The organism is Mycobacterium sp. Soil_C_30, from assembly GCF_057656995.1.
Genome location: NZ_JBDGJH010000028.1, coordinates 1 through 57671, shown reverse-complemented (window position 1 = coordinate 57671; position 57671 = coordinate 1). Strand labels below are relative to the sequence as shown.

Genomic DNA, 57671 nt, shown 5'->3' with positions numbered 1-57671 from the left:
AGCGAGATGCAGGTGTCGCGGACGGTCCACCCGGGTGTGTACGTGAGGTCGTTCTACTTCACCGACCCCGACGGGATCACTCTCGAGTTCGCTTGTTGGACCAGAGAATTCGGCGCGAACGACACCCAGACGGTGCCGCGTACCGCGGCTGATCGGCGGGTACCGGTCAAGGCCGGAACAGTCGAGGCTCATTGAGCATCCCCAGGATGGCCTGGAGTTGATCCACCAGTTCCTCGGGGGTCAGGGCGATCTCCCCGGACAGCCACGCCGACAGGGTCTGTCCCACGCCGCCCACCACGAAGTGGGCGATGGCGCTGATGTGGCTGTTACCCGGCATCTGTAGCGCGGACTGGATGTACTCGCGTGACAGCAGCGCGAAGATCCCGCCGAGTTCGGCACGCTTACGCAACAGCACCGCGTTGGACAGTCGCGTGCTGAACAGCAGGCGCCCCACCCGCGGGTCATCGGAGATCATCGCCACCAGGTTGGCGATACCCGCACGGTTCTGTTCGGCCCAGGGCGCCGCTGCCACCGCGGCCTGCGTGGTGGAGGCCAGTTGCGCCGTCACCGTGTCGAACACCGCCGCGACGAAGTCGTCCTTGTCGCCGAAGTTCTCGTAGAAGTACCGCACGGCCAGCCCGGCCTGCTTGCAGATGCCACGCACCGTCAGCTCGTCGGGTGCCTCGTCGCCGCCCAGCAGATCGAGGCCGGCGTCGAGGAACCGACGCCGGCGGGAGGCGTCGCGATCGCGCGCATCCACCCCGCGGTAGGGCCGTACCTGAGCCACGGGATCCATCTTGACACCTGTCTATCGACGGAGGCAAGATCAGGAAACACTCGTTCTCACATTTAGCTGGCAGGTGACTTGCATGACGATCGCTGATCCGGTTCACAACGTCGAGCGCTCCATGAGCGACGCCCCCCGAGCGCTCACCTCCCGGCGCCCCAGGTGGGCCCGCCGCGTGGGCGGTATCGACGAGGGCCTGATGGGCATCGCACTGCTGCTCGGTCCCGCCAACGTGATCATGCAGCTGGCGCGCCCGGGCGTCGGCTACGGCGTGATGGAGAGCCGCGTCGAGAGTGGTCGGGTGGACCGGCACCCGATCAAGCGGGCGCGCACCACCTTCACCTACCTGGCGGTGGCGGGGCGCGGCAGCGACGAGCAGAAAGCGGCGTTCCGGCGCGCGGTCAACAAGGCCCACGCTCAGGTGTATTCCACCGACGAGAGCCCGGTGAAGTACAACGCGTTCGACAAGGACCTGCAGTTGTGGGTCGCGGCCTGTCTGTACAAGGGCGCCGTCGACGCCTACCGCACCTTCGTCGGCGAAATGGACGACGAGACCGCCGACCAGCACTACGCCGAGAGCGTCAGCCTCGGCACCACCCTGCAGGTGCCCGCCGAGATGTGGCCGGCCGACCGCGCGGCGTTCGACAAGTACTGGCAGGAATCGCTGGACAAGGTCCACATCGACGACGCGGTGCGGGAGTACCTCTATCCCATCGCCGCCAACCGGTTGCGCGGCGCGAAGCTGCCCCGGCCACTTCAGGAGCGCTCGGAGAACCTGGCGCTGTTGATCACGACGGGTTTCCTGCCGCAGCGATTCCGCGACGAGATGAAACTGCCGTGGGACCCGCGGCGTCAGCGCCGGTTCAACCGGTTGATGCGGGTGCTGCGGGCGGTCAACGGGGTGCTCCCGGGACCCGTCCGGCAGTTCCCCTTCAACGTCTTGCTCAAGGATCTGGACTGGCGCATTCGCACCGGCCGGCCGCTCGTCTGAGCATGCCCCGAAACATCTGAACACCGGGTTGCCGGGAACCGACCCGGGTTACCTGAGGTGCTGTCCGACCAGGTGAAACGGGCCTGTGCAGGGACCTGGTGCGCCACGGGGACGTCTCGACAGTTAGCTTATGCAATGCTAACTTCAGCAAAGTTAGCCTAGGCATAACTACCTTGAGGAGTCGGGCGGGGGCGGTGGTCGTGTTGTCCGATGCCGTCTCCGATCACAGGAGCCCATGAATACTCGTGTTGACACCCTGCGCGTGGACGGGGACATCGTCAGTCGGTTCGCGACGTGCTGCAAAGGGCTCGGTCTGGCGGTGTACGACCGGCGCCGGCCCGCTGACTTGTCCGCGGCCCGTTCTGGTTTCGCCGCTCTGACCAGGGTCGCCCACGACCAGTGCGACGCCTGGACGGGCCTGGCCGCCGCGGGCGATGTGTCGCTGCGCGTACTACAGGCCGTCTCGTCCACCGCCGGTACCGCAGGCATCCTGCAACGCAAGGTGGAACTCGAGGCCGGGGCCCTCGGCTTCCGCTACGACACCGGGCTGTATCTCCAGTTCCGCGCCGCCGAGCCGGACGGTTTCCACCTCGCCTACGCAGCGGCCCTGGCGGCCGACGGAAAATTTGCTGAGGCCGACGCACTCGTCACGCAGGTGATCACGCGTCGCCCCAGCCTGCCCGAGGCGCGCTGGGTCGGTGCGGCCCTGCACTACCGGGCGCAACGCTGGTCGGACGTCGTGAAACTGCTGACCCCCATCGTCAACGACGGCGCGCTCGACGAGGTCTTCAGCCACGCCGCCAAGGTCACCCTGGGCACGGCGCTGGCACGGCTGGGCATGTTCGCACCGGCACTGTCCTATCTGGAAGAACCCGAAGGCCCATGCACGCTGGCCGCCACCGACGGCGCGTTGGCCAAGGCGCTGGCCCTGCGCGCCCACGGCGACGAGGAAGCCGCCGCCGAGACCCTGCAGGACCTCTACGCCGCACACCCGGAGAACCAGCAGATCGAGATCGCGCTCTCCGATCCGAGCTACCACATCGTCACCACCACCGCCGCCCGCATCGAAGCGCGCTCGGACCCGTGGGATGTCCACACCGAACCCAGTGAAGCGGACTTCGTCGACCCCGGCGCGCACGACCGCAAAGCCGAACTGCTGGCCGAAGCCGAGCAGCAACTCAGTGAGTTCATCGGCCTCGACGAGGTGAAAGACCAGGTGGCGCGCCTGAAGAGTTCGGTCGCGATGGCGCTGCTGCGCCAAGAACGTGGCCTGGCCGTCGCGCAGCGTTCACACCACCTGGTGTTCGCCGGCCCTCCCGGCACCGGTAAGACCACCATCGCGCGGGTGGTCGCCAAGATCTACTGCGGGCTGGGGCTGCTCCGGAAAGAGAACGTGCGCGAAGTGCACCGCGCCGATCTGATCGGCCAGCACATCGGTGAGACCGAGGCCAAGACCAACGCGATCATCGACAGCGCCCTCGACGGTGTGCTGTTCCTGGACGAGGCCTATGCCCTGGTGGCCACCGGAGCCAAGAACGACTTCGGGCTGGTGGCCATCGACACGCTGCTGGCCCGGATGGAGAACGACCGGGACCGACTGGTGGTGATCATCGCCGGATACCGGGCCGACCTGGACCGCTTCCTGGACACCAACGAAGGCCTGCGGTCCCGCTTCACCCGCAGCATCGACTTCCCGTCCTACAGCGCCGCCGAACTGGTGGAGATCGCCAATGCGATGGCCAAACAGCGCGACAGCGTGTTCGAGAAGGCCGCGCTCGAGGACATGCAGGAGCTCTTCACCCAGCTGGCGACATCCTCGAGTCCGGATGCCACCGGCATCGAACGTCGCAAGCTCGACATCGCCGGTAACGGGCGTTTCGTCCGCAACGTGGTGGAGCGGTCGGAGGAGGAGCGCGAGTTCCGCCTGGATCACCAGGAACATCTGGGGCAGGGCGGCGCCGGCACGTTCACGGACGAGGAGTTGATGACGATCACCGCTAGCGACGTCCGCGGCGCGGTGGTGCCGCTGCTGCGCGGGCTGGGCCTGACGGTGCCGGCATGAGCAACGGTGACGACCGGCAGGGTTTCACCTCGCGCACCCCGGAGAACTCGAACCCGCAGCGAGTGACGTACCGGCGTGGCTTCGTCACGCGCCACCAGGTCACCGGCTGGCGTTTCGTGATGCGCCGCATCGCCTCCGGTGTCGCGATGCATGACACCCGGATGCTCGTCGACCCGCTGCGCTCCCAGTCGCGCGCGGTGCTCATGGGTGTGCTGATCCTCATCACCGGCGTCCTCGGCTGTTTCGTCTTCTCGTTCATCCGACCCGCCGGTGCGGCGGGCAACGACGCCGTGCTGGCCGACCGCGATACCGCGGCGCTCTACGTCAGGGTCAACGACCAGTTGCATCCGGTGCTCAACCTCACCTCGGCGCGGTTGATCGCCGGCCAGGCCGTGAACCCGACCCAGGTGAAAAGCTCTGAGCTGGACCGCTTCCCGCGTGGCAGCATGATCGGGATCCCCGGCGCTCCCGAACGTATGGTGCAGGCCGCCGGACACGACGCCAACTGGACTGTCTGCCAGGGCAGCGACGCGGTGTCCCCGGGCGTGACGGTGTTGTCCGGTGTGCCGGCCGCAGGTGGTGAGCGCGCCGCCGCGCTCGCCGCGAACCGCGCCGTGCTGGTCGACACCGGGGCGGGAACCTGGCTGCTGTGGGACGGTCGACGCAGTGCCATCGACCTCGCCGACCGCGCCGCCACCGGGGCGCTCGGATTCGGTGCGAACATCCCTGCCCCCCGCCCGATTTCGTCAGGCCTGTTCAACGCGATCCCCGAAGGCGTGCCGCTGCGGGCACCCCAGATTCCCGGTGCCGGCGAATGGGCGCAGTTCCCCGGATTGCCGGTCGGTGCGCCCATCGGTTCGGTGGTCGTCGCCTACGGCGCCGACAACACCCTGCTCTACTACGCGGTGCTGCCTGACGGTCTGCAGCAGATCTCACCGGTGCTGGCGGCGCTGTTGCGCAACAGCAACTCCTACGGTCTGCAGCAGCCGCCACGCTTGGGCGCCGACGAGATCGCCGCGCTCCCGGTATCCCGGTTGCTCGACGCCGATGCCTATCCCGCGCAGCAGCTGTCCCTGGTCGATGCGGCGAGTTCCCCTGTCACCTGCGCCAATTGGGCGAAACCCGCTGACGCCAGCACGAGCTCGCTGACGCTGCTCTCCGGCGCCGCACTTCCGGTGGCCGACGGCGTGGGCACCGTCGACCTGGTGGGCGACGGCACGGCCCGCCGAGTCGCGATCCCGGCCGGCACCGGCTATCTGGTCCAGACGGTGGCCTCCGAACCCGCGGCCCCGCCGGCCGGTGCGCTGTTCTGGGTCTCCGACACCGGCGTCCGATACGGCATCGAAGCCGCCGGAAACGCCGACGAGCTGACCAAAACCGTTGCCGCGCTGGGGTTGAACGAGCCCGCGACACCCGTCCCGTGGTCGGTGCTGTCGCTGCTCACACCCGGCCCCGCATTGTCGAAGGACGCGAGTTTGACCGCCTACCAATCAGCGAGCGGTCAGGAGATCCGATGAGCCGGTTGATTTTCGAGGCGCACCGGCGCCTGCCGCGGCCGAAGTCCGGCATGGGCACCATCACCATCGAGGCGCCGCCCGAGTTGCCGCGGGTGGTCCCGCCGTCGCTGCTGCGTCGCGCGTTGCCCTACCTCATCGTGTTGTTGATCGTGGGGATGATCGTGGCGTTGGTGGCCACCGGCATGCGGTTGATCTCTCCGACGACGTTGTTCTTCCCGTTCGTGCTGTTGTTGGCGGCCACCGCGCTGTACCGCGGTAACGACAACAAGATGCGCACCGAAGAAGTGGACGCCGAACGCGCCGATTACCTGCGTTACCTTTCGGTGGTCCGGGACAACGTGCGCGCCCAGGCCGACGCCCAGCGCGCCGCCCTGGAGTGGTCGCACCCGGACCCGGCCCAGCTGGCGCAGGTGCCGGGCTCGCGGCGCCAATGGGAACGTGACCCGCACGATTCCGACTTCCTCGTGGTCCGCGCCGGTGTTCACGACGTGCCGCTGCACACCACCTTGCGGGTCAAGGATGCCGCCGACGAAATCGACCTCGAACCGGTGTCCTACAGCGCGCTGCGCGGTCTGCTCGACGCGCAGCGGACCGTGCACGATGCCCCGGTGGGCATCGACCTGACCAAGGTCTCCCGGCTCACCGTCGTCGGCGATCCCGACGAGGCGCGGGCCGCGGTCCGGGCCTGGATCGCCCAGGCGGTCACCTGGCACGACACCGGCGTCCTCGGCGTCGCGCTGGCCAGCCCCCGTCTGGAGGACGCCGACTGGGCGTGGCTGAAATGGTTGCCGCACACCGATGTTCCCGGACAGGTCGACGGCACCGGGCCGGCCCGCTACCTGGCCGGCCACCCCGACGAGCTGATCGCCAAGATCGGGCCCGCGCTGGCCGAGCGGCCGATGTTCACCGGGTCGGCCGGCTCGGCCGATGACGCCCTGCGCCATCTGGTCATCGTCGTCGACGACCCCGGATACGACCTGAGCGGTTCGGTGCTGTCGGTGGGACTGGCCGGCGTCACGGTGGTGCAGTTCTCTGAGACCACCCCCGGAGACGATCAGTATCCCGACCCCGAGCGGCCCGTCCTGCGGGTCACCGACGGCCGGATCGAGCGTTGGTTGACCGGTGGCTGGCAACCCTATGTGGACACCGCCGACGGGCTCAGCGCCGCCGAGGCCGCTCATCTGGCCCGGCAACTGTCGCGCTGGGACTCCAATCCCACGCACGCCGGACTCCGGTCGGCGGCCACCCGCGGAGCCACCTTCACCACGCTGCTCGACATCGCCGACGCCTCTCAACTCGACGTACCGACGCTGTGGGCTCCGCGCCGCCGTGAGGACGAGCTGCGGGTGCCCATCGGGGTGACAGCCACCGGCGAGCCGCTGTACTTCGATCTCAAGGACGAAGCCGAGGGCGGTATGGGACCGCACGGCCTGATGATCGGTATGACGGGTTCGGGCAAGTCGCAGACTCTGATGTCGATCCTGTTGTCGCTGTTGACCACACACCCCGCCGACCGGCTGATCGTCATCTACGCCGACTTCAAGGGTGAGGCCGGCGCCGACATCTTCCGCAACTTCCCCCAGGTGGTGGCGGTCATCTCGAACATGGCCGAGAAGAAGTCGCTGGCGGACCGGTTCGCGGACACGCTGCGCGGTGAGGTGGCACGGCGCGAGAACGTCCTGCGGGAAGCAGGCCGGCGCATCCAGGGCAGCGCCTTCAACTCGGTCACCGAATACGAGGCGGCCATCGAGGCGGGCCATGATCTGGCCCCGATGCCGACCCTGTTCGTGGTGGCCGACGAGTTCACCCTGATGCTCGCCGATCACCCCGAGTACGCCGAGCTCTTCGATTATGTGGCGCGCAAAGGCCGCTCGTTCCGCATCCACATCCTGTTCGCCTCGCAGACGCTGGATGTCGGGAAGATTAAGGACATCGACAAGAACACGTCGTACCGGATCGGCCTCAAGGTGGCCAGCCCGGCCGTCTCGCGTCAGATCATCGGCGTCGAGGACGCCTATCACATCGAATCCGGCAGGGAACACAAGGGAGTCGGGTTCCTGGTGCCCGCTCCCGGCGCCGAGCCGGTGAAGTTCCGCAGCACTTACGTCGACGGCATCTACGAGCCGCCGCGCACTCCCACGTCCTACGTGGTGCCCTCGGTGCCGGAACCCAAGCTGTTCACCGCGGGTGCCGTCGAACTCGATCAGGATGTCGTCGTGCTCGATACCGAGCAGGACTTCGCGGGCCCGCCCAAGAAGCTGATCGCGACCATCGGCGATCAGCTGTCGCACTACGGTCCACAAGCCCCGGCGCTGTGGCTGCCGCCGCTGGACGAGTCCGTGGGGCTGTCCTCGGTGCTGGCCCATGCCGGAATCGGGGAGCGGCAGTGGCGCTGGCCGCTCGGTGAGATCGACCGGCCGTTCGAGATGCGCAGGGACGCTCTGGTGTTCGACGCCCGTTCGGCGGCGGGCAACCTGGTGATCCACGGCGGCCCGAAGTCCGGCAAGTCGACGGCACTGCTGACGTTCATCCAGTCCGCCGCCGAACTGCACTCGCCCCGCGACGTGACGTTCTACTGCTTGGACTACGGCGGCGGTGCACTGCAGGAGATCTCCGATCTCGCGCACGTCGGCAGCGTTGCCTCCCCACTGGACGGGGAACGGATCCGCCGCACGTTCGGCGAGATCGAGGCGCTGCTGCGGTCACGTCAGCGGGCCGGAGACCGCGCCGTCAATGACGGGTACGGGCACGTGTTCCTGGTGATCGACAACCTGTACGCATTCGGCCGCGACAACACCGACCAGTTCAACACCCGGAACCCGTTGCTGGCCAAGGTGACCGAGTTGGCCAACACCGGGCTGGCCTACGGAATACACGTGGTGGTCACCACGCCCAACTGGCTCGAGGTGCCGCTGGCCATGCGCGACGGTCTGGGACTGCGGCTGGAACTGCGGCTGCCCGATCCCCGCGACAGCAACGTGCGGGTCACCGGGGCGCTGCGCCGGCCGGCCGAGAGTGTGCCCGCCGACCAACCGGGCCGCGGCCTCACCATGGCGGCGGAGCAGTTCCTGTTCGCCGCACCGCAGCTGGACCGGATCGCCGAGATCAACGCGCGCTTCCCGGGTGCCGGGGCACCGCCGGTTCGGCTGCTGCCCACCGACCTGGCTCCGTCGGCGGTGGCACCGCTGTACCGGGGTCCGGAACAGGTGGTCATCGGCCAGCGCGAGGACGATCTGACGCCGGTGGTCGCCGATTTCGCCGACCAGCCCCTGCTGATGGTGTTCGGCGACACCAGGTCCGGCAAGACGACCCTGCTGCGCCACATCATCCGGACCGTGCGGGAGAACTCCACGGCCGACCGGGTGGCCTTCACCGTGATCGACCGCCGGCTGCACCTCGTCGAGGAACCCCTGTTCCCGGACAACGAGTACACGGCCAACATCGACCGGATCACCCCGGCGATGCTGGGCCTGGCGGCCATCATCGACCAGCGCCGCCCGCCCCAGGGCGTGTCCGCGCAGGATCTGCAACGCTGGAGTTACTCGGGGCACACCCACTACCTGATCATCGACGATGTGGACGCCATCCCCGATGCACCTGCGATGTCGGGACCCTATGTGGGACAACGACCCTGGACACCGCTGATCGGGTTGCTGTCCCAGGCGGCCGATCTGGGCCTGCGGGTGATCGTCACCGGCCGGGCCACCGGCTCGGCGCACGCCCTGATGACCAACCCGCTGCTGCGCCGGCTGGGCGATCTGCAAGCCACCACGCTGATGTTGTCCGGAAACCCCGCCGACAGCGGCAAGATCCGCGGGCACCGGTTCACCAGGCAGCCGGCGGGCCGGGCGTTGCTGCTCGACGACAGCGACACCGCAACACACCTTCAACTCGTCAACCCGCTCGCGGGCTCCGAAGTGCAAGGGGGCCCACGGTTCAGAGGAAGGAATGAGTCATGACCCTGAGTGTGGTTCCTGAAGGACTGACTGCGGCCAGCGCCGCGGTCGAAGCCCTGACTGCCCGGCTGGCCGCAGCGCACGCCGCGGCCGCCCCTGCCATCACCGCGGTGGTGCCCGCCGCCGCCGACCCGGTGTCGCTTCAGACCGCCGCGGGGTTCAGCGCCCAGGGCGCCGAGCACGCCGGCGTCGCCGCGCAAGGGGTGCAGGAACTCGGCCGCTCCGGCCTCGGAATCGGGGAATCCGCCACCAGTTACGCCACCGGCGACGCTCAAGCCGCTCAGGCCTATCTGATCGCCCGCGGCGGCTCATGACGGCTCCCATCTGGATGGCCTCACCTCCCGAGGTGCACTCGGCGATGCTGTCGGCGGGTCCCGGCCCGGGGCCGTTGCTGGCTGCGGCGGGGGCGTGGACCGCGCTGTCCGGTGAATACTCCGCGGCGGCAGCGGAATTGACGTCGATCCTGGGCGCCGTGCAGGCCGGCGCCTGGCAAGGGCCCAGCGCCGAGCAGTACGTGGCCGCCCACGCCCCGTACCTCGCGTGGCTGACGCAGGCGAGCGCCGACAGCGCAGTTGTCGCCGCGCAGCAGCAGAGCGCCGCCGCGGCCTACACGACGGCGCTGGCCACCATGCCGACCCTGGCCGAACTCGCCGCCAACCACGCGTTGCACGGCGTTCTGATGGCCACCAACTTCTTCGGCATCAACACCATCCCCATCGCGCTGAACGAAGCCGACTACGTGCGGATGTGGATCCAGGCAGCCACCGCCATGGCGACCTATCAGGCTGTGGCGGGCACCGCGCTGGCGTCGGCCCCGCGCACCACCCCGGCGCCGTTCGTGCTGACCCCCGGCGTGGGCGAGGCGGGTTCCGTTTTCGCCTCGCTCACCGGAACCACCGCGCAGGCCCAGGCCGCCGAGGCGGGTTCGGCCAACGACATCGCCAACTTCCTCCAGGAGTTGCTGCGGCTGTACATGGACACCATCAATCAGCTGTTCCAGCCGCTGATCGACTTCTTCCAGGATCCGATCGGCAACTCGATCCAGCTGATCACCGACTTCCTGACCAACCCGGTGGCGGCGCTGCAGACGTGGGGGCCCTTCCTGTTCGCCGTTGCCTACCAAGCCGTTTCGTGGGTGGGCGCCTCGCTGACCTACCCGCAGCTGCTGATCCAGCCGTTGCTGGCACTGACGCTGGGCATCCTGGGTGGCCTGGCGCAGAAACTGCTGGAGCTGCTGAAGCTGCTGGAGCTGCTGCTCAACCTGCCGCCGCTCGAAACACCCGCCGCGGCCGCACCCGCTCCGGCGAACCAGCCGAACCTCCCGGTGGCCGGCATTGCCTCACCGGGTGCCGGAGGAACCGCGGGCACCGCGGCGCCGGCCCCCGGCTCCGGCACGGCCACCGTGCCCAGCGGCAGTGCACCGGCGTCGGCCGCGGCGCCGGCCGTCCCGTACGCGGTGCAGGGTATGGACCCCGATGGGGACGCGGGACCGACACTCACCGAAGGTGACAAGGCGAGGGCGCCCGCATCCGATATGGCCGCTTCGAGTTCGGCGGCGGCGCTCGCGGCCACCCAGGCGCGCCGGAAGGCGCGGCGTCGCCGCGGTGCCGAGATCAAGGATCGTGGTTTCCGCGACGAGTACATGACCATGGACGACGGTCCCGCCGCGCCGCCCGAAGACACGCCCGTCACCCGGCCCACCACCGCGCAGTCGTCACATCAGGGCGCCGGAACACTCGGTGCCTCCGGCCTCGGTGGCACCCAGACCAAGACCGGGGCGGCCGACGCTGCCGGGATGACCTCACTGGAAGGTGACTCCTTCGGCAACGGGCCCACCAGCCCGATGCTGCCGAACACCTGGACCGCCGACGGCGAAGGCGGAGAGGGGGCACCACCTGAACCACGACGCTGATACCCGAAATCCATTCTCTATCACACGAATTGGAGTCAACTGATGAGCATGCTGGATGCCCACATCCCGCAGATCGTGGCGTCGGAGTCTGCCTTTGCCGCCAAGACGGCGCTGATGCGCAGCACCCTCGCCCAGGCCGAACAGGCCGCGATGTCCGCCCAGGCCTTCCACCAGGGTGAGTCCTCGGCGGCGTTCCAGGCCGCGCACGCCCGCTTCGTCGAGGTCGCGGCAAAGGTGAACGTGCTGCTGGATCTGGCCCAGGCCAACCTCGGTGAGGCCGGCGCCACCTACGTCGCCGAGGACGCCGCCGCCGCAAGCACTTACGGAGGAATCTGATGTCGCAGATCATGTACAACTACCCGGCGATGATCGGCCACGCCGGGGAGATGTCCAGCTACGCCGGGGCGCTGCAGGCGGTCGGCGCCGACATCGCCGCCGAACAGGCGGCGTTGCAGGGCGCCTGGCAGGGGGACACCGGTCTGACCTACCAGGCATGGCAGGCGCAGTGGAACACGGCCATGGAAGAGCTCGTCCGCGCCTACCGCGCGATGGCCACCACCCACGAGACCAACACGGTCTCGATGCAGGCGCGCGACCAGGCCGAAGGGGCCAAGTGGGGCTAGTGGGAGACGATGGCTGCGCCTGACGCCGTCGAACTGACGGTCGACGCCGCCTGGTTCATCGCCGATGCCGTGGGTGCCGGCGCGTTTCCCTGGGTGCTCGGCATCACGACGCCGTATCACGACCACAGCGAACGTGATGCCTTCCGCACTGCGCAGACGCAGGAGCTGACCGAGCTCGGGGTGATCTCCGGTGAGCCCGGCCGCATCTCGCCCGCGGTCGAGGAATGGGTCCGGGTGGTCTGTTTCCCCGAGCGCTGGCTCGAGCTGCGTTGTGTCCGGGGCGGATCCGGTGAGCTGCTGCGCGGCCTCGTCGCGCGCCGCGGCGACCGCACCGTGGTGGCGTTGCGGAGCGCTCAGCTGGTGACCTTCACCGCGCTGCCGGTCACCGACCCCTACGGGCTGGTGCCGATCCTGGCTGCCGGCCTGGGCTCTCGAGACCCGGCGCGCTTCGCCGAGTTCTCACTGCCGGCCCGGGTGGGCGCGCGCGCCGACGCGCAGCTGCGCGGGGGCGCCGACCTGGCGGGCGTGCTGGACTACCTGGGTGTGCCACCGTCGGCGCGGCCCGTGGTGGAAGCGGTCTTCCGTGGACCGCGCAGCTACGTCGAAGTGGTGGCGGGGCAACGTCGTGACGGTGTCCACACGACGACCGAAGTGGGTATCGCGCTGGTGGACACCACCCAGGGCCGGCTGGTCGTGAGCCCGGCGAAGGCCTCCGACGGTGAATGGGTCTCGACCTTTGCGCCCGGCACCCCGTTCGCCATCGCTGTGGCCGTCGAGAACCTGACCGCGACGCTGCCCGACGGGCAGTGGTTCCCCGCCGCACACCTGGCGCGCGACTTCAGCGCGCGCTGGGCCTGAATTTCCAACGGAGAGAGAAGAACCGATGAGTGAGACTTCGCTGGCGCCGGTGCTGCCCATCGTCAGGGTGGCGATCCTCAGCGACAGCCGCCTGACCGAGGTGGCGTTGCCCGCCGAACTGCCGCTGCGCGAGATCCTGCCCGCGGTGCATCGGCTGCTGCCCAGCGACGCCTCCGAGACCGCGCTGCGCCGGCTGAGCCTGGCCCCGGTCGGCGGGGCACCGTTCAGCCTGGATGCCACCCTGGACACGGTGGGTGTAGTCGACGGGGACCTGCTTGCGCTGCAACCGCTTCCGAAGGGCCCGGCCGCCCCGGGCATCGTCGAGGACATCGCCGACGCCGCCGTCATCTTCTCGGCCTCCCGACTGCAGCCGTGGGGGATCCGGCACATCCAGCTGGCGGCCCGCGCGGCGGTGGTCGCGGTGATCCTGGCGATCACCGGCCTGGGGGTGGCGCACACCCTGGCCGCAGGTGAGCCCTACGGCCTCTACGCCGTCAGCGTGCTCGCGGCGGTCACGGCGGTGGCCGCACTGCTGCTGCGGGCTCGTGCCCAAGCACCCGCCGTGGAGCTGTCCATCGTCGCGCTGGCACCCATCGGTGCGGCGTTCGGGCTCGCGGTGCCAGGCGATTTCGGTGCCCCACAGCTGCTGCTCGCCGCGGCGGGGGTGACGGCATGGTCGTTGATCAGCGTGATCCTCGCCGCCGAGAACTCGGAGCGATCCAGGGCCTTCTTCACCGCGGCCAGTGTCGTCGGCGCAGGTGTACTGCTGGCGGCCGGTGCGGCGGCCCTCTGGCCGTCGCTGCCGCTGCTCACCCTGGGCTGCGGCCTGATCGTGTTGGCGCTGCTGGTGACGGTGCAAGCCGCGCAGCTGTCGGCGATGTGGGCACGCCTGCCGCTGCCGGTCATCCCGGCCCCCGGTGATCCCACGCCCTCGGCTCCCTCGGTGCAGGTGCTGCGTGATCTGCCCCGCCGGGTACGGATCAGCGAAGCGCACCAGACCGGTTTCATCGCCGGAGCCGTCGTGCTGTCGGTGCTCGGTGCCGTCGCCATCGGTGGGCGTCCCGAATCACCCAGCCTGTGGGCCTGGTACGTCGTGGTGGCCACCGGCGTCGCGGCGGTGCTGCGGGCGCGGGTGTGGGACACGGTGGCCTGCAAGGCGTGGCTGCTGGCGCAACCGCATCTGGTGGCCGTGGCTCTGCTGGTGATCTTCATCGCCTCTGACCGCTACTGGGCGGCGCTGTGGACCTCGGTGGTGCTGCTCGTCCTGGTGGCGGTGTGGATCTTCGTGGCCACCAACCCGAAACTGGCCTCCGCCGAGAGTTATTCGTTGCCGATGCGACGCCTGGTCGGGTTCCTGGCCTCCGGTGTCGACGCGTCGCTGATCCCGGTGATGGCCTACCTCGTCGGCATCTTCACCTGGATCCTCAATCGATGATCCGCCTCGGAATCCGGTGTGCGGTCGCCGGGGCAGCGGTGCTGCTCGCGGCGGCGCCGTCGGCGTGGGCCATCAGCCCGCCGGAGGTCGATCCCAACTTCGAACCCCCGCCCGGAACCACCGGTCCGGAGGCGCCGATGTCCCAGCGCGGTGAATGTGTCACCACTGGAGTCACCCAGGGGTTCGACGACGCTGCTGTGCCTGCCGCCCAATCCATGCTGAATCTGGCCGGTGCCTGGCGTTTTTCGCGTGGCGAAGGCCAGACGGTGGCGGTCATCGACACCGGCGTCCAGCCCGGCCCGCGGTTGCCGAACGTCGACGGCGGTGGTGATTACGTCGCCGGCACCGACGGCCTCACCGACTGCGACGGCCACGGCACCCTGGTCGCCGGCATCATCGCCGGGCAGCCCGGTGCGGACGGATTCTCCGGAGTGGCGCCCGCCGCACGGGTGCTGTCCATCCGGCAGACCTCGGCGATGTATGCGCCCGCCAGCCCGGACGAGGATCAAGACGCGCAGCGGGCGGGTATCGCCATCGACTCGCTGGCTCGCGCCGTCGTGCGCGCCGCCGACGAAGGCGCCCGCGTCATCAACATCTCGACGATCACCTGCGTGGGGCCCGACAGCACGATCGACCAGAACCCGCTGGGCGCGGCATTGCGGTACGCGGCGATCGAGCGTGACGTCGTGATCGTCGCCGCCGCGGGCGATTCCGGCCCCCAGGGAACCGGCGGCGGACTCGCGTGCCAGTCGAACCCGGGTGACTGGGCCGGCGTCACGTCGGTGTCGGTGCCGTCGTCGTGGCAGCCCTACGTGCTGTCGGTCGGCTCACTGACTCCGGAAGGACAACCGTCGCCGTTCACGATGGCGGGGCCGTGGGTGGGCATCGCCGCTCCGGGACAGGGCATCGTCTCGGTCAGCAACTCACCGGTCGGGGGACTGGCGGACGGTCTCCCGGACAACCGTGGCGGGCTGGCCCCGATCAACGGTTCCAGTTATGCGTCGGCGTATGTATCCGGGGTGGCGGCGTTGGTGCGCAGCCGGTTCCCGGAGATGCCGGCCCGGGACGTGGTCGAACGGCTCACCGGCACCGCCAGCAACGGTGCGCAAACCCCGTCGAACCTCGTTGGGGCGGGAACCGTGGATCCGGTGGCGGCACTGACATGGCAGCTGCCCGCACCCGAAGGCGACGAGGGCGTCACCCAGATCGCCGCACCTGTCGTTCCCGAACCGGTGGATCAGCGGCCCCGCAACATCGCCCTGGGCGGCACCGCGGCACTGGTGCTCGTGGTGGCTGCGACCGCACTGGCCGTGCACCGAAGAAAGGAAACCGTCCGATGACGGGCCGAATCATGTTGGCGCTGTTGGTCCTGATCCCGGCGGCGATGGCCTACCCGTGGCAGACCACGCTGGACTGGTGGCTACTCGGTATCGCGGTGGCGGTGGTGGTCGTGGTGTTCGCGTGGTGGCGGGGGACCTTCCTGACGACGGTGCTGCGTCGCCGCCTGGCGCTGCTGCGCGGGCATGACGAACCCCGGCACCTGGTGCAGCACAGCGAGACCGACGCCCGCACCACCGTGGTGTTGCGGGTGCTCACCGGAGATGAGCACGAGCTGCCGCTGCCGACGCTGAGCAGCTATCTCGATCGGTACGGCGTCCGGTGTGAGGCCGTTCGGGTGACCCACCGGGATACGCCGGAAGGCCGCACCACGTGGGTGGGGCTCACGTTCTCCGCCGCCGCCAACCTCGCTGCCTTGCAGGCGCGTTCGGATGACATCCCGCTGCGCGAGACCGCCGAGGTGACTCTGCGCCGCCTCGCCGATCACCTCCGTGAGCTGGGCTACTCGGTGAGCACCGTCGACGTCGACGTACCCGACCTGCTGGGGTCCGCGTCCAAGGAACGGTGGAAGACCGTGCAGGACGGTGGCCAGGGTTATCTCACGTGCTATTCGGTGCCGGCCGACGATCGGCTGAGTGAGACGCTCGCCGAACTGCGGGCCACCGACGCACCCGAGGTGTGGACCGTGCTGGAGCTGACCGGGGCGCCGGCCCGCCCGGAGATCACCGCGGTCTGTGCGGTGCGCACCGCGGAAGCACCCGCCGGCGCGCCGGTCGGTGCGGTGCAGCAGCTGCGCGGACGGCAACGGCACACCCTCGCTGCGCTGCACCCGGAATCCACTGAGCTACTGAGCGTCTAGAACATGATCGGATGCAGGAACTTCGTCATCCGGCGCAGGTAGTCCTTCTGGCTGACGTGGATCAGATGGTTGCCCGGAAACCAGTGCAGCGCACAGCGATCCCAGTGCTCCCAGAGCCTCTCGGCCTGGTCGGGCGGGGCCAACCGGTCGCCGAGCCCGGTGATGATGAGCCGCCGGTCCACCGGCACCAGCGGCCGGTAGTTCAGCGGCGAATGGTAGGCCGACGCCGCCACGGACGCTTCCCTCGACACTCCACCGGCGCACCGGCCGAGGGTCACCAGTGTGCTGGCCGGCCACCAGTCGTCGAACGCGGCGTCCGGTGTCACCACCGGCACATTGGGGACAACGGCCCGGATGCGGTTGTCCACACATGCCGCCAGCGCCGAGGTGTAGCCGCCCAGCGACAGCCCGGTCACGGCCACTCTGTCGACTCCGGTGGCCTCGAGATGGTCGATGACGGAACGGAAGTCGTGGATGGCCTGCGCCATGGTCTCGGCGAATCCCGCCATGCCGTTGGCGAAGATGCCGTAACCGCTGAAAGGTGACCCCTTCTCGGCGCGTCGACCGTGGAACGGCATCAGGTACAGCAGTACGTCGTATCCCGACCGGTAGAACCACGGCAGCGAGAAGAACAGTCCGTTGGCCAGGTATGCCGACCCCATGAAACCGTGGATCACACACAGTGTCGGGCGGGGACCGTCGCCGTGACGCCAGTGCTGGGCGCGTACCACGTTGTTGCGCGACAACCCTTTCCACACGTCCCGCATATCGGGGTTGATGGCGCGGAACGAACTGTCGAATTCGAGATTCTCGACGTTGCCGTGTGCCACCCACCGAGCCACGGCGTTGGCCGGGCGCGATGTGACACTGGGCGGTGACGTGGGTGCGGGGAAGGATGCCTTGACGTCTTGTCGGCCCGCGAGTTCGGCGTAGAACGCCATCGCGTCGCGGTCTCGGGTGGCCCGCGCCGGGCGCACCACCTCCGTCAGCACCCTGGGCAGCATGGCCGCCCCGATCATCGACGCGACCGCCGTGCGCAGGCCCAGGTCGGCGACCACGGACGCATCGACGATCGCGCGTTGTGTGGACGTCAGTTCCGAGCGGTCCGGTAGACCCCGTCGGCCGGCGTCGGCGCCGGGGATGTCCAGGACGGGCGGATCTATTGGGTCAGTCACCACCGGCGATGATAACGGGTGTTGTCATTCCAGACCGAACAACCGCGCCGCATTGTCGAACAACACGTTGCGTATCCACGTGTCGTCGGCGCCGTCCAGTTCGGTGATCGACCGAAGGGCGTCGCCGTAGCTGTACGGGATGTTGGGGAAGTCGCTGCCGAACAGGATCCGCTCACTGGCGGCCCACAGTTGCGGCCGCAGTTCGGCGGGGAACGGCATGCTCTCTTCGGAGAAGGCGGTGAACGCCATGGTGGTGTCGAGGCGCACCTGGTCGTGGGTCAGGCACAAGTCCAGGAACTCGCCGTACTCCGGCATGCCCAGATGCGCGACGATCAGCGGTAACCGCGGGAACCTGCGCAGCAGCCGCCTGATGGGCTCCGCACCGGTGTGGGTGCCGGGCACCGGGCCCGAACCGCAGTGGATCACCACCGGGACCTGGGCGTCCTCGATGGCGCCCCACACCTTGCCGAGCAGGGGATCGTTGGGCTCGTAGTCGCCCACCTGGATATGCGCTTTGAACACCCGGGTGCCACCCGCGATGGCGGCGCTGACGTACTCGGCGGCGTCCGGTTCGGGGTAGAACGTCGCGGTGGCCAGGCAGTCCGGTGTCGCGGCGGCGAACTGTGCGGCCCACTGGTTGAGCCAGGCCGCCATGTTCGGCTTGTGCGGATACACCAGCGACGTGAACGCCCACACCCCGAATTCGCGTAGCGTGCGCACCCGTTGGGTTTCGTCGGCGCGGTAGGTGATGGGCCAATCCCGGCCGATCAGCGGGCCCTGGGCGTCGAAGTACTGCCACACCTTGTCCATCACCGATTTCGGCATGAAATGGGTGTGCACGTCGATGATGCCGGGCAGGCCCAGCGATTCCCAGATGCGGCGTACGTCGTCGGTGTCTTGCATCGTTCATAGATGATGTCAGGGTGTGGAACCCCGACGTGTACCTGGCCTTCGCCGACCACCGCGGTCGCCCCTTCTACGACCTGACATCGCGGATCGACAGCTCGGAGCCGCGCCGGGTGGTGGACCTCGGCTGCGGGCCGGGCAATCTCACCCAGACGCTGGGACAGCGATGGCCCGGCGCGGTGATCGAGGCCGTCGACAGTTCCCCGGAGATGGTGGCCGCGGCCCGTGAACGCGGCATCGACGCTTCGGTGGGCGACGTCAGCGCCTGGTCACCGGCGGCCGATACCGACGTGGTGGTCTCCAACGCCACCTTGCACTGGATTCCCGACCACGTCGAGCTGGTCAAGCGCTGGGCTCGTGAGCTCACACCGGGATCGTGGCTGGCGTTCCAGGTGCCGGGCAACTGGGAAGCGCCTTCGCACCGGGCGCTGCTGGAGGTGGCGCAACGACCGCCGTATGCGGAGGCGTTGCGCGACATGCCGTTTCAGGACAGCCCGGTGGTACGGACGCCCAGTGAGTACGCGGGGTTGCTGACCGAGGCCGGGTGCACCGTTGACGCCTGGGAGACCACCTACGTCCATGAACTGGCCGGTGAGACACCGGTGCTCGACTGGATCACCGGGTCCTCGCTGACCGCGGTCAAGAGCAGGCTGTCCGAGGAAGCGTGGCAGCAGTACCGTGACGAGCTGGCCCCGATCCTGGCGCAGGCCTACCCGGCCCGCCCCGACGGCCGCACGTTCTATCCGTTCCGGCGGGTCTTCGTGGTGGCGCGTAAGGACTAGCCGGGACTTCGGTGCTTTGAACAACTGTCTATGTCGCCGTCCGTTGCCGGCGTGTGAGCGTGTACGCGCCACAACCGTGGCGCACGATCGACGTCAAAGGATCGACCATGAGTTTCGTCCAGAACCGGCGGCTGTTGTCCGCCCTCGCTGCCGCCACTGTGTTGATCGCGCCGCTCACTGCCTGCTCCAGTGATCAGCAGGAGAGCCCGGATTCCGGGTCGGCGCCGTTCCCCACGGTGGCGGCCGGTGCTCTGACCGTCGGGGTGCCGACTTTCCCGCCGTTCGTGGGTCTGGAGGGTGAGACCATCACCGGACCGGACGGGGAGATCGTGAACGCCATCGCCGAGCATTACGGGCTCGACGTGGTGGCCAAGCCTTACGATTTCGCGGCGCTCATTCCCGCCGTCCAGCAAGGCCGGATCGATGTGGCGATCGGGTCGATATTCCGCACCGAGGAGCGCAACAAGAGTGTCGACTTCTCCGACCCGCTCTACATCGAGCCGGGCGCGTTCATCGCCCGCGAGGAGATCACCAGCATCGACAGCCTCACCGGCAAGCGGGTCGGCACCGTGCAGGGTTACAACTGGAACCCCGACCTCGAAGCGATCTACGGCGATCAGCTGGTGCTGTATCCCTCGTCGGCGGAACTGAAGCAGGATCTGATCGCGGGCCGCCTCGATGCGGCCGTCGACAGCCAGGGCACCGCGCTGTATCTCTACAAAGACGACGGCTTCACCGTCACCCGGCTGCCCGCGGACGACCGCGTGGAGTCCACCACGGCGCCGGGCCAGACGGCGTTCGTGCTGGCCAAGGACAAGCCGGAACTCAGAGACGGACTCAACGCCGAGATCAAGCAACTGCACGAGGACGGCTCCATCGCAAAGTTCCTCGAAGAGGCCGGTCTGGATCCGGCAGCCGCGGACACCGGCGATCCCCGGTTCGCATGACCGAGGCCGCAACTCCGTTGCGGGTGGGCGTCCTCCTGCCCGCGACGGATACCGCGGTGGAGCTGGAACTCCCGCCGCGTCTGGCCGGCCGCGCCAGCGTGCACGTCGCACGTATGGTGCTGGACTCGGTCACCGTCGACGATCTCCGCAAGATGGAAGCCGACGCGCTCGCGCAGGCGCACATGCTGGCGCGGCTGCAGCCGGACCTCGTCGTCTTCGCCTGCACCAGCGGAACATTCGTGTTCGGCGCCGAGCACGAAGCCGACCTCGTGGCCCGTCTCGAGCGGATCACCGGTGCGCCGGTCATCACGGCGGCGCGCTCCGTGGTGGCCGCACTGAACCGCCGGGGTGCCCAGCGCATCCGGCTCGGGGCACCGTATCTGCCCGAGATCGTGGATGCCGAGGTCGCCTACCTCGGCTCGCAAGGATTCACGGTGGTGGACAGCGCCGCCCTGTCGATCGTCGACGACGAGGACACCGCACGCCTGGACGCCAACACGCTGGTCGACCTCATCGGTACACGCTCGGACGGGGCCGATGCGGCGCTGCTCAGTTGCACCAATCTTCGTACGCTGCAGCACCTCTCGATGATCGAGGAGGCCGCCGGGGTGCCGGTGGTCAGCAGCAACAGCGCGTTGCTGGAGCAGATTCTGGTGAGCCTCGACGACGTCAGATCCGGCCCGACAGCTCGGCGAGCACCAGACCCAGGTGCATCCGGAGCCGGCCAGCACCCGTCATCGACAGCCCGGTCAGCCGCTGCGCCTGGTTGATCCGGTAGTACAGCGTGCCGCGGTGGATGAACAGCTTCTGCGCGGTGTGCTGTGCGTCGTCATTGCTGTCCAGGTAGGCCTTGACCGTGCGGGCCACCTCGCGAGTGCGTGATGTCTTCAACAGGGGTTCGACCGAGCTCAGGGGCTGCAACGGTGTCGTGTCGCCGAACGCGCCCCGCAGCTCCTCGAGAAAATCGAATGAGTCGTGATCCTCGGCGAACACCAGACCGGGTTCGTTGTTCCCGTGCCGCAGCAGGTCTTTGAGCGCGGAGGCGGCCACACCCAGGGACTGTGTGGAGACTCGACTCGGCGAAACCGCCATACGCAGGACGCTGCCCGGCGCGGACTGCGACTGCTGCTCCCATTGCTGCCGGAGCACGCGCATGGCTTCCTCGGTGCGATCGCGGGTCAACGCCGCGGGGGACCCGCCGAGGACGACGACACCCAGGACATCGCCGTCGATATCGGCTGCCGGTGCGGCCGCGGCATCGATACCGAATCGGTGAGGCAGATCGGCACCGGTCAACACGCCGTGCAGGCTGACGTTGGCCTGGCCGGTGGGGTCGAACACGGGGGGAGTGGAACGCGCCACCACCACAGCGCGGTGGGCTTCGGAGTGCGCGGCGACGGCTGCCACCTCATCGGTGGTGTTCGACGGGGCGATGGCGCTGAGCGGGCGGGTGAGCAGCTCCGTGGCGGTGCGGCTGAGGTCTTCCAGACCGTCGGCGGAAATGGTGCGGTCGGGGTCGATGATCCACACGTGCCCGATGACATCGCCGCCGGGTGCGTGCACCGGCACGTATGCGCGGCCCAGATCCAGTCCGTGAAACGCCGCGATGTGCCTGGGTCCGCGGTCGGAGGCAAGCTCCTCGGCGAACAACCGATCCCGCACCGGGACCGGCGCTGGCCTGCCGTACAACAGCTCCATCCGGCTGGCGTCGATCGGGCCCTCGTGGGGAGTGGAGGCCACCGGAACCATGTTCCGGTCGTTGAGGGCGACGGGCCGCCGGCACACCGCGGAGAGATCAGAAACAGCGCGGCTCAGTGTCGCAGACGTCATGGATACCCAGTCTGCTCACGGCGGGCTGAAAGCCACGGGTTAGAAGCAGCGGGAATTCAATGGCACCGGTGTGCTGTTGGTCAGAACTGACGCAGATTGTCCCGTAAGAGCCGGTGCTCGTACTGTTTCCGAACCAGGCCGCGGCGTTGCAGTTCCGGCACCAAGCCGTCGGTGACCTCGATCACGTGCTTGCGGTTGATCCGCAGACTCGGTGACTGGATCAGGAAACCGTCGCCGCCGACGAACTCGTGGATCGCCTGCAGCCGGTCGGCGACCGTCACCGGTGAGCCGACGATATCGCCCTTGCGGCGGCCGTTCTCACTGATGATCACCTCGCGCAGTGTCGAATTGCGGCTGCCCTCGACCATGGCCCGGTAGGTGCCCTGCTCGCCGTGGGATTCGAGATCCTCCGGCAGCGGTTTGTCGAGATCGAACTGGGCGAAATCGATATCGGTGACATCGGAGATCGCCACCAGGCTGCGTTCGATGAAGGTGGGGTCGTCGACGCGGCGTTGGGCGCGTTCGCGGGCATGCTCGTCGGTGTCACCGAGGATCGGGGTGATCAGGTAGAGCACCTTGATCTCGTCGGGATCGCGCCCGCTCTGCGCGGCCCGCGCCCTGATGTCCTCGCGGTAGGCGCGCATGGCTTCCGGCGTCGACGCCGGCGAGACGATGGTGTCGGCGTACTTGGCCGCCAGCGCGCGACCTGCCGGTGACCCACCGGCCTGGGCGAGAACCGGGTAGTGCTGGGGTGACGGAACGGTGTTCAGCGGTCCGCGGCTGCGGTAGAACCGGCCCTCGAAGTTGATGTCATGAACCTTGGTGTGGTCGACGTAGGTGCGGGTGGTCTCGTCGCGGACGACGGCATCGGGTTCCCACGATCCCCACAGGCGACGTACCAGATCGACGTACTCGTCGGCCTTTTCGTAGCGCAGGTCATGATCGGGTATGGCGTCGAGGCCGAAATTCTGGGCAGCCCGGTCCTCACCGGAGGTGACGATGTTCCAGCCGGCCCGTCCGCCGGTGAGGTGATCGAGGGTCGACATCAGCCGGGCCAGCAGGTACGGCGGGTAGAACGACGTCGACAAGGTCACGATGAATCCGAGGTGCTCGGTGGCCTGCGCCAGCAGCGGCACCAGCGGTGCAGGGTCGAGTTTCGGGGCGTGTACCGCGTGCCGTAGTTCGGCTTCGAACGTACCGCCGTAGGTGTCCGGCACCATCAACTTGTCTTCGAGCAGCACGAAATCGAACCCGGCGCGATCCAATTGCCTTGCCACGTCGACGAATACCGCGCCGGAGAAATCCTTGGCGCCGTCCGACCACTGTTCGGCCCAGCCGTCGATGGTGAAGTTGAGAAACCACCCGAGGTGGAATTGTTTCGGGTCAGGCATTGACCGGGCCTTTCTTGTCGAACGATTTCAGGGGGGACAGGCCCATCCGCCTCTCCAGCCGGGCCACCATCCGGATCGCCGGCAGCGCGATGACGGCGTAGAGGACGCCGGCCATACTGAGGTACTCCAGGTAGAGGAACGTCATCGAGCCGTGGGTGTAGGCCCGGCTGATCAGTTCGGGGACCGACACCGCGTACGCCAGCGATGTCGCCTGGAACATCTGGATGGACAGTCCCAGCAGCGGCGGTACCGACACCCGCATCGCCTGCGGCAGCACGATGTGTCGCAGGGTGTCACGCCGGCCGAGGGCCAGTGCGTGCGCTGCCTCGACCTTGCCGGGATCCACCGATTGCAGTCCCGCGCGGATGATCTCGCTGCTGTAGGCCGCCGTGCTGAGCCCGATCGCGATCCACACCGACGGCATGGCCGCGATCGTGACGCCCTGGGCGGGTAATCCGTAATAGACGAGTTGCAGCAGCACGATCACCGGTGCCCCGCGCAGGATCTCGACAGCGGTGATGATGGGCCAGGAGATCCAGCGCCTCCGGGATACGGCGAGCAGTGCCAGCAGCAGCCCGGCCGGTATCCCGGCTCCGATGCTGACCACCGTGAGCTGCAGGGTGACGACGAGCCCGGCAAGCAGATCAGGCAGGTTCTCCCAGAGTGTTTCGGTCATCGGCCGACCCGCTTGCGCAACGTGTGGTCGACCCCGCGGGAAACGATCGCCACCGGCACACTCAACCCGATGTAGATGATCAGCGCCGCCAGGAAGGGGGCCAGGCCGTCGCCGTGTTCGCGAACCTGCGCGACGGTGCGGAAGGTCACCTCGGTCACGCCGATCACGCTCGGAATCGACGAGTCCTTCAGCAGGGTGAGCGCGAACGTGGTGCATGAGGGTATGGCGATCGAAACAGCCTGCGGGGCAATGATCCACCACACCGCGGCCGTGCGGTGCATACCCACCGCACGTGCGGCGTCCCACTGCCCCTGCGGTACGGCGGCCACCGCGGCGCGGTAGACCTCGGCCAGGTAGGCGGCGGTGACACCGGCAAGGGTCACCACGGAGGCGGTGAGTTCATCGACGGCGGCGCCGTTGATCTGCACGCCGAAGTACACGATGAACAACCACACCAGGATGGGGACGGCACGGATCACGTCGACGGCGAACCTGGTGGGACGGCGCCACCACCACCTGCGGCTCTCCAGTCCGGCGGCCAACGGGACCGCCAGCACGCCTCCGAGCACCAGGGCCGCGCCGGTGATACCGACCGTCAATGGGACGCCCTTGGCGATGATCGACATGGTCTCGGCGAAGGTGTCCACCGGTCAACGACCCAGCACCGCGTGGAGAAAACGCCGGGTGCGTTCGTGACGGGGATCTTCGAAAATCTGTTCTGCGCTGCCCTTTTCGATCAACGATCCGTCGGCCATCACCCCCACCTGGTCTGCGACACCACGCGCGAAGCGCATCTCGTGCGTCACCACCACCATCGTGCGGCCTTGGTCGGCGAGATCGCGCATCACCGCGAGGACTTCCTGCGCGAGTTCGGGGTCCAGCGCCGAGGTCGGCTCGTCGAACAGCAGCACATCCGGATCCAGGGCCAGGGCCCGGGCGATCGCCACTCGTTGCTGCTGGCCACCGGAAAGAGTCGACGGACGCGACGTGGCCTTGGCGGCCAGACCGACGCTGTCCAGCAGCCGCAGCGCATACTCCTGTGCGCTCTCCGCCGAGCGACCCAGGACGCGACGCTGGGCGAGCGTCACATTCTGCAGAGCGGTCAGATGCGGGAAGAGGTTGAAGCTCTGGAACACCATGCCCACCGCTCGATTGAGTTCGGCGCGTTGCGAGCGGGTCAGCGCGGTGTCAGCGGGGTAGTACTTGCCGCCGATGGCGACACTGCCTGCATCCGGGGTGTCCAGTCGGTTGAGGCACCGCAGCAGAGTCGATTTTCCCGAGCCGCTGGGGCCGATGATCGCGGTGACATCACCCACGGCGGTATCGAAGCTCACGTCGTCGAACACCGTGTGCGCGCCGAAACTCTTGGACAGCCCGCGGACTTCCAGGGCAGGAGCACTCATGTGGCTTCGCCTTCCTGCGCGGCGGCCAGCACCGTGGCCAACAACACCGTTGCGCCGTCGGCGGCCCACCGTTTGGTGATGTCCTCGGCTTCGTTGTGGCTGATCCCGTCCTTACACGGCACGAAGATCATCGCCGTCGGGGCCACCGACGACACATGCACCGAGTCGTGTCCGGCGCCGGAGACCATATCGGTCCAACTGAGCCCGGATGCTTGTGCCGCTGCGCGGACCGCGTCCACAGTGGCGGGATCGAACCGGGTGGGAGCCACCTGCAGGGGACGCTCGATCCGCCATGTCAGGCCGTGCGCGCGGCTGATGCGTTCCACCTGAGAATGCAGTTCGGCTTCGATACGGTCCAGAACGTCGGTGTCGTCGTGCCGGATGTCGAGCTGTATCCCCGCACTGCCGGGAATGACGTTGCGGGAGTTCGGCGCGATGTCGATGCGACCGGCGGTGGCTCGCACCTCGGGCACCTCCCGGACGGCTGCCGCGCGGACGGCGGCGATCAACTCCGCGGCCGCCACCAGGGCATCCTTGCGGTGGTCCATCGGGGTTGTGCCGCTGTGGCCCGATGCGCCTTCGAGAAACACGTCGTACCAACGGATTCCGTAGACACCGGTGACCACGCCGATATCGATGCCGGCCTGCTCGAGGACGGGTCCTTGCTCGATGTGCAGTTCGAAGGACCGATAGGGGCGCGCCGGCCCCGCGGCGTTGTCACCGTCGTAACCGACGGCGTGCAGGGCGTCGCCCAGGGCCACCCCCTGATGGTCCGGACGCTGCAGCGCGTCGGCGAGAGGGTAGTTGCCGGCATATACGGCTGATCCCAGCATGCTCGGGCTGAATCTGGAACCTTCCTCGTTGGTCCAATTGGCCACGACCACCGGACGCAGTGTCTGAACGCCCGCATCATCAAGGGCGGCGAGAACTTCCATTCCTGCGAGTACTCCGTATGTTCCGTCGAAGCGGCCGCCTTTCGGCTGGCTGTCCAGATGCGAACCCATCAGCACGGGTGCCAGTTGCGGGTTGGTGCCCGGACGGGTGATGAAGATGTTGCCGATCGCGTCCACGCCGCTGTGGTAACCGGCTGTTTTGGCCTGTGCGAGCAACCAATCCCTGGCGTCCCGGTCCGCGTCGCTCAAGGCAAGTCGGTCCAGGCCGTTCGCCGCTGTGGCGCCGAATTGGGAGACCGCGGCCAAGCGATCCCACAGTCGGTCCGCATCGATGCGCACGGTCTGGTCCAGGGAGGTACGGAACTCGGCCACCTGGCGAAGGTACGGACTCGCGCCGGCCTCAGACTATGGATAGGTGTTCAAATTCCCGCCGTCAGTCCCGCGCTTTGTGCAACGCCTCGAGCACCTGTGCCACCAGGGCGTCGATATCGGCACCCGTGGTGTCGAGTACCAGGTCAGGGTTCTCCGGTGGCTCGTACGGCGCATCGACCCCGGTGAGCCCCTTGAGCTCGCCCGCCCGCGCCCGCGCGTAAAGCCCTTTGGGGTCCCGCTTTTCGCACTCGGCCACCGAGGTCGAGATGTAGACCTCGATGAACGGCAGTTTGGCGGCCTCGTTCAGAGTTCGGGCGATCTCGCGATCGGACTTCAGTGGTGATACCAGCGATGCCAGCGCCACCACCCCCGCGTCGGCCAGCAGCCGCGTGAGGTGCCCGACACGGCGGATGTTCTCGGCGCGGTCGCCGGCCGAGAATCCCAGGTCATCGGACAGACCGTGCCGGAGGTTGTCGCCATCGAGCAGATAGGCCACGTCACCGGCTTCCACCAGCGCCCGCTCCACCGCCACCGCCACCGTGGACTTGCCCGAGGCGGGCAGGCCGGTGAACCAGATGGTGGCGCCGCGCTGTCCCGTCTTCTGCCAGCGGTAGTCGCGGTCCAGGCTGGACGGGTGCCAGCGGATGTCGTTGCGCGTCTGGGCACCTGGCTTGATCTCACGGGCCTCGGTGATGGTGCCTGCACCCACGGTGTCGTTGGACGTCTCGTCGATCAGGATGAACGCGCCGCTGTCGCGGTTGTCGGCGTAGGGGTCGGCGACCACGATCGAGCTGGTGCGCAACGTCACGGCACCGATGTCGTTGAGCCCCAATTCCACTGGACCGTCGAGATCATCGAGGGTTTCCGGGTCCAGGCGCGTGTGCAGTTCCTGCACGGTGGCGCGCACGGTCCGCGCACCCTGCTTGAGCGCCAACCGGTCGCCGGCCCGCAGTGGGGTGTCGGTGAACCAGCAGACGGTCGAGTACAGCTCGCGGGCAAGGACGGGCAACACGGCGTCCTCGGCGCCGCTGACCAGCACGTCGCCACGCCCGACGTCGATGTCGTCGGCCAACTCGAGTGATACCGACAGCGGTGCCACGCCGACGTTGCGGTCGTCGTCGAGCGTGTCCAGGGCTGTCACGGTGGATTTTGTGCCCGACGGTAGGGCCACCACCGGGTCGCCCACGCTCAGCGTGCCCGCCGAGAGCCGGCCGGTGTAGCGCCGTCGCTGCTCGGAGGTGGGTCGGGACACCCACTGCACGGGCAACCGGAGCTTCGAGGCTTCCGGTTGCGGCGCAACAAGATCGATGGTCTCCAGGTATTCCAGCAGCGACGGCCCGTCATACCACGGGGTGCGGTCGGAGCGGTGCACCACGTTGTCGCCGTGCTTGGCCGCGATCGGGATGACGGCCAGGTCCGCGCCACCCAGGCGGTCGGCGAGCTGCTTGAGTTCCTTTTCGACCTCGGTGAACCGGGTCTGGTCGAAGTCCACCAGGTCGATCTTGTTGACCGTGGCGACGAAGTGTTTGATGCCCAACAGTTTTGCGATGCGCGCGTGCCTCCGGGTCTGCCGCAAGACGCCGGCGCGGGCGTCCACCAGCAGGATCGCCACATGGGCGTTGGAGGCACCGGTGAACATGTTGCGGGTGTAGCGCTCGTGTCCGGGGGTGTCGGCCAGGATGTAGCTGCGGTTCTCGGTGGAGAAGAAGCGGTAGGCGACATCGATGGTGATGCCCTGTTCGCGTTCGGCGCGCAGGCCGTCCGACAACGCCGCCAGGTCAGCGATCCCCTCTTCGTCGGTGACCGCTTCGAGGTGATCCAGCGGCAGACTGTCGGTGTCGTGCATCAGACGCCCGATCAAGGTGCTCTTGCCGTCGTCGACCGAGCCGGCCGTGGCGATGCGCAGAAGTTGTCTGGTCATCAGAAGTAGCCCTCACGTTTACGGTCTTCCATGGCAGCCACCGAGGTGCGGTCGTCGGCGCGGGTCTCGCCGCGTTCGGACACTGTGGCAGCGGAGATCTCACTGATGACACCGGTGATGTCGGTGGCGCGGGAGCGGACGGCGCCGGTGATCGTGAGGTCGCCGACAGTGCGGTATCGCACCCACTCCACCGCGGACTGTTCGTCACCTTGCGGCTGAACGTATTCCGATACCGCGAGCAGGATGCCGTCGCGGGCCACCACCTCGCGCTCATGGGCGAAGTAGATGGACGGCAACTCGAGGTTCTCGAGTTCGATGTAGCGCCAGATGTCCAGCTCGGTCCAGTTCGACAGCGGGAACACCCGGACCTGCTCGCCCTTCTTGATCCGGCCGTTGTACAGCGACCACGGTTCGGGCCGCTGGGCACGCGGATCCCACTGACCGAACTCGTCGCGGAAGCTCAGGATGCGTTCCTTCGCCCGCGCCCGTTCCTCGTCCCGGCGTGCACCGCCGAAGGCCGCGTCGAATCCTCCGGCTTCCAAGGCATCCAACAGGGTGCGGGTCTGCTGACGGTTGCGCGACGCTCCGGGGCCGGGGTCGGCGACTCGGCCGCTGTCGATGGTTTCCTGCACCGAGCCGACGATCAGCTTGTGGCCGTGCTCGGCCACGCGGCGATCGCGGAAGTCGATGACCTCGGGGAAGTTGTGACCGGTGTCGACGTGCAACACCGGGAACGGCAGGGGAGCGGGGCGAAAGGCCTTCTCCGCCAACCGAAGTAGCACTATCGAGTCTTTGCCGGCGGAGAACAGCAGCACCGGACGCTGCAGCTCGGCGACAACTTCGCGGATGATGTGGACGGCTTCGGCTTCCAACAGGCGCAGCTCGTCGACGTGGGTGGTGTCTATCGTGCTGGTCATAGGGGAAGACCCTCTCGCTCGGCGTCGGCGCGGTAGCGCTCCACCCATTCGTCGGACCGGTGGTCGGCTTGGCGCTCCAGGACCGGTGCAGGGGCGAGTTCCGGATCCAGGCCCAGTGCTTCGAGCACGGTGCCCACGGTCTGAGTGAGGTTGCGCCACAACACCGGATAGGGAACATCGATGGGCTGGATGTTCTCTTCGGCGAACCAGTCCTGCCAACCCTGATCCTGAGCCTTGAGCATGCTGACCACGTAGGCGATGGCCCCCGCGTGGTACTCGGCACGGGCGTCGCGAACGGGATCTGGACGGCCCCGCCACACGCGTGTCTGCACCGCCCGCCAGAACGACACCGCCTGGGACACCTTGTCGGGGCGGTGTACATGAATGAGCACCGGGTCGCTGCCGATGACGTCGCGGATGGCGGCCAGGAGGCCATCACCGGAGCGGTCAGGCAGGTCTTTGGCGCGCTGGAGTAGCAGCGGCGTCTGATTCCACATCAGCTTGCCGCCCCAGACGCCGTTCGGCGTCCGGCCGACGGTGCGGATGTAATCCCGCCAGATCTCTGCGGGCGCGATGTCGGGCTTGCCTTCGATCAGGGGGTCCAGCAGGCGCAGGATCGACTCGTCATCGACGTCAGCGAACCATTCACGGGGCTGCGGGGCGGCGCTGGTCTCCGGCAGGTACTGGAAGAACTCCTGCGGTTCGCCCGCGACGCCCGTGGCGCGCAGGGACTCGACGAGCAGTGTGCTACCACTGCGTTGGGACGCGAGTACCAAATAGGCGGTCGGGCTGGATGCCATGCGCGAGAGCCTAACCGCAATTCAATTCGAGTGCATATAGCCAATTTCCGTCAGCGTGAACAAAACTATTGTTTTGTCTCGGTGTCGATGCCGCGCTCGGACGCGATGGCCGATCTGCTGGGCAATCGTAGGCCTTTGATGTGCGCGTAGGTCTGGGTGTAGCGCTCGGCGATCCGGGTGCCGGCAAACTCCGAGGGAATGACGTCGTTGGTTTTGACCCGCCAGTCGTTCAGCTGCATCGACAACTCACGGGCGATCGCCTCGTTCTTGTCGCTGACCTCACCCATCAGCAGATTCCGCGTTTCCGTCGGGTCGGCGATGAGGTCATACAGTTCGCGTTCGGGGCGGGGCGCAGACGCCTGCGGGCCGACCAACTGTCCCGGCGCACTTTCCTCGATATCCCACGGTAGATCGAGTAGCGGCCGCTGCGCGTAATTCTCGATATAGCTGTATTGCTTTGTGCGGATGGCGCGAATTGGATCGAACGAATCGTGATAAGTCTTGGTGGTGAAAACTGCGGGGCGGACTTCGGTGTCGTCCTCGGCCGCATTCGCAATTTTCTCGGCGTGTGACAAACCGTCGATATCGTCCGGAACGGGCACGCCGAGCAATTCCAACAACGTGGGCACCAGGTCCACGCCGCTGAACAGGTCGTCGTAGACGCGGCCGGCCTGCCGCCGGCTGCGCGGTGGCCGGATGATCGTCGCGATGCCCGTCCCTGCGTCATACAGCGTCGACTTCGCCCGCGGCAGCGCTGGTCCGTGGTCGGTGAGGAACACCACCCACGTGGAGTCGGCCAGGCCGGTGTCGTCCAGGACTTCGAGCAGCTCGCCTACGGCGGCGTCGGCCACGGTGATCGATCCGTAGAAATCGGCCAGGTCCTGACGGATCTCCGGGGTGTCCGGCAGGTAATCGGGCAGCTCGACGCCGGTGGGCTCGGCGGGTTGGTAGCGCTCGTGGGGATACGGCCGATGCGTCTCGAAGAAGCCGGCGGTGAGCAGGAACTTCTGTGGGGGCGGGTTGCGCAGCCACTCGGCGGTCCGCTCCACCACGTACTCGCAATAGGAGTTGGAGACGTCGAACTCGTCGAAGCCCAGTCGCGACGGAAAGCTGGTTTCGTGTTGCATGCCGAAGAGGGCGGTGTGCCAGCCCGCATCGCCGAGCAGTTGTGGCAGTGTGCGCACGCCTGACCGGTACTCCCAGCCGTGATGGGCAAGTCCGACCAGCCCGTTGGTCTGCGGATAGCGGCCGGTGAAGATCGAGCCGCGCGACGGTGAGCACAGTGGGGCGGTGGCGTGCGCGCGGGTGAACACGATGCTCTCGTCGGCCAGCTGGTCCAACCGGGGACTGACGACGTCGGCATGGCCATAGACGCCTAGGTAGCGGCCCAGGTCGTGCCAATGGACGATGAGGACGTTTTCGTCGGAGGTCACTACTCCAGCTTGCCTGTGCACGGATTCGCATTCATCCACAGATCACGCTCGGCGGCTAGATTTGTCGGCCCCCGATGGCATAATCGAACACATGTTCGAGACATTCGATGCGTCTGCGTTACTCAATGAGGTGGAGTGCTCCCGCCTCGATGAGTCGGCGGTGTGGGCGCATCGGATGGCCGCGATCGCCCCGTTGTTGGCGCAGCGCACCGCCGAAGCCCTGCAGCAGGCACTCGACGACCCCGACGGCGACCCGGGGTATGCATTGGTCACCGGCTGCGTGCGCACCGCCGCTGAGGTGGGTCCGGTGTTGGGAGTCCCGCCCGCGGTGGCCACCCGGCTCGTCGGGTACGCCGAAGCCCTCGACGAACGGATGCCGCAGACCTATGGCCTGCTGGCCTCGGGGCGGCTGGACTGGGAATCGACGACAGTCATCTTGAATCGCACCGCCAACGTCACCGCTGCGGCGATCAAGGATCTGGATCGCAACCTCGCCGCGAAGATCGCCACCTGGCAGTGCTGGTCACGCACCCGGCTGCTGGGCGCCATCGACCGCGCCATCCTGCACGTCGACCCCGACGGCGCCAAGGAACGCCGGGTGAGCGCCGACACCGACCGCCGGGTCAGTGTGAAATCCCTGCCCAACGGGATGGGGGAAATCCGGGTCTATGCCTCGGCGCCGGTGGTGGCCCGCGTCGAGGCCCGCCTCGATCACATGGCCGCCCTGGTGTGCGCGGCGGACCCGCGCACTCCGGTGCAGCGTCGTGTTGATGCCCTCGACGCGATCGGTGCGGGCAGCTTCGTGTTGGCGTGTGCGTGTGGGCGCGACGACTGCGCGGCCCCGAAACCCCACGCTGCCGCTGCTGCGGCGGCGGGGGCGCGGTTCGTGATCAATGTGATCGCCCCGGCGGCCACCGTGACCGGCGACGGTGACGAGCCCGGCTTCCTGCAGGGCTACGGGGTCATCGACGCCGACCAGGTCCGTGAGCTGGCCGCTCAGCCCGCCACGGTGCTGCGCGAGGTCGCCGACCCCGACACCAACCTCCCCACCCCGACCGTGACCGGTGACGGCACCTCGGTGCTGCTGCGGCACCGTCCCTCGGCTGCCACGAATCGGTGGGTACGCTGCCGGTCCTTGACGTGTTCCTTTCCGTTCTGCAATCGGCCCGCCTGGACCGCGGATCTGGATCACAGCATCGCCTTCGATCACGACCATCCGTTGCGGGGTGGGTGGACGATGAGCGCGAACCTCGATCCGAAATGCCGGCTGCATCACCGCATGAAGACGTTCCTGACCGGTGACTGTGGTTGGACCACCACGCAATTGGCGGACGGGACGATTGAGTGGACGTCGCCGACGGGGCGCAGTTATCGGTCGACTCCGGATGGGGCGGAGTTGTTCGAGGACATCGCTGCGGCGGGTGCGCCGAAGCCGTGGCCCCGGCCGCGGGATCCCCGCCGGGACAAAGCCAGACGTACGGCGGCGGCGCGGGCCGGGGCGGCGGCCAAACGCGCGGCGAATGCCGAGACCCGGCGGGTCAATCAGGCCCGTGCCAAAGAGATCGCTGACCGTCAGTGGCGCAACGACGTTCGGTTCAAACTCTTCTGGTTCAAAGGCGCACCGTCGACCAGTCCCTGGTGCACCTGGGTCAACGATCCTGACGAAGACGACACCATCAGCGCCGACTGGCGCCCACCTCCCTTACCGGAGAAATCCGACGACGACCAACCACCCTTCTGAGTGGGTGGGGGCCCGTCCTCATATCTGCGCCGGCAGAACGTGATCGGCGACCTTGTCGGTGCTCAGGCACAGCGAGCACACGAAGGCGGCGTGTGTTTCGCACTTCATCATGTCGGGGCGCTCGTAATCGTGGTGGCAGACATGGCAGGTGAGATGGTCGGCGCCGGGGTTGCCGTGCTCGTCGTACATCGGCACGTCGATGCCGTCGTCGGTGCGGCGCAAGTAGTACTTGCCTTTGGTGGCGAGGGCGAAGATGGGCGGTAGCACCAGGCCCAATCCGATCGCCACCAAAGGGGAGTACGGACGGATGGCCTCGCCGAGACCGCCGAAGAACGCCAGAATCGACACCCCGGCCGCAATGAGCATCGACCCGAAGCCCACCGGATTGACGGCGTACAGCATGCCGCGCCGGAATTCTGGTTGCTTGGGCGAAATCTTGAGCAGGTACTTGTTGAAGACGATGTCCGACGCCACCACAACAACCCACGCCATACCGCAGTTGGCGTAGAACCCGAGGATGGTGTTGAGGAAGTCGAACATGTTGGCTTCCATCAGAATCAGCGCAATCAGAAGGTTCACGCCGAGGAACACCAGCCGCCCGGGGTAGTGCTTGGTGACGCGGGTGAAGGAATTGGTCCACGCCAGCGAGCCGGAGTAGGCGTTGGTGACGTTGATCTTGATCTGGCTGATCACCACCAGCACCACTGCCAGCGTCATCGCCAGCCAGCCCGGCAGGAAGTTCTCGTAGATCTCCAGGAACTGGTGCACAGGTTGGTTGGCGATGCCGGCGCCGTCGGCCACATTCGCAATGAGGTACACCGCCAGGAACAACCCGACAACCTGCTTGATCGCCCCGAAGATCACCCAGCCCGGGCCGGCCAGGATCATCCACGTCCACCAACTGCGGGCGTTCTCGGGCGTCCGCGGCGGCATGAACCGCAGATAGTCGATCTGCTCGGCGATCTGTGCGATCAGCGACAGGCACACTCCCGCCGCGAGCAGGGTGGCACCCAGATCGAAGCCACTGTAACCCTCCTCGCCCTGGTAGGCGAAGAACTCGCTCACCGACTCGGGATGGCTGATCACCAGGTAGGCGAACGGCGCGACCATCAGCACCAGCCACAGGGGTGTCGTCCAAACCTGCAACGTCGAAAGGACTTTCATCCCATAGATCACCAGCGGGAAGATGATGATGGTCGACACCGCATAGCCGATGGGGAGCGGGATGCCGAGTCCGAGCTCCAGCCCCTGGGCCATGATCGACCCCTCGAGGGCGAAGAAGATGAAGGTGAACGTCGCGAAGATGACGTTGGTGACCACCGACCCGTAGTAACCGAAGCCGCTGCCGCGGGTGATCAAGTCCAGGTCGATGTTGTACCGCGCCGCGTAGTACGCCAGCGGGAAACCGGTCGCGAAGATGACGACCGCAAAAATCCCGATGCCCCACAACGCATTTGTGGTGCCGTACGAGATCCCGATGTTCGCGCCGATCGCAAAGTCGGCGAGGTAGGCGATGCCGCCCAACGCCGAGATGCCCACCACGCGCGTCGACCATTTGCGGTAGCTGCGGGGAGCGAACCGGAGGGTGTAGTCCTCCAGCGTCTCTTTGGTGGCTGTCAGCTGATCGACGGCGACTTCCTGCGTCATGCGAGGACACTAAGGTCGCCTTGTTTCAGGGCTGTGACGCCGATGTTCCCTTCGCAAAGCTATGGATCAACAAGTGCGTCAATAAGTCTCAGGCGGACAGCAGCCCAGACTCACCCTGATTGTGCAGGAAGAAGTTGGGGTCAACGGCATCCCAGAGGGTGATGTAGAGCTGCTCTTTGGCCGCGAAGCTGGCCTCTTCGGTGTTGAGAAGGTCGGCGATCTGGTCGTAGACGTAGTACAGCACCGATACCGGACCGGTGGTCAGCAGCAGTTGATTGATGGCGATCTGCGCACCGGCCTTGTCACCGCTGAGCGCCTGGACGACGGCGGGCAGGACCGCGGTCACCGGCACAACCATGTTGACCACCGGCACGATCTGGCTGGCCCGATACACCAACTCGAAGCCCTCGCGGTAGACCTCTTTCAGCGGTGACGGGAGGAACAGCATCGTCAAGTCCCGCACCTGGATCAGCGGGGCGGGCATACCGATTGGATCCGGGTCGTCGGCGCGGAAGGGGTCAGTCGAAGGCGCGTCGGCCACCGCGGCGACCAACTGCACCGAGGGAGCGCTGGGCACTTCGACACTCGAGCCCGGCGACGACGGCGACAGTGGCAGCCCCGACTGGCCGCGGTTGTGCAGCAACGCAAACGGGTCGAGGATGTCCCAGGCCGTCGCGTAGAACACGTCCTTCAGCTGCTGCGCCTCGTACTCCAGGTTGATGAAGTCGGCGACTTCGTCGTAACCGTAATAGAGCACCGAAACCGGATGCAGGGTCACGATCAGGTTGTTGATGATGCTCTGAGTGGCGGTGCGGAACTCCACGGGATCGCCACTGGCGAGGTTCGGCAGCTGCCCGATGATGTTGACCGCGGGAATCACGGCGTTGACGAAGGGGATGAACTGGCTGCCACGGAATGCGGCTTCGAAACCCTCGCGGACGACGGGCTGCAGAAACGGCACGGGCGCAAACGCATTGATGACCGTCTGCTCGATGTCCCACAGCGCACCCGGCATGTCGTTGGGAGCGGGCTCCGGCGGCATCGGGCGGAACGGGTTGATGCTCCACGGCACCGGACCGGCGGCGGCTTGGGCTGTCTTGGTGTCTGAGTCAGTGTTGGACGGCTTGGGCAGCGCGGCAACCGCTTCGGAGGCCTTCGTCGCCAGGTCACTGACCGGCTGGAACACCGGGAGAGGCGCGGCGGCGACGTCGTCCTCCTCCTCGTCAGCGGTGGGCTCGTCTTCCTCGGTGTCTTTCTCGGTGTCGTCCTCGTCTTCAACAGTCTTGGATGGCTTCGCCAGCCCGAACTGCTTGGTCAAACCCCTGACGGCCTCGGCCGGATCGAACTTCGGCCGGTGATTCGTCGTCGCGCGCTCTGGGCCCGCGTCGACATCGTCGTCCTTGGTTTCGGCCTTCTCCGTTGTATCGGGAGCATTCGCTTCCGGTTTCGACGAGTCCGACTCTGATGAAGACGATGAGCTCGCTGACGAGGACGTGCCGTCGGGGGTGTCAGCATGGGCCGTGCCCTGACCGGCGACGGCGATGGCCGCGCCGACCCCGGCGGCGACTGCCGCACCGCCGAGATAACCGATGTACTTTGCTGACGGCATGCTCGTCCCTTCGTAGGCCAAGGGGATCGTAGAGGCTCTGGGCAAATTCGGCACCACGAGCTTGTGATACGTGTGTGAGGGTGGGTCGACTAACTGGTGCGGCGGCCATCGCCGCGATCGTGCTCTACGCGGCGATGTGGATCGGATCCGTGCAGGACTGGTCCTGGCTGGCAGCGATGGATTCGTGGGCTCTCGATGCCGTGTATCCAATCGGGGCGGAGCGCCCCGCCTGGGTGACCTCGTGGCACGTGTTCTGTACCGTTCTGGGGCCGACGGCTTTCCGGATCGCCGGTGTCGTCGTCATCATCTGGCTGCTGAGACGTCGCTACCTGCGTCCCGCACTGTTCCTGGTCCTCAGCGTGGAACTGAGCGGACTGGTGACCGAGGCGGCCAAACTGCTGGCCGACCGTGCGCGACCCGACACCGCGATGGTGTACGCCTACGGAACGTCGTTCCCGTCCGGACATGCCGTCGGTGTCATGGCAGCAGTACTGGGACTGCTGACGATCCTGCTGCCGTTCCTCGCGGCAAAATGGCGCACGCCGCTGATCGTCGTCGGGGCAGTGGTGGTGATCCTCATCGGAGTCGGTCGGGTGGTCCTCAATGTCCACCACCCGTCCGATGTCCTGGCGGGATGGGCGCTCGGTTTTCTGTGGTACCTGGCGTGCCTGCGAATGCTGCGGCCACTGCCGCTGACTACATCGGGGGGTGAAACACCTTCAGCTCCCGATAACGGGCGCTGAAGCTGACCTCGTCGAACTCCTCACCGACCTCGCCGTCGCGCGACACCGGAATCGGACCGTCGAGCGACTCGAACCGGAACTCGGGCACCTGCAGTTCGTGATACAGCGGGCTGCGCGGTAGCCGCCCCAGCGCCAGCGCGACCAGGATCCTGGTCCGCGCCAGGCGCTTCCCGGTCTCGAGCAGCCGGACGTCGATCAAGCCGTCATCCATCCGGGTGCGCCGTGCCGGGGCGAAGCCGGTTGGCAGGTACACCGAGTTGCCCACGAAGAACAGTGACGTCTGCACGACCTTGTTGTCGTAGCGAATCGTGACCGGAGAATCGGTGCGGAGCGTGTGCAGCATGGCGTAGATGCCGGCCAGGGGTTTGCCGACGCGGTGTTCGTACTTCTCGCGGGTCTGCACAAAGCGGGGATAGGCGCCGATGCTCGCGGTGTTGATCACCATGCGGTTTTCGTTGATGCACACCAGGTCGACGCAGCGGACTTGGCCGTGGCGGATCGCTTCGACCGTGCGTGCCACCGTGTCACAGCCGATGTCCTTGGCGAAATGGTTGAACGTGCCCGCGGGGAAGACCGCCAGCGGTAGATCGGCTTCGACGGAGATCGACGCGGCGGTGGAGACGGTGCCGTCGCCGCCACCGATGCCCAGCACTTCGGCGCGCTTGGCCGCCTCGCGGAGCACCTCTTCCGGATCGTCGTCGGGGGTCAGCTCGACGATCTCGGCTTTGGGCAGGGCGTCGCGCACCTCGTCGATCACCCGGGCACCGTTTCCGCTCCCGGAGGCAGGGTTGACCACGAGCACCACCCCGGCACCCTCGGGACGGTTGATCGTCGGAACGTAGAGCGGTTCGGTTCTCGGTAGCTGCGTCTCGACGACGGGAGGGACGAGCTTGCCGCCCAAGACGGCGATGCCGGCGCCGATGCCGAAGCCCGCGACCACGTCACCGGGGTAGTGCGCGCCGGTGGCGACGCGGGACAGCCCGACCATGCCTGCCAGCAGCGCCAAGCCGAAACCCAATGGCGGACTCTCCAGGCCGACCGCCACCGCGAATGCGGCGGCGCTGGCGGAGTGGCCCGACGGCAGCGAACTCGACGTGGGGAAACGCCGGATCTGGCGTGGCAGCGGCACCGAGGTGCGTAGCGGACGCGGCCGCTTCCAGACCCGCTTGGCCAATTGGTTGGTGAACAGGCTGGTGACGCCCAGGGTGACGACGCCACGGGCAGCGCCACGGGTGGCCCTCGGCTTACCCGATGCGGCCAGCGCCGCGGCGATGGCGAACCACAGTTTGGAGTGGTCGGCGGCGCGCGTCAGCGGCGGCATCAGCGTGTCCAGCAGCGGGGTCGGGGACTCCGCGATGGCCTCGAACACCTCGCGGTCCAGGGTGCCCAGGCCTTGCGTGATCTGGTGGATTCCTCGAGCGCGTTGCCACGGCCAGCGGTTCATTCACCCCACCCTAATCACGGGGACTCACCTGCCCTTGTCGTCGCCGTCGGCCTTGGCCTCAGCTTTGTCGTTGGGAACGATGATCCGCCTGGTCGCGACGGGCTTTCCCTCGACGTTCTTGGTGACGGTCGGCGCCGCGGGTGGTGGCGGCGGGGTGGTGATGCGGCCCTGTACGGGGGCGCCGTTCTTCACCGACGGCACCGACACGCGTTTTGTCGCGGCCTTGTCGTCCTTGTCTTGCCCACCGGCTGCGCCGGCCATACCGCCCGGCGGCATCATCGGGTAGCCGCCGCCCATGCCGCCCATGGGGGCGCTTGCCTGCGCTGCCGGTGGTGCAGGTGGGGCCACTGATGCCCGTCCCGATGTCGGAACGGTTGAGCCCGTCGGTGTGGCGGCCGGTCCCAGCGCCGACATGGGCGTGGTGGCTCCCATACCGCCACCGCCGCCACCCGCGGAACCGCCTCCGCCAGAGCCGAGTTCGGTGTCGCCGGCCAGGATTTCACTGTCGAGGCCCTGAGTGGCCAGGTCTGCCGGCGTGACTTCCTTGCCGGCCTGCTGCATGGCACCCATGCCCTGTTGCAGCAGCTGCTGACCGGTCTGGGCGAGCTGCTGTGGAATCTGCGCCAGCGGTTGCAGCGCCCCGCCCAGTGCGCCCGAGATCGCCCCCGCAACACCGCCGATCATCTGCGGCATCTGTTGGGCCATCTGGGACATCTGGTCGACGCCCTTCATCTCCGCTTGTGCGGCTTGGTCTTGGGCGGGGAATTTCTGCAAGGCGTCGGATGTGATGGCTTTGCGTTCCGCATGGCCCTCCTGAGCTTCCAGATTGTCTTTGGGGTCACCTTGATTGGCGGCCAGTCCGAGTACCTGGAGCAACTGTTCGATTGGAGCAGCGCCTGCCATCACTGCATCCGAGACGATGGGCGGTGGCGGTGGAGTTTGGTCGGCGGCGAACCAACCCTGCAGATCAACGTTGAGAACTCCGCCTTGGCCGTCCTGTCCTGCTGGTGAAGTCATCGTGGTCCCCCTTGTGTTGCCATGCTCAACGCCTGGAACCAGGCGAAGTGGTATTTCAAAGTGGTTTTGTCTGAGGCTATGAGTCCGCTGATTGCAGCCAGCAGCTGCCAGTTGCCGACGTCATTGAGGTCGACGGCATCAGGGTAGGACTTGACCACTTTGTCGCGGATCGTGGTCAGGTGCTCGTAAAGGAGGTCTGCTTCGGTGTCGAGCACCCCAGTACCTGCGATGCCGGCCTTGGCCAGGGTATGCGCCAGTCGGGGTAACCCGTCGCGCCAGTTTGTGGCCTGGGTGAGCTCCCAGTTGAGCTCATCGATATCTGGGACCTGTCGGGCCCGGAACGTCATCTCAACCGGCTCAACATCTTTGGCGTTCGGTAGATAGTGGCCCGGCGTCCAGATCGCGTTGTTGGTCGTTTCTCCGAGAAGATGTTCCAAGCCCCCGCGGCGCTTCTCCGGGGCTAGGAGGTCCACGCCTTTGGGTATCTCGATGTGCGGAGGGATCCAACCGGACGCCAAGTCGGTGACGAGGACCGTCGACCCGTCTTCTCGATCTCCGATGGCCCACTTGAGTTTTGGTTCTTGACGGGCGACTGCCTCGAGGAGTCTGTCGAGCCTGGCCTGTGCCATGGATTGTTCTGCCGCTGCGCCTGCGACCGCGCCGGTTGTTGCTGAGGTGAGGGCGTTTTCGACCATGCCGGTCGGGTTCGCGGTAGTTGGTGTTGCGGCACCGGGTTGTTGACGGACGACGGCGGGCTGGTTGCCGGCCGCTGTACCGCTGGCCGGGTTGACCGGAGCAGCCGACAGCGGCGCTGCTGCGGGCGGGGGAGGGGCTGCCGCCGCAGCCGGTCGAAGGTCGGAACCGTAGGCCGGCAGTGGTCCGGCTGGTGCCGCAGGTGGCGCTGCTGCAATGGGTGCGACGGGAGCGGCAGGTGCCGCTGCGACCGGTGCCGCATACATGGGTTGGGAGTGTGCTTCTGCTGGTGCGGGTGGCGCAGCGGGCTCTGAAATCACCTGCGGCGCCTCATAAGCGAAGCCGCTGGACGCGACCGTGGGGGCGACCGGTGGTGGTGGAGGGGCTGGGCTTTGTGGGGCTTGTGACTGCACGGTGTCGGAGATGCCCTGCGAGAGTGCCTCCGCGCCGGCAGATGCCGGCGCTCCCGCCTGGACGCCGCTGTTGAAGCTCTGTGCCAGATTCTCCGGGCTAAGCGGCTGGGAGGCTGAACCGAGGTTAGCGGGGGACGATAGGCCCGCGTTGCCGATGCCGCCTCCGCCGCCTGCGGCCCCGCTCAGGGTTCCGGCTCCGGCGTTGGCCGGCCCGGCGCCTCCGGCGAAACCCCCAGGAGGAGATGTGATCGTCGCGGGGGGCGGTGAACTCACCTGATTTCCGTCGACGCCGACACCGTTTGACGCGCTAGGATCTCGAATGACGGAGGCAGGGGTCGGTAGGTTCGGACCGACAGTTTCGGGCTCATTGCCCATCCCTGCGCGGCTGAAGGCTTGTTGATCGGTGAACTTATCGACAGGATTTGCCCCTTCAGCCGGTGCAATAAGATCTTCCACCTGGCTCGATGAGCTCTGACGCAAATCTGAGACGCCTTTCGCGTTAGGTTCCGCAGCGCCAGTGGCATTTTCTAGTCTGTTCTTGACGAGCTGTGCGAGTGTTCCTTCGCTAGGAATCGCTGGCGCCCGGCCGAGGTCGACATTGTGGTCGCGTGCGAACTGCTCCAGCGTCCTAACGTCTCCTTCAGCGGCCAGGATCTTCTGAATTGCCTCGCTTACTTTCAAGCTCCACGTATTCGATTTACGGCTGGCATTTCCGTTCGCTTCGACGATGGTGCTAACAATTTGTGTAACCTTCGTTAGCGACTTGCTTGACTGAATTTGTTCGATCTTCTCGTTGCCAAGTGCCGCGATCTGACGAAGATCGGAGCGAAGACCTTCGAGTGCTTCCGCAGCTTGCCTATACGATTGAGATTTCACACTGTTCTTCTCTGAAACGCTGCCCGCGTGTGTTTCGCCTTGCGAGAACGCCGCCCGAGCCTCTTCCGCGGAGCGGCCTTCCTGCGGCGATAAGGCGCCATTTCGGGTGCTCGTGAGGCGATGCTGGAAGTCGTCGAAGCTGTCTCGGATGGATGCTCGGCGTTGGGACGATGACATCGCGGAATCAGTCGATGATGACGCTGGCCACCATGCCCCCACTAGAAGTTCTGACCATGCGCCGGGCGGATCGCCAGTCACTGGCAGGCCTTCACCACTTCGGCATCCGTTTCATCGAGCAAGTCATAGACGGCGTCGAGTTCCGTTTCTTCAGCATCGGCCAGATTCAATAAGGTGGTCTGTTGGTAGGTGATAGCGAGAGTTCGGAGGGCATTCGATACGTTTAATGGAGCAGCGGGATAATCTACTAATTTCTGAAGTAGATAGTCAGAGCTCGCAGACGCGCTAAGGCGAACATTAGTCGCGACGATGTACGTGATTGTGGGGTCATCGCTACGCCGAGAAGCGGCGGTCCGTGTTGCTCTGCCGACTAACGCGTGCGCGTCACATAAGGCGGTTTTTGCGTCCGCAATTTCCTGCTCACTGTACGTGGTGTCACTATTTGCCGCAGGGGCGTCTGTCGCGCCCTCGGGGCGAAACCATGAACTTACCGCCACGGCAACCGCAATTATTGCAACGGCGAGAGCAGCGATCGTCAGTCTGTTGGAAGGCTTCCCCGCAGTCGGAGGGTCCACAGGGGGGGTCGGCGGCCAAGTTCCCCCCGGCGTGACTCCGTAAGTTGAGCCAGTCATACCCTGATCGTAACGCGAATTGTTCTGGTCGCCATTCACTTGTCTGGCGGGCGGGCACAGGCTATCGGGATCTGACGACGAGGCGTCTGCACACAAATTCGCAGGTAAGGGCCTGTCGTCCGCCTGCAAATTGGCGAATTGACCACGTGCCACCCGGTAGTAGGCTCAGTTTCACATGTTTGCTATCAGGGGGGTCATCGTTCAAGTGACGTAGAGGTCATGTGAACCGGCGCCAATCGTTGGCGCAGCGGCGGTCTCGCCGATGAGGGCGCTCAGAAGCTCGCTCGTTGTGCAGTGGTTTTGGATCTTCGGTGGCTTTGCTGCTACTGCCGACTTCGAGGGCATTTTATATGAGGCGCACTCGCAGCCCCTACGGGCGGCAGAACCATTCATCGCCGAAAGGTCAATCGCCGCAGGCCTCGTCGACGCTCAGGCCGGCTGCATCTAGCTTTTCGTACACGGCATCGAGTTCGCTCTCCGAAGCATCGGACAGGTGCAGGAGCGTGGTCTCTTGGTAGGCAGCAACCAATTCACGGGCCGCGATTGCTAAATCTTCGGGCGCAGCAGGGTTGTTCATGACAGTTTGACTTAAGTAGTCCGCGCTCGAAGTAGCGCCGAGACGTACATTTACCGCGATAATGAACGAAACTGTTGGATCCTCACTCGACTGGCTGCCGGCATTCTGAGTTGCTGTGGCGATTAGACTGCGGGCATGGCAGATGCGAGTCTGCGCTTGATCGATCTCAGTCTGACTGTATTGAGTCGCAACATCGCTTGACGCGATCGCGTTGCTCCAATGAGGGAGCAACCAGGAAGCCGCCTCCAAGGCCATAGCGACGATGGCGATCGCCAGCGAGGTGAACACCAGGACGCTCCACCGTTTCTGTCCAGGCCGAGGTCCTGGCGGTGGCAGGCCAGGTTGTGGTTGCCAAGAACCCCCGGCGCTGCTTCGGTATGGTGAGCCAGTCATGGCTTGATGGTACTGCCGATATCAGAGGTTGCCATTCACTTGCTCGGTGGTGGCTAGCGCTGACTTTGACACAGTGCGTCCCATGGTCGTTTCTATCTCTTTAGTGTCCCGGGCGTTGCGATTGGTGGCAAATCAAAGAACTCCCCCGGGGGAAAGTCTCATTTGCAGGCCTCTGCAGCCTCGGCATCAGTTGCATCAAGCTTTGCGTTCACTTCTCCAAAGGAATCCGAAGGCGCAGCGGCTAGTTGACCCATTAAGATTTCATCGTATGCAGAAGCCATCTCGCGAAAGATGCGAGCAGTCTCTTGTGGCAAGGCGGGGTTATCGGCCAGGGCCTGACGCAAGTAGCTAGCGTTAGCATGGATAGCGAGGCGTGCATTTATCGCAATCATAAAGCGACTATCTGGGTCGTCACTGTTTTGCCCACCGGCCGTGGTTATTGCATCCCTAACCTTTGTGTAAGCATCGCACACCACGACGGTAGCCTGCCTCGCCTCTTCCTCACTGAAAAGCGGTGCCGGCTCCGACGATGGAGCGGCGTTGTTGTTTGTAGGGCGGAAGCAGGCCCCGACGACTACCGCGATTGCTATCAGCGCGGCGGCGACAAAGGTGATTGCAAAATTTCGGGATAGCTTCCTCGCAGGAGGAGACCCGAAGGGTGGGCTGGGTGGTGGCGGTTGCCGAGCGACCCCCGGCGTGACCCCGTATGGCGCGCGAGTCATAGCATGATGGTATAGCCGATTATCCGTCCCGCCACTCACCTGACTCTTGAGAGGGTGGGGTTGGACAGGGCGTCTCCGTACCCCAGACGCCGTGACCCGTCGGCGTCCGGATTTTCCTTATTGAACGCAAACGGTGTGTTGTCGACCGCCAAGCCTTAGTACGCGCAGAACGTATCTGTTGCTATAAGGGCGTCATCCAAGTTGAAGTTGAATGCAAACCGGTACCATCCACAGTGGCGAACCTCGCGGATGAGGGTCCTTAGAAACTCGCACGTCGTGCGGGGTGGAACGAACTGCTCGCAGTATCCGCAGTTGCTCCCTCGTGGCCCGCAAAGGCCGACGGCTAAGGCTCCGTTAGAACACCTTGGTAGTCCACGTAAGCTGCAGCGATCGCGCTGCGGTTCTTACTCGCGTTTGAGGCCGCCACGCTCGAGTCAGCCGAAGGCCACCAAGGTCCGACCAATAAGTCGTCCCACGCCCCCGACCTTGACTCATTCATTGGCAGGCCTCAACTACCTTCTTGTCGGCCGCATCGAGACGTTCGTAGACCTCATCCACTTCCGTTTCCGGAGCGTTTGACAGGTGGGTGAGGGTTGTCTCCTGGTAGGCGTTAGCGAGACTCCTTACTGCGTCAGCTAGCTCCGGCGGAGTCGCTGGGTTAGCGTCCAGCTTTGATAGGAGATACAAAGCACTTATTGTTGACCCGACTCTTATGTTTACTGCGATTACGGCCTTGATAGCAGGATCATCACTTGTTTGCCGGCCAGCAGTCTGCGTAGCTCGAGTTATGAACGAGTGCGAATCGCAGATTGCGCCCTTGGCACTCGCGACTTCCCCTTCGCTGTAGGCGGGCGTACTGACAGGCGCAGCACTGGCCTCATTTACTGGCCTAAGCCAAGACCCAATCGCTACCGCGAGCGAGGTCAGTGCCACAGCTATAGCCACTACTACGGGCATTCGTGAGGGTTTGGTAACTGATGCAGGTAGTGGAGGCGGTCCGGCCGGCGGTTGCCAAGAGCCCCCCGGCGTGACTCCGTATGATGAGCCAGTCATTGCTCGATGGTATCGCCGACGATCCGTCCCGCCATTTACCTGTCTCTTGAGAGGCTGGGGGTGGCGGGACGTTCTTGTTAACTCAGATGCCCTGACTCGTCGGCGACCGGATTTGCTTACTGGGCGCGATTGGTGAATTGACGACCCGCAAAGCCCTAGTACGCTCGGACTGTACTTGTTTGCTACCAGGGGGTCATCGTGCAAGTTGACGTCGAAGTCATGCGGACGGGCGCGAACCGTTCGTACACGGCGGCGGGTCTCGCAGATGAGGGCGCTCAGAAGCTCGCTCGTCGTGCGGTGGGTTCTGGCATCTTCGGTGGCTTTGCTGCTGCCGGCGATTTCGAGGGCATTCTGTCTGAGGCGCACTCGCAGCATGTGGAACGCCTGCGTAATCACGAGCGGCGACTGGGCGTGCTCGGCGATAAGGCTCATGTCGCGGCGTCGGCATTCGTCGATATGGAACGCCGCAACGCTGAAGCGCTCCGGGCGGTGGCGTGGCAACTTACCCAAGCCTGAACCACATCCCCTTGGGGATGTTGTTGGCCGCCGGCGATCCGTGGCGTGCCGATGAGACGTTACAAAGCGGCGATCCGGGGGAGATTGCGGAGCTAGCCACCGCGTTTCGAGATGCAACCGCTTGCACCGAGGAAACGTTCAAGGAGTTCGCCCAAGCGCGTGAGCGGTTTCAGGCGTCCTGGAACGGGGAGAACGGCGAGCGTCCAATCGATGACTCCGCCGAGGTTCAGCGGGCAGTGACCCGGCTTTTCGTGCAATCGGAGCAACTCCCTGCGATCGCAATTGATCTGCAGAACATCGCGGCGGATTTGGCCGAGGCGGAGTCGCAATCCACCGCCAAGATCGAGAGCCTCAACAGCAGCCTCGAATCACTTGACGCATCGGTTGGCGTGGCGATCGCGAATGACGAGGACTACTCCGGTCTGCTTGACCAAGCAGAAGAAGCTACGCGCTCCGCCCTCGGAGAGGTCGAGCGAATCCGCGACACCTATACCGACAAGCTCGAAAGCGCAGCTTTCGACTTGCGGCTCAAGCATGGCTATGACCCCGCCGCTATTGAGGACGTGGACGGTGATGGTGAAATCAGTCCCGAGGAGCGGGGGCGCACCGCGCCGGAACACTACGACGCCAACCAGCGCGCCAAGGACGAAGCGCTCGTGAACGGCGGCGGCCCCATGACCCCTGAAAAGGCCGCAGCCGAAGCACGATTGCGGGATTTCGCAATCACTACCAACCCTGCGGCCAGCGCTGACGCTAGAGAGTTGGCAGCACAAAGACTCGATGACTTCCGCATGGCCCACTTCGTGGGCCCGCTACCGCGAGACCCACTGACGGGAGTCGATGCACGCGCCCGAGCGCAAGCTCGACTCGAACTGCAACGGCAATTCGAGCAGGGTTACTCAGGCGCTCCGGCACAGACGCCGGACCAGGCCACTCGGCTGCTCAACGACGGTGAGGTCGCGGGGCGCGTCGCTCTTACCAAAGAGACTTACAACACTCTCATTGAGGCGGGCATGTCCAGTGACGGAGCGTTGCGGTGGATTAGTGAGGTATCAGGCACAACAGGCAATTTGGCGACCGGGGCGCAGGAGTGGGCTGACGGTATCCCTCGTGGGGAGCACGCGCGATGGACCGACTACTTAAGCCCTAAAGATGCTGAGGTGTTCGGAAAGATCGCCGGGCGCGTTTCCAAGGTCACCGACGTTGTACAACTTCTCACGGCTGCCGACGCCTGGGCGAACGGTGATGAGCACCGAAATGAGAAGGCGGGTCAAGCTCTCGGTGGCCTGGCGGGTGGATCCGGCGCCGCTTGGCTGGTGGGCCTTGGCGCAGCATCTCTCACTGGCCCATGGACTACCGCCGCACTGGTGATCATCGCCGGCGCAGGAGGAGGTCTTCTAGGCTCAGCTGGCGGTGGCGCTGTCGGCAGACAATTCGACTAGCAACTTACGGGGTGGAAGGCAGACTGTTGGATCAGATCAGCTACTTCGCGGCGGTCAGCGGCCTTACCCCGGCGCGCACGTGGTTCTGGATTGGCGCCGCAGGTCTAGTGCTTGGCGTGGTTGGCAGTCTTTTCCCGATGTGGAGATCGGCCTCGTTGTCACCAGACTCGCTGATGCGTCGCTTCTACTGGGCCGGCTCGGCGTTTTTTGTTGTTTGTATCTTCATTTCGCAGGTGCCGGACTGGAAGGACGCTGCGTTCGGCGCTTGCGCATTCGGGCTCGGTCTTGTCGCTATCGCGTTCTTCCGCAGCTCTCACATCAAGATCGGCGACAAAATCTACGCGGCGTGGCCATCCTACCGCCGCGCTGACCGGCCACCGGCGCTCAGCGACGAGGCGCGAGACTGACGCGTCGCAATTAGATCCGCCAGTGTCGAAGCATTCGACCATTACCTGGTGATGGAAGGCAGGATCGTGGAGCAGATTTGTTGCCTTGCGGCGAGCGCCGTTCCCGCTGCGCGCGTGTGGTTTTGGATAGGAACCGCGGGCCTCGCAGTTGGCGTGATCGGCAGTGAGTTCGCGATGTGGAAGTCGGCGTATTGTCGCCGGACTCGATCAAACGCCGCTTCTTTTGGTGCGGCGCAGCATTTGTCGTTGTATGTCTCTTCATTTCTCAGGTGCCAGATTGGAAGGACGCCACTTTCGGCGCTCTCGTTTTCGGCTCTTGTTTCGTCGTAATAGCGTTCTTCCGGAGCTCGCACATCAAGATCGGTGACAAGATTTATGCGGCGTGGCCGTCCTACCGCCGCCCCGATCGCCCGCCGGCGCTCAGCGACGAGCCGAGGGATTAACGTCGGTGTTGCAGATCTGGAAGGGTTTGCAGCTTCCGCCGCCCCGTGAGGTTTGAGGGCCAATGTCGGATGCTCTGTGCTTGTGATCGCGGCAGTGGCGTTGAGGTCGACGGGCGAGGCTGACGCCCAGTCTCCAGAACAAGACCCAATCGTGTCGAAACCTTGACTTGACCGTCGAGGGCGGCGCCCCGAACGATTAAGGGATGCGCCGACTACTCCGCGTGCTCTGCGCTGCCGCCTGCGCGACGATGTTGGCGCTGATCTCGGCGCCGATCGGACAAGGGCAGTACAACCCGTGGTTCGCCAACAGTGTCGGCAACGCCACGCAGGTGCTCGCGGTGACGGGCACCGGCGGCTCCGACGCGAAAATGGATGTCTGGCAGCGCAACGGCGCGGGCTGGCAACCGGTCAGTGCGGGCATCGGGGCGAAGGTGGGGTCCAAGGGCATGTCGCCCGACCACTACGAGGGATCGATGCTGACCCCGACGGGCATCTACACGTTGGACTTCGCCTTCGGCACGGCGCCGAGTCCGGGTGGCGGGCTTAAGTATGTCCAGGTCGGACCCGATCACTGGTGGGACGGCGACGTGAACAGCCCCACCTACAACACCATGCAGGTCTGCCCGAAAGACCAGTGCCCGTTCAGCCTGTCCGGCGGCACGGAGAATCTGCAGATCCCGCAGTATGCCCACGCCATCGTGATGGGCGTCAACAAAGACCGGGTCCCCGGCAAGGGCAGCGCCTTCTTTGTGCACAGCACCGACGGGGGACCAACGGCCGGGTGCGTCGCGATCGATGACGCCACTCTGGTGTCGATCATGCAGTGGCTGCGGCCCGGCGCGGTCATCGCTGTCGCTGAGTAGTCGCTTGTAGCCGGGCGCCTGCGCACATGGTCCCCCTCCGGCAGCGCGTGGGGCAGAAACGAGAAACCCCTCCGAACACCACAAACCCGCCGCCCTCACTACAGGACCAGTTACAAGGTGATCGTCAAACCGGCTGTCCAACGCACCACCAACGTCGGTAACCAAGGTGGCAACTCCTCAGTGAACAACCGCCAGCTCGGCCCCGGAGAACACCCAAACCGCTTAAAGCGCCAGCGCGGCACCGGGCGTCAGCTTGAAGTCCAACCCTTTCAACGACATCGTCGCCTCATAGGTGCGCTGGTATCCCGTCGACGCGATCTTCCACCCCGCAGGGGTGCGCCGGTAAGTGTCGGAGTAGAAGGCCGCACCGATCAACATGAAGTCGAAGTCGGCCACGATCACCCGATCCTGTAGGTACCAGGTCCCTGTGGCGGTATCGCCGTCGACGACGATCTCCGGGTGGGTCACCCGGTGCTCGGTGATGACGTTCGCGGGCAGCGACGATCGCATGTACTCCACCAGCGACGCGCGATCGGTGAAGTGATGCTCCTCCCCGACGGACGAGCCGTAGTCGCCCACCACGTCCTCGGTGAGCGCGTCTTCGAAGTCGGCCCAGTGCTTGGTGTCCAGTGCCCGCAAGTACTGATACTTCACACGTTCGATGTCTTCGCGATCACCCATGCAAGAACAATTAGCACACGTTCTAGTTTCACTTGAGCAGAACGAGTTGCGGAGCCGGCTTTCGACCATAAGGTCACAGCGTGACGAAACTCCTCGACGGGTACTTGAGGTCGCCGCTGTCGGGCATTGCGCCATGGATCTTGTTCTCGGTGCTGTCCACACCGGGGCAATTCGAGGTGGCCGTCTGCGTCGCGCTCGGTCTCGCTCTGCTGACTCTGTGGCTCGGCCACCGCCGCGGTCTCGGTGTCTACGCGCTCGACGTGCTGGGTGTCTTGTTCTTCGCGATCCTGGCCGTCATCGGGCTGGTCGTCGACGATGCCACCGTCGAGTTCCTCGAGGTCTGGGCGGGCGAGTTCACCAACATCGTCTTGGCGGTGTTCGTCATCGCCACCATCATCGCGCGCCGGCCTTTCACTCTGGCCTACGCCAAGAAGGAGACACCCGAAGAGTATTGGGACAGCCCGCTTTTCCTGAAGATCAACTACGTGATCTCAACGGTGTGGGCGGGTGCATTCGTCTTCAACGCGGTGATGGGTTTCGTCGGCGACGCGGTTCTCCACGATCCCGGTAACTTCTGGACAGCGTGGGTTCTGCAGTTGGCGGCCATCTTCTTCGCGATCGCGTTCACCGAGTACTACCCGGACCGGGCATCCGGGGACCAGCCGCCGTCGCTGCTGAAACTGTTCGACTGGCTGCCGATGTTCGTCCTCATCGCCGGAATCTTCGCACTAGTCACCGATGCGCTGCCCGACGCCGCCGGTATCGGCATGATCGCGGTGGGTATCGTCGGTAACGCGTTGGTGAGCAAGCTTTCCCCGCCGAAGGAGGCATCCGAAACATGAGCAGACTGTCTGTCATCTACTACTCGGCGACCGGGCACGGCACCAGGATGGCGCAGCGGGTGGCCGACGCCGCCGAAGCTGCCGGTGCCGAGGTTCGGTTGCGGCACATCGCCGAGACGCGGGACCCCGAATCGTTCAGTAAGAACGACGCCTGGGTTGCCAACTACGAAGCGACCAAAGATCTTCCGATTGCCACCGGTGACGACATCGTGTGGGCGGACGCCGTCATCTTCGGTACGCCCACCCGATTCGGGTCGCCGGCTTCACAGTTCCGCGCATTCATCGACACCCTCGGCGGGCTGTGGGCGCAGGGCAAGCTGGCCGACAAGGTGTACTCGGCATTCACGTCCTCCCAAACCGATCACGGCGGGCAGGAGACCACCCTGCTGGCGCTCTACATCTCGCTCATGCACTTCGGCGGGATCATCGTCCCGCCCGGGTACACCGACGGGCTGAAATTCGCCGACGGCAACCCGTACGGCGTCGGGCACGTCACCGGACCCGAGAACAAGGCGGAGCTGAGTGACGCCACCCTTGCCGCCCTGGATCACCTGGCCAAGCGCGTCGTCTCGGTGGCCGATCGTCTCAGCTGAGGTAACGGATCACCATCTCCACCAGCGTGCGCCGTTCACGCTGCCAGTCGATGGACTGGTTGACGATCATCTCGGCCAGCACCATGCCGCGCAGCGCCGCCCAGATCACCTCGGCGACGTCGTGGTGGGCGGGATCATCGGAGATAAGCCGCCCAAGACCGCTGATGGCGTCGTTCATCTCCATCAGATGACGCATCGAAGCCTCACCGCGGGTGGCCCGCAGAATCTCGAACGCCGCCAGTGAGGTGGGGCTGCTGTAGCAGTTCCAAGCGATGTCGACGACGGTCTCGATGCGCTTCGCCAGCGGTAGGTCGCTGACCTCAGCCGTCGACAGGCTGTCCAGCAGTTTGGCCACTCCGTCGTCCACCACGGCCATGAGCAGGCCATTCCGGTCGCCGAAGTGGTACTGGATGACGCCCCACGTGACGCCGGCGCGTTCGGCCACATGTTTGGCCGTCGCGGCGGGGAAGCCCTCCTCGACGATGCAGTTCACCGTCTCGTCGATGATCTTGGCCCGCGTGTCATCGCCGCGCTTGCGAGGGGCGGATGTCTTCCGGGTGGGGGCTGCACTTGTCATCGTTGACTTTATAACATTGTCGAGTCTATGTTTGGGGCGTGACTGCAGCCCACAGCCGTTACGCCTCGCTGTCCAGGCAGGAACTCGCCACCCTGGTGCCTGAGCTCCTGCTCATCGGTCAGCTGATCGACCGCTCCGGAATGGCTTGGTGCATCAGTAATTTCGGACGCGAAGAGATGCTTCAGGTGGCCATCGAGGAGTGGATGGGTGCCAGCCCCATCTACACCCGGCGAATGCAGAAGGCGCTGAACTACGAGGGCGTCGACGTCATCACCATCTTCAAGGGTCTGCAACTCGATATCGGTGCCCCGCCGCAGTTCATGGACTTCCGCTACACCGTGCACAACCGCTGGAACGGGGAGTTCCACCTGGACCACTGCGGCGCGCTGCTCGACGTCGAGCCCATGGGCGAGGACTACGTGCGCGGGATGTGCCACGACATCGAGGACCCGACGTTCGACGCGACGGCGGTGGCCACCAACCGCCGCGCCCAGATCCGCCCCATCCACCGGCCGCCGCGGGTTCCGGCCGATCGTCACCCGCATTGCGCGTGGACGGTGATCATCGACGATTCACATCCGCCGGTGGAGGATCACCCTCATCTGGCTCTGGTCAACGAAAGCCGCGCTGCCAGTTGGGAGTTGGCGCCCATCGAGGCGGGTGACGACGGACAGTCAGACTACTCGGGTGCGCTGCTGGCCGACTTCGACTTCGCGGCGTTCTCCCATTCTGCGCTGGTGCGCATGGCCGACGAGATCTGTCTGCAGATGCACCTACTGAACCTGTCCTTCATCGTCGCGGTGAAGAAGCGGGCCGACGACGCGCTGGCCGCCGAGATCTGCACCAAACAGCTCACCGGTCTGGCCGGGGTGGCCGCCGAACGTATTCACAGGGCGCTGAGCCTGCCCGACGGTGTTGCCGGCGTGCAACAGGTCCTCGAACTGCACCCGTTGCTGAACCCGGCGGGTTACGTCGACGCCGAGATCGAAAATGGTCGTGTACACGTGCGCCGGTCGGCGGCCCACGACGACGGTTCGTGGATCTCGCTGTGCACGCCGGCATCAACACGACCGCTCGAGGCTGTCGCGACTGCGGTGGACCCTTACATCGGCGTTCAGCTCAGCGGTACCGACGACGACTGGACGCTGGAACTGCAGCACCGCGACACCAAGGCAAAGGAACTGTCCGAAGTGGAGGTCGCGAAATTCAGTGGGGGAGCGACGTTCCAGTTCGAGGCCCGTAAGTCCTTGCCGCTGACCGTGGTCTGAGCCCGTGCCGTATCGGGTGGTGCAATGGGGCACCGGGGAGATCGGCCGTGAATCGCTGCGGGGCATCCTCGAACACCCCGATCTGGAATTGGCCGGGGTCAAGGCATTCAGCGAGGACAAGAACGGCGTCGACGCCGGTGTCCTGATCGGGCAAGAGTCAGTAGGCGTCACCGCGACCACATCCCTGCAGGACGCACTGGCCGGGCAGGTCGACTGTGTGCTCTACACCCCGCGCACGCCGTCAGTGGACGATGTCTGCCACCTCTTGGCGGCCGGTATCAACGTGGTGACCACCTCTTTCGCTTTTCACCAGGCGCGGGCGGGCGCACCCGAGCTACTCGAGGCCAGCAAGCGCGGAAACAGCTCACTGCACGGAACCGGGCTCAACCCCGGCAATCTGGGCGCCGTCCTGCCCCTCGCCATGGCGGGGATGTGCCGCGAGATCGAACAGGTCACCATTCAGGAACGCGCCGACTGGTCGATGTACGACAGTGCCGAGATCACTTTCGGTCAGATGATGTTCGGCGCCGAGCTTGCTGATGTCAGCGTCGACAGCCCGTCGCTGCGCTACACCAGTGAGCTTTTCCAACAACAGGTTTGGTTGCTCGGCGATGCACTCGGTGCCGATCTGGACGAGGTGGCCACCGAACTCGAGATCGTTCCCGCCGAGGCCGACGGCGAATTCCTCGGTCGCACACTCGAAGCGGGAACTGTCGCGGGGCAGCGGTGGCGTTGGTCCGGCCGGCGCGCAGGCCACACGGTCATCCAGGTCGAAACACTGTGGATGCTCGGTCAACGTCAACCCGAGCACTGGCCGTCACCGCAACACGGCTGGACGATCACCATCGAGGGCAGCCCGTCGCTGCAAGCACATGTGGTGACACTGGCCAGTTTCCGGCGCGACGTGCCGCTGAGGGAACACGTGCACGCGGCCAGTGTCGCGACCGCCATGCAGGCCGTCAACGCGGTTCCCGCCGTGTGTGCCGCACCCGCGGGATTTGTCACCATGGCCGAATTGCCGTTGGCGTGGTTGCCGCGCATAGCTGCCTCATAGATTGCGCGGGGCGGGGTGTCGAGTTGCCCGCACGCTGCCCGTAGCGGCTAGGGTGGCCTCTCGACCGCCACTTACCGGTGAACACAAGGTGCAACTAGTGAGCGACCCTTTCGGGTTGTCTATCGGAACAACCAACCTGGTCGCGGCGCGTGTCGGAGCTCAGCCCGTGACGCGCCGCTCCGTGTTGACCCTGTATGGGCACCGTCCCGCAGAGGTGGGTCTGCCGTCGGACAATCCGAATCTCACCGAGCCCGGACTCGTCCTGCGTGGTTTCGTGGAACGCATCGGTGACCCGGTGCCGCTGGTCGCCGTCGACGGTTCGCCCCACCAGGCTGACCAGCTGCTGGTCGAGGCCCTGGGAGCGATGGCCGACGCCGCCGGAGGCCCCGGTCCGAACAGCGACGTCGTCCTCGCGGTGCCCGCGCACTGGGCGCCGACCGCCGTCCGCGCTCTCGAGGCGGCGCTGCGGGGCGACCGCAAACTCGCCCCGAGTGGCGTGCTGCCCCGGCTGATGTCCGATGCGGTGACCGCGTTGACCGCGCTGCAGGTCAACCCCGGCCTGACCACCAACGGCATCGTCGCACTGCTCGACTTCGGGGGCAGCGGCACCAGCATCACCCTGGCCGATGCCGCGGCAGGCTTCCGTCCGGTCACCGAGACCGTGCGCCACCTGGATTTCTCCGGCGACCAGATCGATCAGGCCCTGCTGACCGCGGTGCTGGCCGACATCGGCAACCGCGGCGACGTCGACCCGTCGGCCACCGCCGCAGTGGGGTCGCTGGCCCGGCTGCGCGACGAATGCCGTCGAGCCAAAGAACGCCTGTCGGCAGAAACCGCCACCGCGGTGAATGTGCAGCTGCCCGGTGTGAGCACCGAGTCCCGGGTGACGCGAGCCGAACTGGAGAGCCTGATCGGGCCGGCTCTGGAGGGTGTGCTGGCCGCGCTCGATGATCTGCTGCGGCGCAACCGGATCAACTGGTCCGACATCACCGCGGTGGGCACGGTCGGCGGCGGCGCCTCCATTCCACTTGTCACACAGCGGCTTTCCGAGCGATCCTCTGCGCCGGTGGTCACGACACCGATGCCGGCGCTGGACATCGCCGTCGGCGCCGCACTGATCGCCGCGCGTGGGCCCGACGCCGACGCACCCACCGGGTTGTCGACGGCTCTGGGTGAGGCGGCCACGTCGGGGATCGGTGTAGCGGGCTGGGCGGCGGATCCCAACGCGCCGGGATCCTCGACGTTCCGGGCACTGGCCTGGTCGCAGGACGACGACAGCGCGGCCGATCCGGTGCCCTACGAAGGTGATTACCAAAGCCCGTACGAGGCGCCGAACCCGTACGCGATGAACACCGGAGCCCGGCCCCAGATCGAGTACACCCCGGCGACGGGCACCTTCGAAGAACCCACGTCGCGGTTCCGGTTCCCGCAACTGGCGCTGGCCGCCGCGGCGCTGATCGCGGTGGTGGCTCTCGGCGGTGTGGCCTACACGCTGACCACCGACTCGTCGAGCACGGAGCCGACCACCCCGCCCAGCATCGCGCCCCCGGTGCTGACCACCCAAGCGCCGCCACCGCCCCCCGAGACGACGCTGCCCCCGCCGCCGCCGGAAACGACGTACGTTCCGCCGCCGGAGACGACGTACGTCACCATCACCCCGAGCCAGGCGCCGCCCCCACCACCGCCGCCGGAGACCACCACCACCACCACGACGACGCCTCCGACGACCACCACAACCACCACCACGACGACGACCACGACACCGACAACCACGACGACGACCACGACACCGACAACCACGACACCGACAACCACGACGACCACTCCGCCGCCGATGACGACGACGCACCTGAACATCCCGTTCCTACCGGTGCCGATTCCGATTCAGGTGCCGAACCGGGAGTCGCAGCAGCCGTTCCCCTGATCCTTGACAAAAACATTTGTCAAGGCTGACCATCGAATGGTGTTCGACGTCGATGTGATCGCAGACCCGGCCGCCGCGGCGAGCGCGCTGGACCCCATTCGCAGCCGCATCCTCGCCGAATTGGGCGAACCCGCGTCCGCGGCGGTGTTGGCCTCGCGACTGGGCCTTGCCCGCCAAAAGGTGAACTACCACCTGCGCGCGCTCGAAGACCACCACCTGGTGACCGTCGCCGACGAACGCAGGTGGGGCGGGATCAAAGAGCGGATGCTTGTCGCCACGGCCTCGTCGTATGTCGTCTCACCGGCGGCGCTGGGCCCGGCCGGAGCCGACCCGGGACGTATGACGGACCGGTTGTCCGCCAGCTATCTGATCGCCGTGGCCGCACGGACGGTCCGCGAAGTAGGGGGGCTCTGGCGGGCGGCCCGCGAGCAGAACAAGCGACTGGCGACCCTGTCGGTCGACACCGAGTTGAGTTTCGCCTCTCCCGCCGACAGGGCTGCGTTCACCGACGACCTCGCCGGCGCCGTCGCTGCGCTGGTCTCGAAGTACCACAATGCCGGCGCGCCGGGCGCTCGGACGTATCGCCTGGTGGTCGGTGCCTATCCAACCCCGAACTCCACCAACTGAGGAGCGCCACATGCCCATGCGCAAAGACGAATCCGGCCGCCGCTGGGTCGAGGTGGAGGTCGTCGTTCCCGGGTCGCCGGAACAGGTGTGGCAGGCCATCGCGACGGGCCCCGGGTACAGCGCCTGGTTCGCCCCCGCCACCATAGGCGAATACGTCGGGGGCACAGTTGAATTCGACTTCGGGGACGGCACAACCTCGTCGGGACCGGTGACGGCCTGGGAGCCGCCCACACGGTTCGCCTACGAAGAGGTGGGTTGGAGTGGAGAGGCGCCGCCGGTGGCCACCGAGGTCACCGTCACCAGCCGCAGCGGTGATCAGTGTGTGGTGCGGATGGTGCACAGCCTGTTCACCGACCGCGACGACTGGGACGACGAACTGGAGAGCTTCGAGAGGGGCTGGCCGACGTTCTTCGAGGTCCTGCGGATCTACCTGGCCGATCACGCGGGTGAGCCGGCCGCGACCGTCAACGTCGGCGCGTCACCGTCCGGTACCGAAGCGCACGTGTGGAAGGCGCTGGTCGACGCGCTCGGCGCCCGCGAGGCAGATGTGGGCGACGTCCTCTCGCTCGGCACCCCGCGCATCCTGGGCACGGTGGAGCAGACGCAGCAGAATCACAGGTTCCGGCAGCTGCTGATGCGGCTCACGGAACCCACCGCCGGGGTGTTGGTGGCTGGCACCTGCACCGTGGGCGGCCAGACCATGGTCAATGTCAGCGTCTACCTCTACGGGCCGGAGGCGGCACAGTTCCCCGTTGACGACGAGTGGATGAGCTGGCTGAGCGCCGTGTGCGACGCCGCGGCAGCGCCGAGACCGACGTAATTCCGGTTTCGTCTCGCTCATAGTCAAGTGGTTGAAGAAACATTTACGCGGTTTGGCTAACGAGTGCGGCTAAGCGTTGGGCTGGGGTGTCGA

General features: G+C 66.2%; 50 protein-coding genes and 1 pseudogene (1 of these 51 running past the window's edge). 30 read left to right on the top strand and 21 right to left on the bottom strand.

Annotated elements, in window-relative coordinates; genetic code table 11:
- A protein-coding gene (locus tag AC3A6P_RS32620) for a VOC family protein (RefSeq protein ID WP_487696532.1) crosses the window boundary here: on the top strand, nucleotides 1-195 show its final stretch. Its footprint begins 399 nt before the window's first position; 195 of the gene's 594 nt are visible here — the last part of the coding sequence; its start codon lies beyond the left edge, outside the window; it ends in the stop codon at nucleotides 193-195.
- Here AC3A6P_RS32620 and AC3A6P_RS32615 read toward each other — a convergent pair.
- Nucleotides 167-796, bottom strand: coding sequence for a TetR/AcrR family transcriptional regulator (locus AC3A6P_RS32615; protein WP_487696531.1), 630 nt, complete (start codon nucleotides 794-796; stop codon nucleotides 167-169). The genes AC3A6P_RS32620 and AC3A6P_RS32615 overlap by 29 nt on opposite strands.
- A gap of 73 nt (nucleotides 797-869) precedes the next feature.
- Between AC3A6P_RS32615 and AC3A6P_RS32610 the strand changes: the two genes are divergently transcribed.
- The 12 genes from AC3A6P_RS32610 to eccE all read left to right on the top strand — a co-directional run bounded on the left by AC3A6P_RS32610 (nucleotide 870) and on the right by eccE (nucleotide 16338).
- Entirely contained in the window at nucleotides 870-1778 is a 909-nt protein-coding gene (locus tag AC3A6P_RS32610) for an oxygenase MpaB family protein (RefSeq protein WP_487696530.1), read from the top strand.
- Between the two features lie 235 nt (nucleotides 1779-2013).
- The gene (gene eccA / locus AC3A6P_RS32605) at nucleotides 2014-3840 is read left to right on the top strand and encodes a type VII secretion AAA-ATPase EccA (protein WP_487696529.1); all 1827 of its coding nucleotides are present in this window, start codon (nucleotides 2014-2016) and stop codon (nucleotides 3838-3840) included.
- On the top strand, nucleotides 3837-5357 hold the full coding sequence (eccB, locus tag AC3A6P_RS32600; RefSeq protein WP_487696528.1) for a type VII secretion protein EccB: 1521 nt from the start codon (nucleotides 3837-3839) through the stop codon (nucleotides 5355-5357). Before eccA ends, eccB begins: the two co-directional genes overlap by 4 nt.
- Nucleotides 5354-9316: a type VII secretion protein EccCa gene (gene eccCa, locus AC3A6P_RS32595; RefSeq protein WP_487696527.1), complete on the top strand. Its 3963-nt coding sequence runs from the start codon at nucleotides 5354-5356 to the stop codon at nucleotides 9314-9316. The genes eccB and eccCa overlap by 4 nt, the downstream gene beginning before the upstream one ends.
- On the top strand, nucleotides 9313-9627 hold the full coding sequence (locus AC3A6P_RS32590) for a PE family protein (protein ID WP_487696526.1): 315 nt from the start codon (nucleotides 9313-9315) through the stop codon (nucleotides 9625-9627). Before eccCa ends, AC3A6P_RS32590 begins: the two co-directional genes overlap by 4 nt.
- Nucleotides 9624-11225, top strand: coding sequence for a PPE domain-containing protein (locus tag AC3A6P_RS32585; protein WP_487696525.1), 1602 nt, complete (start codon nucleotides 9624-9626; stop codon nucleotides 11223-11225). The genes AC3A6P_RS32590 and AC3A6P_RS32585 overlap by 4 nt, the downstream gene beginning before the upstream one ends.
- Nucleotides 11226-11267: 42 nt before the next feature.
- Complete coding sequence (locus AC3A6P_RS32580; RefSeq protein ID WP_487696524.1) at nucleotides 11268-11561, top strand: type VII secretion protein EsxS; 294 nt, start codon at nucleotides 11268-11270, stop codon at nucleotides 11559-11561.
- Nucleotides 11561-11848: a WXG100 family type VII secretion target gene (locus AC3A6P_RS32575; RefSeq protein WP_487696523.1), complete on the top strand. Its 288-nt coding sequence runs from the start codon at nucleotides 11561-11563 to the stop codon at nucleotides 11846-11848. Before AC3A6P_RS32580 ends, AC3A6P_RS32575 begins: the two co-directional genes overlap by 1 nt.
- 9 nt (nucleotides 11849-11857) lie before the next feature.
- The gene (locus AC3A6P_RS32570; protein ID WP_487696522.1) at nucleotides 11858-12706 is read left to right on the top strand and encodes an ESX secretion-associated protein EspG; all 849 of its coding nucleotides are present in this window, start codon (nucleotides 11858-11860) and stop codon (nucleotides 12704-12706) included.
- Nucleotides 12707-12731: 25 nt separating this feature from the next.
- Entirely contained in the window at nucleotides 12732-14141 is a 1410-nt protein-coding gene (gene eccD / locus AC3A6P_RS32565) for a type VII secretion integral membrane protein EccD (protein ID WP_487696521.1), read from the top strand.
- Nucleotides 14138-15481 carry a type VII secretion-associated serine protease mycosin gene (gene mycP, locus AC3A6P_RS32560; protein ID WP_487696520.1) on the top strand — a complete coding sequence of 448 codons (1344 nt, stop codon included), beginning with the start codon at nucleotides 14138-14140 and terminating at the stop codon, nucleotides 15479-15481. Before eccD ends, mycP begins: the two co-directional genes overlap by 4 nt.
- Complete coding sequence (gene eccE / locus AC3A6P_RS32555; protein WP_487696519.1) at nucleotides 15478-16338, top strand: type VII secretion protein EccE; 861 nt, start codon at nucleotides 15478-15480, stop codon at nucleotides 16336-16338. Before mycP ends, eccE begins: the two co-directional genes overlap by 4 nt.
- Here eccE and AC3A6P_RS32550 read toward each other — a convergent pair.
- Entirely contained in the window at nucleotides 16335-17513 is a 1179-nt protein-coding gene (locus AC3A6P_RS32550) for an alpha/beta hydrolase family protein (RefSeq protein WP_487696518.1), read from the bottom strand. The two genes, eccE and AC3A6P_RS32550, sit on opposite strands and share 4 nt — an antisense overlap.
- 24 nt (nucleotides 17514-17537) lie before the next feature.
- On the bottom strand, nucleotides 17538-18416 hold the full coding sequence (locus tag AC3A6P_RS32545) for an amidohydrolase family protein (protein WP_487696517.1): 879 nt from the start codon (nucleotides 18414-18416) through the stop codon (nucleotides 17538-17540).
- A 20-nt stretch (nucleotides 18417-18436) separates the two neighbouring features.
- Between AC3A6P_RS32545 and AC3A6P_RS32540 the strand changes: the two genes are divergently transcribed.
- The 3 genes from AC3A6P_RS32540 to AC3A6P_RS32530 all read left to right on the top strand — a co-directional run bounded on the left by AC3A6P_RS32540 (nucleotide 18437) and on the right by AC3A6P_RS32530 (nucleotide 20918).
- On the top strand, nucleotides 18437-19201 hold the full coding sequence (locus AC3A6P_RS32540) for a trans-aconitate 2-methyltransferase (protein ID WP_487696516.1): 765 nt from the start codon (nucleotides 18437-18439) through the stop codon (nucleotides 19199-19201).
- Nucleotides 19202-19308: 107 nt separating this feature from the next.
- Nucleotides 19309-20148 (top strand): substrate-binding periplasmic protein, encoded by an 840-nt coding sequence (locus AC3A6P_RS32535; protein ID WP_487696515.1) that lies wholly within the window; start codon nucleotides 19309-19311, stop codon nucleotides 20146-20148.
- Entirely contained in the window at nucleotides 20145-20918 is a 774-nt protein-coding gene (locus AC3A6P_RS32530; RefSeq protein ID WP_487696514.1) for a maleate cis-trans isomerase family protein, read from the top strand. Before AC3A6P_RS32535 ends, AC3A6P_RS32530 begins: the two co-directional genes overlap by 4 nt.
- On the opposite strand, the gene AC3A6P_RS32525 is transcribed toward AC3A6P_RS32530, so the two are convergent.
- From AC3A6P_RS32525 to AC3A6P_RS32480, 10 genes are all read right to left on the bottom strand, one after another.
- Nucleotides 20818-21978, bottom strand: coding sequence for a PucR family transcriptional regulator (locus AC3A6P_RS32525; protein WP_487696513.1), 1161 nt, complete (start codon nucleotides 21976-21978; stop codon nucleotides 20818-20820). The two genes, AC3A6P_RS32530 and AC3A6P_RS32525, sit on opposite strands and share 101 nt — an antisense overlap.
- 80 nt (nucleotides 21979-22058) lie before the next feature.
- A complete protein-coding gene (locus tag AC3A6P_RS32520) occupies nucleotides 22059-23369 on the bottom strand; it encodes an NtaA/DmoA family FMN-dependent monooxygenase (RefSeq protein WP_487696512.1) in 1311 nt (436 codons plus the stop codon).
- The gene (locus AC3A6P_RS32515) at nucleotides 23362-24045 is read right to left on the bottom strand and encodes an amino acid ABC transporter permease (RefSeq protein ID WP_487696511.1); all 684 of its coding nucleotides are present in this window, start codon (nucleotides 24043-24045) and stop codon (nucleotides 23362-23364) included. The genes AC3A6P_RS32520 and AC3A6P_RS32515 overlap by 8 nt, the downstream gene beginning before the upstream one ends.
- Nucleotides 24042-24692: an amino acid ABC transporter permease gene (locus tag AC3A6P_RS32510; RefSeq protein ID WP_487696510.1), complete on the bottom strand. Its 651-nt coding sequence runs from the start codon at nucleotides 24690-24692 to the stop codon at nucleotides 24042-24044. The genes AC3A6P_RS32515 and AC3A6P_RS32510 overlap by 4 nt, the downstream gene beginning before the upstream one ends.
- 3 nt (nucleotides 24693-24695) lie before the next feature.
- Entirely contained in the window at nucleotides 24696-25448 is a 753-nt protein-coding gene (locus AC3A6P_RS32505) for an amino acid ABC transporter ATP-binding protein (protein WP_487696509.1), read from the bottom strand.
- Nucleotides 25445-26713, bottom strand: coding sequence for an allantoate amidohydrolase (locus AC3A6P_RS32500; protein ID WP_487696508.1), 1269 nt, complete (start codon nucleotides 26711-26713; stop codon nucleotides 25445-25447). The genes AC3A6P_RS32505 and AC3A6P_RS32500 overlap by 4 nt, the downstream gene beginning before the upstream one ends.
- A 61-nt stretch (nucleotides 26714-26774) precedes the next feature.
- Nucleotides 26775-28634, bottom strand: coding sequence for an adenylyl-sulfate kinase (cysC, locus tag AC3A6P_RS32495; protein WP_487696507.1), 1860 nt, complete (start codon nucleotides 28632-28634; stop codon nucleotides 26775-26777).
- Entirely contained in the window at nucleotides 28634-29551 is a 918-nt protein-coding gene (gene cysD, locus AC3A6P_RS32490) for a sulfate adenylyltransferase subunit CysD (protein WP_487696506.1), read from the bottom strand. Before cysD ends, cysC begins: the two co-directional genes overlap by 1 nt.
- Nucleotides 29548-30351, bottom strand: a complete 804-nt coding sequence (gene stf0, locus AC3A6P_RS32485; RefSeq protein WP_487696505.1) for a trehalose 2-sulfotransferase — start codon at nucleotides 30349-30351, stop codon at nucleotides 29548-29550. Before stf0 ends, cysD begins: the two co-directional genes overlap by 4 nt.
- A gap of 65 nt (nucleotides 30352-30416) precedes the next feature.
- Nucleotides 30417-31784 (bottom strand): sulfatase family protein, encoded by a 1368-nt coding sequence (locus AC3A6P_RS32480; RefSeq protein WP_487696504.1) that lies wholly within the window; start codon nucleotides 31782-31784, stop codon nucleotides 30417-30419.
- A gap of 91 nt (nucleotides 31785-31875) precedes the next feature.
- Between AC3A6P_RS32480 and AC3A6P_RS32475 the strand changes: the two genes are divergently transcribed.
- Nucleotides 31876-33525, top strand: coding sequence for a DUF222 domain-containing protein (locus AC3A6P_RS32475; RefSeq protein ID WP_487696503.1), 1650 nt, complete (start codon nucleotides 31876-31878; stop codon nucleotides 33523-33525).
- An 18-nt stretch (nucleotides 33526-33543) separates the two neighbouring features.
- On the opposite strand, the gene AC3A6P_RS32470 is transcribed toward AC3A6P_RS32475, so the two are convergent.
- Both AC3A6P_RS32470 and AC3A6P_RS32465 read right to left on the bottom strand, forming a co-directional pair.
- On the bottom strand, nucleotides 33544-35172 hold the full coding sequence (locus AC3A6P_RS32470; protein ID WP_487696502.1) for a purine-cytosine permease family protein: 1629 nt from the start codon (nucleotides 35170-35172) through the stop codon (nucleotides 33544-33546).
- A gap of 88 nt (nucleotides 35173-35260) precedes the next feature.
- The gene (locus AC3A6P_RS32465) at nucleotides 35261-36781 is read right to left on the bottom strand and encodes a hypothetical protein (protein WP_487696501.1); all 1521 of its coding nucleotides are present in this window, start codon (nucleotides 36779-36781) and stop codon (nucleotides 35261-35263) included.
- A 134-nt stretch (nucleotides 36782-36915) separates the two neighbouring features.
- Here AC3A6P_RS32465 and AC3A6P_RS32460 point away from each other — a divergent pair, with 134 nt between their 5' ends.
- Complete coding sequence (locus AC3A6P_RS32460) at nucleotides 36916-37524, top strand: phosphatase PAP2 family protein (RefSeq protein ID WP_487696575.1); 609 nt, start codon at nucleotides 36916-36918, stop codon at nucleotides 37522-37524.
- Here AC3A6P_RS32460 and AC3A6P_RS32455 read toward each other — a convergent pair.
- The 3 genes from AC3A6P_RS32455 to AC3A6P_RS32445 are packed head-to-tail and all read right to left on the bottom strand — an operon-like array spanning nucleotide 37478 to nucleotide 42144.
- Nucleotides 37478-38968 (bottom strand): bifunctional phosphatase PAP2/diacylglycerol kinase family protein, encoded by a 1491-nt coding sequence (locus AC3A6P_RS32455; protein ID WP_487696500.1) that lies wholly within the window; start codon nucleotides 38966-38968, stop codon nucleotides 37478-37480. The genes AC3A6P_RS32460 and AC3A6P_RS32455 overlap by 47 nt on opposite strands.
- Nucleotides 38969-38992: 24 nt before the next feature.
- Entirely contained in the window at nucleotides 38993-39985 is a 993-nt protein-coding gene (locus tag AC3A6P_RS32450; protein WP_487696499.1) for a hypothetical protein, read from the bottom strand.
- Nucleotides 39982-42144, bottom strand: a complete 2163-nt coding sequence (locus tag AC3A6P_RS32445; RefSeq protein WP_487696498.1) for a DUF5631 domain-containing protein — start codon at nucleotides 42142-42144, stop codon at nucleotides 39982-39984. The genes AC3A6P_RS32450 and AC3A6P_RS32445 overlap by 4 nt, the downstream gene beginning before the upstream one ends.
- Nucleotides 42145-42161: 17 nt before the next feature.
- Between AC3A6P_RS32445 and AC3A6P_RS32440 the strand changes: the two genes are divergently transcribed.
- A complete protein-coding gene (locus tag AC3A6P_RS32440; protein WP_487696497.1) occupies nucleotides 42162-42317 on the top strand; it encodes a hypothetical protein in 156 nt (51 codons plus the stop codon).
- Nucleotides 42318-43179: 862 nt separating this feature from the next.
- Here AC3A6P_RS32440 and AC3A6P_RS32435 read toward each other — a convergent pair.
- Nucleotides 43180-43641: a hypothetical protein gene (locus AC3A6P_RS32435; protein ID WP_487696496.1), complete on the bottom strand. Its 462-nt coding sequence runs from the start codon at nucleotides 43639-43641 to the stop codon at nucleotides 43180-43182.
- A 2141-nt stretch (nucleotides 43642-45782) separates the two neighbouring features.
- Between AC3A6P_RS32435 and AC3A6P_RS32430 the strand changes: the two are divergent.
- The 4 genes and pseudogenes from AC3A6P_RS32430 to AC3A6P_RS32415 all read left to right on the top strand — a co-directional run.
- Nucleotides 45783-46037 (top strand): annotated as a pseudogene (locus tag AC3A6P_RS32430) (DUF2563 family protein); the annotation flags it as partial.
- Nucleotides 46016-47479 (top strand): putative alpha/beta hydrolase, encoded by a 1464-nt coding sequence (locus tag AC3A6P_RS32425; protein WP_487696495.1) that lies wholly within the window; start codon nucleotides 46016-46018, stop codon nucleotides 47477-47479. The pseudogene AC3A6P_RS32430 and the gene AC3A6P_RS32425, both read left to right, overlap by 22 nt.
- Before the next feature lie 26 nt (nucleotides 47480-47505).
- The gene (locus AC3A6P_RS32420; protein WP_487696494.1) at nucleotides 47506-47886 is read left to right on the top strand and encodes a hypothetical protein; all 381 of its coding nucleotides are present in this window, start codon (nucleotides 47506-47508) and stop codon (nucleotides 47884-47886) included.
- Between the two features lie 646 nt (nucleotides 47887-48532).
- The gene (locus AC3A6P_RS32415) at nucleotides 48533-49192 is read left to right on the top strand and encodes a L,D-transpeptidase family protein (protein WP_487696493.1); all 660 of its coding nucleotides are present in this window, start codon (nucleotides 48533-48535) and stop codon (nucleotides 49190-49192) included.
- Nucleotides 49193-49414: 222 nt separating this feature from the next.
- Here the strand turns inward: AC3A6P_RS32415 and AC3A6P_RS32410 are convergent, their stop codons facing one another.
- A complete protein-coding gene (locus AC3A6P_RS32410) occupies nucleotides 49415-49873 on the bottom strand; it encodes a nuclear transport factor 2 family protein (RefSeq protein ID WP_487696492.1) in 459 nt (152 codons plus the stop codon).
- Between the two features lie 80 nt (nucleotides 49874-49953).
- Here AC3A6P_RS32410 and AC3A6P_RS32405 point away from each other — a divergent pair, with 80 nt between their 5' ends.
- Both AC3A6P_RS32405 and wrbA read left to right on the top strand, forming a co-directional pair.
- On the top strand, nucleotides 49954-50715 hold the full coding sequence (locus AC3A6P_RS32405) for a DUF3159 domain-containing protein (RefSeq protein ID WP_487696491.1): 762 nt from the start codon (nucleotides 49954-49956) through the stop codon (nucleotides 50713-50715).
- Complete coding sequence (gene wrbA, locus AC3A6P_RS32400; protein WP_487696490.1) at nucleotides 50712-51308, top strand: NAD(P)H:quinone oxidoreductase; 597 nt, start codon at nucleotides 50712-50714, stop codon at nucleotides 51306-51308. Before AC3A6P_RS32405 ends, wrbA begins: the two co-directional genes overlap by 4 nt.
- On the opposite strand, the gene AC3A6P_RS32395 is transcribed toward wrbA, so the two are convergent.
- Nucleotides 51301-51885 (bottom strand): TetR/AcrR family transcriptional regulator, encoded by a 585-nt coding sequence (locus tag AC3A6P_RS32395; protein ID WP_487696489.1) that lies wholly within the window; start codon nucleotides 51883-51885, stop codon nucleotides 51301-51303. The genes wrbA and AC3A6P_RS32395 overlap by 8 nt on opposite strands.
- Before the next feature lie 38 nt (nucleotides 51886-51923).
- Here AC3A6P_RS32395 and AC3A6P_RS32390 point away from each other — a divergent pair, with 38 nt between their 5' ends.
- The 5 genes from AC3A6P_RS32390 to AC3A6P_RS32370 all read left to right on the top strand — a co-directional run bounded on the left by AC3A6P_RS32390 (nucleotide 51924) and on the right by AC3A6P_RS32370 (nucleotide 57578).
- Nucleotides 51924-53153, top strand: a complete 1230-nt coding sequence (locus AC3A6P_RS32390) for a hypothetical protein (RefSeq protein ID WP_487696488.1) — start codon at nucleotides 51924-51926, stop codon at nucleotides 53151-53153.
- Nucleotides 53154-53157: 4 nt separating this feature from the next.
- Complete coding sequence (locus AC3A6P_RS32385) at nucleotides 53158-54207, top strand: NAD(P)H-dependent amine dehydrogenase family protein (protein ID WP_487696487.1); 1050 nt, start codon at nucleotides 53158-53160, stop codon at nucleotides 54205-54207.
- A gap of 97 nt (nucleotides 54208-54304) precedes the next feature.
- Nucleotides 54305-56131 carry an Hsp70 family protein gene (locus tag AC3A6P_RS32380; protein WP_487696486.1) on the top strand — a complete coding sequence of 609 codons (1827 nt, stop codon included), beginning with the start codon at nucleotides 54305-54307 and terminating at the stop codon, nucleotides 56129-56131.
- A gap of 39 nt (nucleotides 56132-56170) precedes the next feature.
- Nucleotides 56171-56758, top strand: a complete 588-nt coding sequence (locus AC3A6P_RS32375; RefSeq protein WP_487696485.1) for a helix-turn-helix domain-containing protein — start codon at nucleotides 56171-56173, stop codon at nucleotides 56756-56758.
- Between the two features lie 10 nt (nucleotides 56759-56768).
- Complete coding sequence (locus AC3A6P_RS32370) at nucleotides 56769-57578, top strand: SRPBCC family protein (RefSeq protein WP_487696484.1); 810 nt, start codon at nucleotides 56769-56771, stop codon at nucleotides 57576-57578.
- The last annotated feature ends 93 nt before the right edge of the window (nucleotides 57579-57671 follow it).

Bases quoted from the DNA above. Each gene is read 5' to 3' on its own strand.
- AC3A6P_RS32615 (WP_487696531.1), bottom strand. From the start codon at position 796: ATGGATCCCGTGGCTCAGGTACGGCCCTACCGCGGGGTGGATGCGCGC.
- AC3A6P_RS32610 (WP_487696530.1), top strand. From the start codon at position 870: ATGACGATCGCTGATCCGGTTCACAACGTCGAGCGCTCCATGAGCGAC.
- eccA (WP_487696529.1), top strand. From the start codon at position 2,014: ATGAATACTCGTGTTGACACCCTGCGCGTGGACGGGGACATCGTCAGT.
- eccB (WP_487696528.1), top strand. From the start codon at position 3,837: ATGAGCAACGGTGACGACCGGCAGGGTTTCACCTCGCGCACCCCGGAG.
- eccCa (WP_487696527.1), top strand. From the start codon at position 5,354: ATGAGCCGGTTGATTTTCGAGGCGCACCGGCGCCTGCCGCGGCCGAAG.
- AC3A6P_RS32590 (WP_487696526.1), top strand. From the start codon at position 9,313: ATGACCCTGAGTGTGGTTCCTGAAGGACTGACTGCGGCCAGCGCCGCG.
- AC3A6P_RS32585 (WP_487696525.1), top strand. From the start codon at position 9,624: ATGACGGCTCCCATCTGGATGGCCTCACCTCCCGAGGTGCACTCGGCG.
- AC3A6P_RS32580 (WP_487696524.1), top strand. From the start codon at position 11,268: ATGAGCATGCTGGATGCCCACATCCCGCAGATCGTGGCGTCGGAGTCT.
- AC3A6P_RS32575 (WP_487696523.1), top strand. From the start codon at position 11,561: ATGTCGCAGATCATGTACAACTACCCGGCGATGATCGGCCACGCCGGG.
- AC3A6P_RS32570 (WP_487696522.1), top strand. From the start codon at position 11,858: ATGGCTGCGCCTGACGCCGTCGAACTGACGGTCGACGCCGCCTGGTTC.
- eccD (WP_487696521.1), top strand. From the start codon at position 12,732: ATGAGTGAGACTTCGCTGGCGCCGGTGCTGCCCATCGTCAGGGTGGCG.
- mycP (WP_487696520.1), top strand. From the start codon at position 14,138: ATGATCCGCCTCGGAATCCGGTGTGCGGTCGCCGGGGCAGCGGTGCTG.
- eccE (WP_487696519.1), top strand. From the start codon at position 15,478: ATGACGGGCCGAATCATGTTGGCGCTGTTGGTCCTGATCCCGGCGGCG.
- AC3A6P_RS32545 (WP_487696517.1), bottom strand. From the start codon at position 18,416: ATGCAAGACACCGACGACGTACGCCGCATCTGGGAATCGCTGGGCCTG.
- AC3A6P_RS32535 (WP_487696515.1), top strand. From the start codon at position 19,309: ATGAGTTTCGTCCAGAACCGGCGGCTGTTGTCCGCCCTCGCTGCCGCC.
- AC3A6P_RS32530 (WP_487696514.1), top strand. From the start codon at position 20,145: ATGACCGAGGCCGCAACTCCGTTGCGGGTGGGCGTCCTCCTGCCCGCG.
- AC3A6P_RS32525 (WP_487696513.1), bottom strand. From the start codon at position 21,978: ATGACGTCTGCGACACTGAGCCGCGCTGTTTCTGATCTCTCCGCGGTG.
- AC3A6P_RS32520 (WP_487696512.1), bottom strand. From the start codon at position 23,369: ATGCCTGACCCGAAACAATTCCACCTCGGGTGGTTTCTCAACTTCACC.
- AC3A6P_RS32515 (WP_487696511.1), bottom strand. From the start codon at position 24,045: ATGACCGAAACACTCTGGGAGAACCTGCCTGATCTGCTTGCCGGGCTC.
- AC3A6P_RS32505 (WP_487696509.1), bottom strand. From the start codon at position 25,448: ATGAGTGCTCCTGCCCTGGAAGTCCGCGGGCTGTCCAAGAGTTTCGGC.
- cysC (WP_487696507.1), bottom strand. From the start codon at position 28,634: ATGACCAGACAACTTCTGCGCATCGCCACGGCCGGCTCGGTCGACGAC.
- cysD (WP_487696506.1), bottom strand. From the start codon at position 29,551: ATGACCAGCACGATAGACACCACCCACGTCGACGAGCTGCGCCTGTTG.
- stf0 (WP_487696505.1), bottom strand. From the start codon at position 30,351: ATGGCATCCAGCCCGACCGCCTATTTGGTACTCGCGTCCCAACGCAGT.
- AC3A6P_RS32475 (WP_487696503.1), top strand. From the start codon at position 31,876: ATGTTCGAGACATTCGATGCGTCTGCGTTACTCAATGAGGTGGAGTGC.
- AC3A6P_RS32470 (WP_487696502.1), bottom strand. From the start codon at position 35,172: ATGACGCAGGAAGTCGCCGTCGATCAGCTGACAGCCACCAAAGAGACG.
- AC3A6P_RS32465 (WP_487696501.1), bottom strand. From the start codon at position 36,781: ATGCCGTCAGCAAAGTACATCGGTTATCTCGGCGGTGCGGCAGTCGCC.
- AC3A6P_RS32460 (WP_487696575.1), top strand. From the start codon at position 36,916: ATGTGGATCGGATCCGTGCAGGACTGGTCCTGGCTGGCAGCGATGGAT.
- AC3A6P_RS32455 (WP_487696500.1), bottom strand. From the start codon at position 38,968: ATGAACCGCTGGCCGTGGCAACGCGCTCGAGGAATCCACCAGATCACG.
- AC3A6P_RS32450 (WP_487696499.1), bottom strand. From the start codon at position 39,985: ATGACTTCACCAGCAGGACAGGACGGCCAAGGCGGAGTTCTCAACGTT.
- AC3A6P_RS32445 (WP_487696498.1), bottom strand. From the start codon at position 42,144: ATGTCATCGTCCCAACGCCGAGCATCCATCCGAGACAGCTTCGACGAC.
- AC3A6P_RS32440 (WP_487696497.1), top strand. From the start codon at position 42,162: ATGACGCTGGCCACCATGCCCCCACTAGAAGTTCTGACCATGCGCCGG.
- AC3A6P_RS32415 (WP_487696493.1), top strand. From the start codon at position 48,533: ATGCGCCGACTACTCCGCGTGCTCTGCGCTGCCGCCTGCGCGACGATG.
- AC3A6P_RS32410 (WP_487696492.1), bottom strand. From the start codon at position 49,873: ATGGGTGATCGCGAAGACATCGAACGTGTGAAGTATCAGTACTTGCGG.
- wrbA (WP_487696490.1), top strand. From the start codon at position 50,712: ATGAGCAGACTGTCTGTCATCTACTACTCGGCGACCGGGCACGGCACC.
- AC3A6P_RS32395 (WP_487696489.1), bottom strand. From the start codon at position 51,885: ATGACAAGTGCAGCCCCCACCCGGAAGACATCCGCCCCTCGCAAGCGC.
- AC3A6P_RS32370 (WP_487696484.1), top strand. From the start codon at position 56,769: ATGCCCATGCGCAAAGACGAATCCGGCCGCCGCTGGGTCGAGGTGGAG.